Below are 57,671 nucleotides of genomic sequence, written 5' to 3'. Positions count from 1 at the left end.
GACGCCGACCGGCCTGCAGGGGCTGCTCCTGGGGCTGCTGCTCGTCCACGTCGGCCGGCCGGTGTCCGTGGACGAGATCATCGATGCGCTGTGGGGCGGACTCACCGACTCCCGAACCACCCACCGCCCGCAGACCCATGTGCACCGCCTGCGGCGCGCGCTGGGCCCAGGCGTCGCCATCACGGCGGAAGGCGGAAGCTATTGCCTTGCGGCGCAGGGCTGCGACCTGGACTCGGACCGTTTCCGTCGGCTCATGCGGGAGGCCCACCAGGTGATGGCCTCAGATCCGGCCCGTGCCGTGGACCTGCTGCGCACCTCCCTGGACCTGTGGACGGGACGCCCCTACCAGGGGCTGGACCATCCGCTGCTGACCGGGGAGGCGGAGCGCCTGGAGGAGCTGCGGCTCTGCGCTCTGGAGGATCTGCACCACACGGAGATCGTGCGCGGGCGCACCGACGCGGTGACGGCGGAGCTCCCGGCGCTGCTGCGGGAGCATCCGCTGCGGGAACGCCTCTATGAGATCCAGATGCTCGGGCAGGCGCTGACGGGCCGCCGCGCCGATGCGCTGGCCACCTACCGGAAGGCCCGGCGCACCCTGGCCGAGGAGCTCGGCGTGGAGCCCGGCGTCCGCCTGCGCCGCCTGGAACAGGATGTGCTCGACGGCCGGGACCTCAGCGGCGTCGCCCCTGCGCCGCATCAGGCCGGAGAGGCTGTTTCCGGAGCCGCCGACGGCGTCGCCGACCCGCCCGAGGCGCACGTGCAGGTCCAGCAGGTCAGCAGGCCTTCGGAGCTGCCGGGTCCCCCGGCCCGGCTCTGCGGCAGGACGGACGAGTTGGCTCTGGTGGATCACGCCGTCCGTTCACGGGCAGGGGTCATCGCCTTCACCGGCGTCGGCGGAGTCGGGAAGACGACCCTGGCCCTGCACTGGGCGCACACAGCAGTGAACGCCTTCCCTGACGGTCAGCTCTACGCCGCACTGGGCGGCTTCGGCCCGGACGCTCCGCTGCCCCCGGAACGCGTGCTCGGCGGGTTTCTCCGTGCGTTGGGCCTGGACTCCAGGGAGCTGCCCGAGTCGACGGCAGAACGGGCCGCCATGTTCAGGTCCAGGGTCGCGGGACGTCGGATGCTGATCCTGCTCGACGACGCGGCGACGGCAGATCAGGTCCGTCCCCTGCTCCCCGGCACGGACCACTGTCAGGTGGTGATCACCAGCAGAGATGCGTTGTCCGGACTCGCCGTCACCGACGGCGCTCTCCGCGTGCCCGTGAGGCCCCTGCCGACGGCCGAGTCGCGGCATCTCCTCACCGAGGAGCTCGGCGCCGACGCGCCCGCCCTCTCACCGGACACCTTGACGGAGGTCGCCGAGGCGTGCGGCGGCATCCCACTGGCCGTGCGGCTCGCCGCTGACCTCGTCCGTGATCAGGCAGCAGACCGGCTGCAGGACCTCCTCGCGGAACTGCGCGCGCCCGACGGCCGCCTGGGCGCACTCTCCCGCCGTTCCGGCAGCGGGTCATTGCGGGAGGTCCTCGCCCGGTCGGTCCACCGGCTCGACGACGATGCGCACCTGGTGCTGCGCCGTCTGGGCGATCTGCCGGGGCACAGCCATGACCTGCGGAGCGTCCGCGTCGTCACGGGGTTGGAACGGCGAGCCGCCGCCCGTGCGGTGGACTCTCTGGTGCGCGCACATCTGGTCGACAGGCTGCCACCGCGGCGGCTAATGCTCCACGACCTGGTCCGCGACTATGCCCGCGAACTCGCAGCAGTCCAGGACGGGGGCCGACCCCTCGGCGAGGCGTTCGCCGCGTACTGCGAGCAGCAGCTCAGGACCGCCCGGTCAGCGCAGGCGATGGTCACTCCGGTCGATCATCAGGATCCCCGCACGGTGGCTCCGCTCTTCGACGATCGCGCCTCGGCTGCGCGCTGGCTGGACTGCATCCTCGAGACGCTGCTGGCCACCGCCGAACGTGCGGCCGCGCACGGCTCCCTGGACTTCGCGCCGCAGCTCTCCGCCCTGCTGCGTCGTCACCTGGACGAGCATCATCGTCACGATGAGATGGAACGCCTGCACCGGGCCGCGCTGCGCGCCGCCCAGGCCCAGGGGAGCCCCTCCGGGGAGGATACGGCCCAGCACAACCTGGGCATCCTGGCGCTGCGCCGCGGGCGGCCATCCGTGGCGCGGGAGCACCTGCGGGCCTCCCTGGAGATCGCCGAGCGGATCGAGGACGACGAGAGGTCCGCAGCCTCCCGAAACTTCCTCGCCGGCGCCTATGCCGCAGAGCGCGACCTGGGGAAGGCGGTGCATCATCTCCAGGAGTCCATCGGCATCTACCGCCGGCTGAAGCTCCCGACGGTGATCCACCCGCTGACGAACCTGGCCACCATGCGCCGGTGGACCGGGAGATCCCACCTGGCGATGCCCCTCCTCCAGGAGGCATTGGCCCTCGCCGAGCAGGCCGAGCCCGCCGACCGACCCCGGTACCGTCTGGGCCCCCAGAACGAGATGACCGCGGTGCAGGTGGCACGGCGCGATCCCCAGGGCGCACTGCACGCCGCCGAGGAGGCGCTGGAGCTGTCCCAGCGGCTCGGCAGGTGGCCCAAGGCCTCTGCCACGTTGGCCTGGCGCGGGACCGCCCTGTGGCAGCAGGGCCGGACCGAGGAAGCGGTGCGGCAGATCCGCGACGCACTCGATCTCGCCGAGGCCCACCAGGTGTCTCTGGGCCTCGCCACCGCTCACAACGGTCTGGCGGAGGTGTTCCGTGACCTGGGCCGACTCACCGCGTCCGAGGAGCACCACCGGGCCGCCCTGGAACACGCCGGCGTCGCCTGGGAGGAGGAGCTGCGGGCCCACCGCGGGCTGTCCGAGACGTGCCGTCTCACCGACCGGGTCACCGAGGCCGAGGCGCACCTCGCAGCGGGACTGCGGATCTGCGAGGCAGTGGACCACCAGGACACCGCGGACCTGCGCCGGATGCTCTCCGCCGGCTGAGCGGGGGTCGGGGGACGCGCCGCGCCAGGTCGAGGCATGCGTCCAGGGATTCCCACGACGGCCGGGACGTGACGCCGGTCGACCTGCTGATCGCTGGTGCCGTGGCGTCTGACCACCTCCCTGTGAGCCACCGGTCACGCCGAGGACGGGCCGCTGGCCTGGATGACGAAAGACCCCGGTCTGGTCAGGATCTCGCCTGATCAGACCGGGGTCTCGAGTCGTGCGCGGAGCGGGACTTGAACCCGCACCCTCATTAATAGAGGACTAGCACCTCAAGCTAGCGCGTCTACCTATTCCGCCACCCGCGCAGGGGGTGAATGCCTTGCGGCAACGACATGAGACTCTAGCACGGCCTCCAGGCGCTCCACCAATCGAGTGACCTGCCTCTCACTGGGAGCCGCGGTGTGCGGGCCGAGCCGATCAGGGCACTCGCGCCGTCCATGCCTCGGTGCTGAACTTCTCGTCCACGAGCTGATGCGCGCGAGCCAGTTCGTGCTCACGGATCTCCGCGGTGCGCGCGCCGTAGCGGCGGCCGAAGACCTCCATGAACGTCTCGAAGATCTCCAGGCGGCTGCGTCCTGTCTGGCTGCGCAGCGGGTCCACCCGCTTGACCGCCGAGGCGATGCCCTTGTCGGAGATCTTCTCCCGGCCGATGCGCAGGACCTGGAGCATCTTCGCCGCGTCGATGTCATAGCTCATGGTGACGTGGTGCAGCATCCCACCGTTGGCGAGACGCTTCTGAGCGGCCCCGCCGATCTTCCGCCCCTGTCCCTCGCCCTCGGCGGCGGACACGATGTCGTTGAGCGGCTTGTAGGCTGCCTCCACGCCGATCTCTCGCAGCGCCTCCATGACCCAGGAGTCCAGGAACGGATAGGAGTCCGCGAAGCTCATGCCGTCGACCAGGGACTGCGGGAAGCACAGGGAATAGGTCACGCAGTTGCCGGACTCCATGAACATCGCGCCGCCTCCGGAGATGCGACGCACCACGGTGGTCTCCGTGGCGCGGGCCGCTTCGGCGTCGACCTCATTGGCCAGCGACTGGAAGGAGCCGATGACCACGGCACGTTCGTTCCAGTCCCACAGCCGCAGCAGCGGCGGGCGGGCACCGCGTCCGACCTCCTCGGTGAGGACCTGATCCAGAGCCACGTTGACCGCGATCGGCAGCGCCACCGGCGGCAGGATCTCCCACTCGTGGTCGGTCCAGGTGGTGGCGTGCCCGAGCGCCCGCCGGACCGCGACGCCGACCGCGTCGGCGTCGAATCCGACCATCTGCGCATCCACGGGCAGCCCGGCCTCCACGGCGCGGGCGATGGTCTCACGGGTCGAGCCGACGTCGAGCCCGACCAGCGAGCGGTTCAGGTCCTCGAGCGCCTCGTCGGGCTCCAGGAAGAAGTCACCGTTGACCGAGGCCGCGGCGATGCGCCCGGCCTCCTCGTCGACCGTCAGATCGACCACCACCAGCTTGCCGCCGACGACCTTGTACTCTCCGTGCCGGGTGGTGGACGCGGTGGGATCGACCGGGCCTGCCGCCGGCGCAGGGACACTGGACGCCGGACCTCCAGACGCCTGACCTGCGGATGCCTGACCTGCGCTGCTCTGCTGTTCGCTCGTCACGGCCTCCATCCTACTGACGCTGGGCACAGCCGGTGCACGAGACAGCACTCCTGAGGGGCCTGCGACGGTGCACGGGCCGGTCGTGCGCCCGCAGACACGACGAGGGGCGCGGCAGATGCCGCGGCCCTCGTCCGTGCTGCCCCCGACGGATCGTCAGGGGCGGCGGCGCCATGTCACTTGCTGCCGCCGAAGCCCTTGAAGCGCTTGTTGAACTTGTCCACGCGACCGGCGGAGTCCATGATCCGCTGCTTGCCGGTGTAGAAGGGGTGCGAGGCCGCGGAGATCTCGACGTCGATGACCGGGTAGGTGTTGCCGTCCTCCCACTCCATGGTCTTCTCGGAGGTGGCCGTCGAGCGGGTCAGGACCTTCTCTCCGGAGGAGAGGTCGTGGAAGATGACCGGCCCGTAGGTGGGGTGGATGTCAGACTTCATGGTTCGGATGTCCTTCGTGTCTGCCGCTGGATTTTGCCAGAAGCTCGTGGATCAGGGGGCCCTCTGCGGACCAGCACACCATGCTATCCCAGACCGGTCCGCCGACCCAACTCCCCTGGCCCGATTCTTCCGGGCACCCTCAGGCCCCCGTCCCCTGCTCTGCGGCGGCCCCGCCGCCCGCGCCCGCCCACGTCTCGCAGATCGGGATCGGGCGGCCCAGCACGTTCTCGGCCGCGCGGTGACCGGAGCACAGGGCCGCGGTGACGGTCGCTGGATCATCGCTCCAGGTCGCCTCGCCGGCGAGGTGCAGCACACCGCCGACCGGAGTCGCGAGGGTGTCATGGTCCTCCGGTCGGGACCCGACCGGCAGATAGGCGTAGGACCCTTGGGCGAACGGATCCTCGCTCCATTGGGTGACGTGCACCTCGGTGGGAGCGGGGACGTCCGGATGCAGCCGTCGCAGCTGATTCAGCACGGACTCGGCGACCTCCTCCTCGCTCCAGGAGCGGATGGCCTGCGCGGCCGGTCCGGCGGCGAAGGTCAGCAGGGTGGGCACGCCGTCCAGCCGGGTGAGGTCATACCAGGAGTGCCACCAGTGCCCTGCGGGTCCCAGCTGTCGCAGGGCATAGGCCTCCTCGTCCCAGAACCGGTGCGGGAAGCGCAGGATGATCTTCTCGAAGGCGTTCATCTCCAGGCGCCCGAGGGCTGTGGAGACCGGCTCGGGCAGCGGGGGCTCCACCCGGAGCAGGTCGGACCTCAGCACACCGACAGGAACGGTCAGGACCGCGGCGTCCGCGGCGAACCTGCCCCGGTCGGTCTCGGCGACGACGCCGTCGCCGCCCCAGACGAGCCGCGAGACCGGATGCTTCAGGCGGACGTCGAGTCCGGAGGCGAGATGCGCCGGCAGCGCGGCATAGCCGCGGGGGAAGATCACCTCGTCGCCGATGATCTCATCGTCGTCGAGTCCGTGCGCGGCGAGCTCCTCGATCCCGACGCCGTACTGCTCCTCGCTGCGGTGCGCGAGATGCTCGCGGACCCTCTGGGCGCGATCAGGGGGCCACGCCTGGGCAGCGAGGGCGGCCTCGGTGACGTCGTGGTACGAGTCGGCCGGGCCGGAGGATTCGATCAACGGCAGGAGCTCCCGGTCGATCGCATGCACGTCCGCCGCGAAGGCCCGCACCTCCTCGACCGGCAGACGCGCGCCGTCGGGCCCGAAGTACGCGATCGGGCGGCCGTCCACCTGGTACCCGCCCACCGTGAACTCCATCATCGGCATGCCGAGTGCCGCCGCGGCCGCGGCCACCGGGTTGTCGTCCACCCCGTGGATCCAGCTGGCCCCGAGGTCGAGCCCGTGGGCGGTGTGCACCCGCCCACCGATGCGGTCCCGGGCCTCCAGCACGATGACGGACCGCCCGGCCCGGGCGAGCAGCCGGGCTGCGGTGAGACCGGCGACGCCGGCCCCGACGACGATCGTGTCGCCACGGGTCATGGGCGCCAGGTGTGCCGTGGCTCGAAGCCGAGCAGACGGCGTGCCTTGGCGATGGAGAGCATCGTGTCGTGCTCACCGAGGTCGCCGCGGATCGGCACGTCGGGGAACACGTCGGCCACGAGGTCGGCGTTGCTGCGCGTGGTGACGGTGTCCGCGGCGGCGATGATGAAACGGTCGAAGCCGGCAGGTGCGGACTGCAACGCCCTCTCGACGGCCTGCGCGCCGTCACGGGCGTCGATGTAGCTCCACAGGTTCCACTTGCGCTGCCGCGGATCCTCATCGAAGGGGAACGCGGCGTAGTCCTCGGGCCACATCACGTTGGAGAAGCGCAGGGCCGTGATGGACACCTGCGGATTCCACCGGACGAGCTCGATCGCCATCTGCTCCTCGAGGTGCTTCACCAGCGAGTAGACCGACTCGGGGCGCGCCGGGTACTCCTCGTCCACCGGGATGTAGGGCGGGGGCACGTCGAACGGCAGGCCCAGCACGGTCTCACTGGACGCATGCACGATGCGCGTGATCCCCAGCTTCGTCGCCGCCCAGAACACGTTGAACGTGGCGAGCATGTTGTTGTGGAAGGTGGCGACGTCGGGCGCGAGCCCCGGAGCGGGGAAGGCGCCGAGGTGCACCAGCGCGTCCACTCCGTCGTGTGTGTCGTTGACGGAGGTCAGGGCGTCGACGACCTCGCCGTAGTTCATCAGGTCGATCTGGACGAAGTCAGGATCGCGCTCACCGACGCGATCGAGCCCGACCACCCGGTGGCCTGCGGCACGGAGCTCGCGGGCCACCACAGATCCGAGCTTGCCTGAGGACCCTGTCAGTGCGATGCGCATGCGCACCAGTGTGGCACAGGTCATGGACCCATGAGCCTGTGAGCCTGTGACCTGTGAGCCTGGGCTCGGACGTCCAGCACTCCCCCGCCGCCGTGCCCTCTGGCAGGATCAGATCACGGAGCCATCCCCTGAGAGACCCTGGAGGACCTGATGAAGCTGCTGCTGACCTCCGGAGGCATCACCAACGCGACCATCCGGTCCGCGCTCACCGACGTGCTGGGCCGACCGACCGACGAGAGCCGGGCGCTGTACATCCCCACTGCGATGCATGGCCATCCGTCGTGCACGCCGCAGATGACCTGGCAGGGCATCGCCGGACAGGGTCCGGCGGGCCGAGGTCTCATCGACGCACGGTGGGGCTCCGTCGGCGTCCTGGAGCTGACGGCGCTGCCCAGCATCGCCCGTGAGCGCTGGCTGGGCTGGGTCCAGGAGGCCGATGTCCTGCTGGCCGCCGGCGGTGACACGATGTACCTGTGCCACTGGATGAGGACCTCCGGGCTCGCCGAGGTCCTGCCCGAGCTGTCAGAGACCGTCTGGGTGGGGATGAGTGCGGGCAGCATGGTGATGACGCCGCGGATCGGCGAGCGCTTCGTGACCTGGCCCGAGCCGCGCGGCGACGATCAGACGCTCGGGTTCGTGGACTTCTCCCTCTTCCCCCATCTGGACTACCCGGGATGGGACCATCAGACGGCAGAGAAGGCCGCGGAATGGGCCGAGACTCTCACGGGAGGGGCCTACGCGATCGATGACGACACCGCGATCCGCGTGGTGGACGGCGACGTCGACGTCGTCTCCGAGGGACGGTGGCTGCGCCTCGGCGCAGTCTGACCGCAGTCTCACCACAGTCCGACCACAGTCTGACCACGACGCCTCCGCGCCGCGCACGTCACCGGGTCGAACAGCGGATCACCGGGTCGAACAGCGGGTCACCGGGTCGAATAGAACGCCACGGCGGAGGCGGCGGCCACGTTGAGGGAGTCCACGCCGCGCATCATGGGGATCGTCACCCGCGCGTCCAGACGCCGCTCGGTCTCCTCCCGCAGCCCGTCTCCCTCATTGCCCAGCGCCAGGGCGAGCCGACTGTGGTCCTGAGCCACCAGGTCGTCCAGCGGCACCGAGCCCTCCCCCAGCGAGAGTCCGGCCACCACGAAGCCGGCGGCCTGCAGGGACGCCAGGCCGTCCGGCCACGGGTGGACCCGGGTCCACGGCATCTGGAACACCGCCCCCATCGAGACCCGGATCGCCCGCCGGTACAGCGGGTCGGCACACGCCGGGGAGAGCAGCACCGCATCCACGCCCAGCGCCGCCGCCGAGCGGAACACGGCCCCGACGTTCGTGTGGTCGGTCAGATCCTCCAGGATGCCGACTCGCAGGCGCGCGTCCTTCTGATCCGCATCGATGCCGTCCAGCACCTCGTCCAGACGCAGCTCGGCCGGCCGATGCATCGCTGCGAGCGCGCCACGGTGCAGATGGAATCCGGTGATGTCCTGCAGGACCTGCTGCTCCCCCAGGTACACGGGCGCCTGCGGCCAGCGGGCGACGACGTCGGCGAGACCGGCCAAGTGACGGTGCTCCATGAAGAACGACCGTGGTCGGTGCCCGGCGTCGACCGCCCGGCGCACCACCTGGCTGGACTCCGCCATGTACATTCCGTGGGCGATGTCCTGGCGGCGCCGCAGCGCCGCGTCGGTCAGGGACCGGTAGTCCGTGGCCCGCGGATCATCGGCGGAGTCCAGCACCACGATCGGATTGGGGACCGACGCCACAGCGTCGCGCTCGAGCCCGGAGACGCCGCCGCTCATGCGCCCAGCAGGTTGCGGATCATGACGACCAGGGCCACCACGCCCAGGGTGACGATCACCAGCCGCAGCACCAGCGGCTTCATCCGCCGCCCGACCCAGGCTCCGGCGAAGCCGCCGATGGTGGAGCCCACGGCGATGATCGCGACCACGATCCACTCGATCCGGTCGATGGCCAGGAACAGGTAGCTCACCGCGGCGGTGAGGTTCACGGTGAGGACCAGGGCGTTCTTGACCGCGTTGGCCTGCTGCAGGGTCGCGGCCAGGAAGACCCCCAGGATGCCGACCAGCAGCACGCCCTGGGCCGCGACGAAGTACCCGCCATAGACGCCGGCGAAGAACACCAGGGCGATCAGCAGCGGGCCCACCTCGGGCCGCTCAGGCGGCGGAGCCTCCCCGCTCTGCACGGCGATCTCGGTGCGGCGCTCCTGTTCGGCGGCCTTGCGGGCCCGGACCCAGCGCTGCAGCCGCGGCTGGAAGATCACGAAGAACAGCGCGACCACGATGAGCGCCGGGGCGACGGTCTCGAAGACCTCCTCGGGCAGGGTCAGCAGCAGCAGGGCACCGACCACGCCACCTAGCAGCGAGACCGGCACCAGACGCAGCAGCGTCCCACCGACCTGGGCGATCTCCCGTCGATAGCCCCAGGTGCCGGTGATGTTCCCGGCGATGAGCCCCATGGCGTTGGAGATCGTCGCCGTCACCGGGGGAAAGCCCATGGCCACCAGCACGGGGAAGGTCACCAGGGTCCCGGAGCCGACGACGGTGTTGATCGCCCCGGCCCAGACGGCGGCCAGCGCGATGATCAGGACCTGGTCCAGGCCCAGCCCGAAGATGTCCACTCCCACGTCAGCGGGAGGCGGCGAACGCCGAGAAGCGCCCGTTGCGGGTGTGGAGCTCCAGCGGCATGTCGAAGGTGGTCGACAGGTTCTCCGAGGTCAGCACCTCGTCGATCGACCCCTGGGCGACCGACCGGCCGTCGCGGAGCAGCAGCACGTGGGTGAAGCCCGGAGGGATCTCCTCCAGGTGATGGGTGACCAGCACCGTGGTGGGAGCATCCTCGGAGGCCACGAGCTCGGCGGTGCGGTGCACCAGCGACTCCCGCCCGGCGAGGTCCAGCCCTGCTCCCGGCTCGTCGAGCAGCAGCAGCTCCGGGTCGGTCATCAATGCCCGGGCGATCTGCACCCTCTTGCGCTCCCCCTCGCTCAGGGTGGCGAAGGGGCGGTCGAAGACGGTGCCCACTCCCCAGGTGTTGAGCAGCTCGAAGGCGCGGCGCTCGTCCAGGCGCTCGTACTCCTCGCGCCAGCGGCCCGTCACCCCGTAGGCGGCGGTGACGACCATGTCCAGGGCCTTCTCCCGGGTCGGCATCGTGGAGGCCAGGGCGTTGGAGCACAGGCCGATGCGCGGCCGCAGCTCGAAGACGTCGACCGCACCGAGACGCTCGTCCAGAATGCCCACCTGCCCCTGGGTGGGGTGGAGACGCGCCGCGGCGATCTGCAGCAGAGTGGTCTTGCCCGCACCGTTGGGGCCGAGCACCACCCAGCGCTCGTCCTCTCCCACGGTCCACGTGACGTCGTCGAGCAGATGCTTCCGGCCGCGGCGCACACTGACGCCCTGGATGTCGAGGACAAGACTCATGAGCCCCAGACTATCGAAGCCCGATACCCTGGTCGCACTATGACTGCTTCCTCCGGCCGCGTGTCTCCCAGCCCCTCGTCAGCACCATCCACCGAGGCTCCTGCCTCTCCGGATCTGCCGCCCGGCACCGTCGCGATGATCGCCGCCCGGCACCTCGACGTGCCGCTGCTGCGCTCGCTCACTGCGGAGCTGGAGCGCCGCGGGGCCGTGCACAGCGTCGAGTCCCGCACGGTGGCCGTGCGGGACGCCGCCGGTGACGGCGAGGTCGAGGTGGCCCGCTGGTCGGTGACGTTGGATGACGCCGACGACTCGTACGGCACGCAGCTGCTGATCGCCCTGCTGCAGGACGTCGCGGACCGCATCGGTGACCTGCTGGAGGCCGAGGGCCTCGGCGAGGAGGGCCTCGACGGCGCGGCCGCGGTGACCACCACCGTCCTACCGGCGGCCATGCGCCCGCCGGGTCCGCGGATGCTGCTCATGGACGTGGACTCCACCCTCATCGACCAGGAGGTCATCGAGCTGCTCGCCCGGCATGCCGGCCGTGAGCAGGAGGTCGCCCAGGTCACGGAGCGGGCGATGCGCGGAGAGCTGGACTTCGCGGCCTCGCTCCACGAGCGGGTCGCCGCGCTCGAGGACCTGCCGCTGTCGGTCATCGACTCCACTGTCGACGCGGTCTCCCCCACCTGCGGCGCCGAACGGCTCATCTCCGGATTCCAGCGTCGCGGCTGGACGGCCTGCGCGGTCTCCGGAGGATTCGTCCAGGTCCTGGACCCCTTGGCGCATCGGCTGGGCCTGGACCGCGCCGACGCCAACACCTTGGAGATCGAGGCGGGCCGCCTGACCGGCCGTGTGGCCGGCGCCGTGGTGGATCGTGCGGCGAAGCGGGACCGTCTGCTCCGCTGGGCCGCCGAGGACGGCGTCGACGCCTCCTCCGTGGTGGCCGTGGGCGACGGCGCCAATGACCTGGACATGGTCGCCGCCGCCGGCGTCGGCGTCGCCTTCTGCGCCAAGCCTGCCCTGGCGGAGCAGTCCGACCTGGTGATCCGACACCGCTCCCTGGAGCTGGTGTCCCTCGCGCTCGGTCTCGACTGACCCTTCTGCACGCTCATGTGCGCCGCTCATCTGAGCATGTTCCCTCCGATGACGCCCCCTGGCGAAGATATCGGAAACCGCATTCCCATTGCCCTCACCCCCGTGGAGATTCCCGAGAATCCGCGGAAGTCCTCGTCTCGCCTGGCCAGACGCGCGATCGGAGCACCCACCCACCCCTTCTCACCTCACCCATGCGCTCGCGTGAGCAAACGGCAATCCCCACATGATGCGAGACACATATGCTCGACCCCGGTAGTCTGGACACGCGCGGCACGACGATGTGCAGCCTCGTTGTCATCCGTCAAAACCTTGGAGGAACCTCAGTGACCGAAACAGCCGTGAACGACTCCGCCGTCTTCAGCGATCTCGACGAGCGGGCCGTCGACACCCTGCGCGTGCTGGCCGCCGACGCCGTCGAGAAGGTCGGCTCCGGCCACCCCGGTACGGCCATGTCGCTGGCTCCCGCCGCCTATCTGCTCTTCCAGAAGGTCATGAGGCATGACCCGAAGGATCCCACCTGGATCGGTCGTGACCGGTTCATCCTCTCTCCGGGGCACACGTCGCTGACTCTCTACCTCCAGCTGTTCTTCTCCGGCTACGGCCTGGAGCTGGACGACATCAAGGCCCTGCGCACCTGGGACTCGCTGACCCCGGGGCACCCCGAGTACGGCCACACCGACGGTGTGGAGATCACCACCGGCCCGCTGGGCCAGGGGCTCGCCTCCGCCGTCGGCTTCGCCTACGGCCAGCGCCGCATGCGGGGTCTGCTGGACCCCGACGCCGCTCCGGGCAAGAGCCCCTTCGACCACACCGTGTGGGTCATCGCCTCCGACGGCGACCTGCAGGAGGGCGTCACCTCCGAGGCCTCCTCGCTCGCAGGCCACCAGCAGCTGGGCAACCTCGTCGTCATCTACGACGACAACAAGATCTCCATCGAGGACGACACGGACATCGCCTTCACCGAGGACGTCTCGGCCCGCTACGAGGCCTACGGCTGGCACGTCCAGCGGGTCGACTGGCTGAAGACCGGCGACTACGTCGAGGACGTGGCCGAGCTCGAGCGTGCCATCGCCGAGGCGAAGGCGACCACCGACAAGCCCTCGCTGATCAGCCTGCGCACCATCATCGGCTGGCCGGCCCCCACCAAGCAGAACACCGGCGGCATCCACGGCGCCAAGCTCGGCGGCGACGAGCTGGCCGCGCTGAAGACGGTCCTCGGCGTCGACCCCGAGGCACACTTCGCCGTCGACGACGAGGTCCTCGCCCACGCCCGCCAGGTGGTGGACCGCGGGGCCGCCGCCCACGCCGAGTGGGACCAGTCCTACCAGGCCTGGCGTCAGGCCAACCCCGAGGCCGCCGCGCTGCTGGACCGCCTGACCGCCGGCGAGCTGCCCGAGGGCTGGGAGGAGAGCCTCCCCGAGTTCCCGGCCGGCGAGGCCGTGGCCACCCGCGCCGCCTCCGGCAAGGTCCTCAACGCCGTCGGCGACGCGCTGCCCGAGCTCTGGGGCGGCTCCGCAGACCTGGCTGGGTCCAACAACACGCTGATCGCGGCCTCCCCCTCCTTCGTTCCGGAGGAGCGATCCACCTCGAAGTTCTCCGGCAACCCCTACGGCCGGAACCTGCACTTCGGCGTCCGGGAGCACGCCGCAGCGGCCATCACCAACGGCATCCAGCTCTCGACGCCGCTGCGCACCTACAACGGCACCTTCCTCATCTTCTCCGACTATCAGCGTCCGGCGATCCGCCTGGCGGCGCTGATGGGGATCGGCTCCATCTTCGTGTGGACCCACGACTCCATCGGCCTCGGTGAGGACGGCCCGACCCACCAGCCGGTGGAGCAGCTCGCCTCCCTGCGGGCGATCCCGGGACTCGACGTGGTCCGTCCCGGTGACCCGAACGAGGTCGTCGTCGCCTGGCGCGAGGTGCTGCGCCGCGGGGACCGTCCGGCCGGCCTGGCGCTGACGCGTCAGGGCATCCCCACCTACGAGCGCGGGGAGGGTGCGGCGACCGCGGAGTCCTTCGGCTCGGTCGAGGGGGCCGCCCGGGGTGCCTACGTGCTCGCCGAGGCCGTCAGGGATGGCCAGGCCGTCACCCCCGATGTGATCCTGATCGGCACGGGGTCCGAGGTGCAGCTGGCCGTGGAGGCTCGCGAGCAGCTGGCCGCCAAGGGCGTCGCCGCCCGTGTGGTCTCCGCTCCCTGCCTGGAGTGGTTCGCCGAGCAGGACGGCGCGTACCGGGAGCAGGTCCTGCCCTCCTCGGTGAAGGCCCGTGTGGCGGTGGAGGCGGCGCACCCGATGAGCTGGCACCGGCTCGTCGGCGACGCCGGCCGCGTGGTCGGCCTCGACCACTTCGGCGCCTCCGCCGACTATCAGACCCTGTACCGCGAGTTCGGCATCACCTCCGAGGCCGTCGTCGCGGCCGCCGAGGAGTCCGTCACGGCCGCGCGCTGACCGCCGCCCCGCAGTTCCGACCCCCAGGGCGACGCCGTCGCCCGCTGACATGTCATCAGGAGACATACCCATGACGAACCCGAACACCCAGGCGCTCTCCGACCAGGGCGTCTCCATCTGGCTGGACGACCTCTCCCGCGAGCGTCTCGACTCCGGCTCGCTGGCCGAGCTCATCGAGAGCCACCACGTGGTCGGTGTGACCACCAACCCGACGATCTTCGAGAACGCTCTGGCCAAGGGCGAGGCCTACGAGAAGCAGCTCAGCGAGCTCGCCGCCGCCGGCGCCGATGCGGAGAAGGCCGTCTTCGAGATCACCACCGCCGATGTGCGCCAGGCCTGCGACGTCTTCGCCGGCGTCTACGAGCGCACCGACGGCGTGGACGGCCGGGTCTCGATCGAGGTCGACCCCCGTCTCGCCCGCGACACCGAGGGCACCATCGCGCAGGCCAAGGAGCTCGCGGAGGCGGTCGGGCGTGAGAACGTGCTGATCAAGATCCCCGCCACGGTGGAGGGCATCGAGGCGATCGCCGCAGTGCTCGCCGAGGGCATCAGCGTCAACGTCACGCTGATCTTCTCCCTGGAGCGGTACCGCGCGGTCATCAACGCGTTCATGCTCGGGCTGGAGAAGGCCCACGCCGAGGGCAAGGACATCTCGACGATCCACTCCGTGGCCTCCTTCTTCGTCTCGCGCGTCGACTCCGAGGTGGACAAGCGTCTGGAGCTGGCTGCGGAGGAGGGCAAGCCCGGCACTGAGAAGCTGCGCAGCGCCGCGGCACTCGCCAATGCCCGGCTGGCCCACCAGATCGCCGGCGAGTCGTTCAGCTCCGAGCGCTGGCAGCTGCTGGCGGATCGCGGCGCGCGCCCCCAGCGCCTGCTGCTGGCCTCCACCGGCACCAAGGACCCCAACCTCTCGGACACGCTGTACGTGACCGAGCTGGTGGCCGCCGGCGTGGTCAACACCATGCCGGAGAAGACCCTCATGGCGCTGGCCGACCACGGCGTGGTCGAGGGCGACACGATGACCGACACCTACGTGGAGTCCAACCGGGTCCTCGATGGCATCGCCGCGGCCGGCATCAGCTACCGCGACGTCGTGGACACCCTCGAGACCGAGGGGCTCGACAAGTTCGTGCAGTCCTGGGAAGGCCTGCTGGGCACCATCGACGCGGGTCTGCGTCGCGTGGTGGCCTGACCCTCCCACGGACTCGACCGTCCCCGGACACCCGGGAGACGCCGCAGACCGCGGCGTCTCCCGGGCCACGGGGCCGGTCCCCCGGCCCGCCCCACGGCGTCCGCTCTCCGCGGACCAGCCTCTGCTCCACGAGACCCGGCGCCGCAGCCACAGCGCCTCCTCCTGCTCCACCCCTGATTCCCCGCTCCACCTCTGACCCTCGCCGACGCTCGCTGACGCGGAGTCGGCCGTTCCGGGGCTCCCGTCAGCGGCCCGCGCCGGCGAGGGCACTCCCCGAACCCGTCCGGCAGCTTCCGCTTCGAAAGGATGCACACCATGAGTTCGCTCTCCCTCACCCTGCGCGGGGCCGCCCGCGACGCCGTGGACGCCCAGGTCCCTGGACTGATCGACCACGAGTTCGCCAGCCGTCTGGCCGCCCAGGACCACACCCTCTGGGGTGCGGCCGCCGAGGACGAGGCCTCGAAGCGTCTCGGCTGGGTGTCCCTGTTCGCCGACTCCCGGGAGCTGCTCCCCCGCATCGCCGAGCTGCGTGACCAGCTCGCCGCCGAAGGAGTCGACCGTGTGGTGCTGGCCGGCATGGGCGGATCGTCGCTGGCCCCCGAAGTCATCTGCGCCACCGAGGGGGTGGAGCTGACCGTACTGGACTCCACCGACCCGCAGCACGTGGCCGCCGTCGTCGGCACGGCTGTGGAGCGCACCGTGCTGGTGGTCTCCTCCAAGTCCGGCTCCACCGTGGAGACTGACTCGCAGCGCCGGATCGTCTCCGCGGCGTTCGCCGCGGCCGGCATCGACGCCGCCTCCCGCACCGTGGTCGTGACTGACCCCGGCTCCCCGTTGGCCGAGTCCGCGGGGGCCGACGGGGTGCGGGCGGTCTTCGAGGCCGATCCCACCGTCGGGGGTCGCTACTCCGCCCTCACCGCCTTCGGCCTCGTCCCCTCCGGGTTGGCCGGCGCCGACATCGAGGCCCTCCTCGACGACGCCGAGGAGGCCTTCACGGTCCTGGCAGGCGACGACGACGCCAACCCGGGGCTGCAGCTCGGCTCCGCGATCGGCGGCACCCAGCCGCTGCGCAACAAGCTGGTCATCACCGACGCCGGCTCCCCGCTGGTGGGCCTGGGCGCATGGATCGAGCAGCTCATCGCCGAGTCCACCGGCAAGGAGGGCACCGGCGTGCTGCCGGTGATCGTCTCCGACGGCGAGCCGGAGCTCACCCGCGAGCTGGACGACGTGCTCGTGGTGCAGATCGTCGACGCCGACGCCGAGGAGGGTTCCTCGGTGGACGGCGACACCGCGGACACCGTCGTCACCCCGCATGTCGTGCGCACCGGCGGGAGCCTGGGGGCGCAGTTCGTGCTCTGGGAGGCCGCCACCGCCGTCGCCGGGGGACTGCTGGGCATCAATCCCTTCGACCAGCCTGACGTGGAGTCCGCCAAGACCGCGGCCCGCGGTCTGCTGGACTCCCCCGCGCCTGAAGCCGGCGACGCCGTGACCGACGGTGCCGTGGAGATCCGTACCGCCGGAGGAGCACCGGTCGGCGAGGACCTGGGCTCCGCCCTGCGCGGCCTGCTCGCGCAGGTGCCCGGGGACGGCTATGTGGCCGTCATGGCGTACCTGGACCGCACCTCCGAGGCGCGTCTGGAAGATGTGCGTGCGCAGTTCGCCGCCCACACCGGACGACCCGTGACCTTCGGCTGGGGGCCGCGCTTCCTGCACTCCACGGGCCAGTTCCACAAGGGCGGCCCCCACGTGGGCGTCTTCCTGCAGATCACTGCGGACGCCGCCGAGGACCTCGAGGTCCCCGGCCGGCCGTTCACCCTGCAGAAGCTCATCGGCGCCCAGGCGGCCGGTGACGCCCAGGTGCTGGCCGGTCACGGGATGCCGGTGCTCCAGCTGCATCTGACCGACCGCACCGCCGGGCTCCAGCAGGTCCTCGACGCCGTCGACGCCCTGTCCTGACCCACGGTCCAGATCCTGCCCTGACCAGGAGAGACACAGAGAGAGCTCGCATGAATCCGACCCTTCGGAGCACCCCGCGCAGCAGCCGCACCTCCCGCGGAGGCAATCCGCTGCGCGATGTCCGCGACAGGCGGCTGAACCGCATCGCCGGGCCCAGCGCCATGGTGATGTTCGGCGTCACCGGTGACCTGGCCCGGAAGAAGCTGCTGCCGGCGATCTACGACCTCGCCAACCGAGGACTGCTGCCGCCGAGCTTCTCCCTGGTGGGCTTCGGCCGCCGAGACTGGACCCACGAGCAGTTCGCCGCCGAGGTCCTCGACCATGTGAAGGCCTCGGCGCGCACCAGCTTCGACCAGCGGGTGTGGGACCAGCTCTCCGCGGGGCTGCGGTTCGTCCCGGCCGCAGGATTCGACGACGACGACGCCTACGCCCGCCTGGGCGAGACGCTGCGGGAGGTCCAGGAGTCCCGCGGGACCCGAGGCAACCACGCCTTCTACCTGTCGATCCCGCCGAACTCCTTCGACGTGGTCTGTGAGAAGCTCTCCGCCCATGGCCTCGCCTCCCGCCAGGAGGAGACGGCCGCCCGCAACGGGCGTTCCACGCCGTGGAGCCGAGTGGTCATCGAGAAGCCGTTCGGCCACGACCTGGCCTCCGCCCGGGAGCTGAACCGCGTGGTGGAGAAGGTCTTCCCCTCAGATTCGGTGTTCCGCATCGACCACTACCTGGGCAAGGAGACGGTCCAGAACCTGCTGGCCCTGCGCTTCGCCAACCAGCTGTTCGAACCCCTCTGGAACGCCCAGCACGTGGACCACGTGCAGATCACCATGGCCGAGGACATCGGCATCGGCGGACGTGCCAGCTACTACGACGGCGTCGGCGCGGCCCGCGACGTCATCCAGAACCACCTGCTGCAGCTGCTGGCGCTCACGGCCATGGAGGAGCCGATCTCCTTCGACGCCCGCGACCTGCGCGCGGAGAAGGAGAAGGTGCTGGCCGCCGTCACCCTCCCCGAGGACCTCGGCGGCGCCTCGGCCCGCGGGCAGTACGCCTCCGGCTGGCAGGGCGGCGAGAAGGTCGTCGGGTTCCTGGACGAGGAAGGCTTCAACCCGGAGTCCAGGACCGAGACGTTCGCGGCGCTGAAGCTGGACATCAACACCCGCCGCTGGGCCGGGGTGCCCTTCTATCTGCGTGCCGGCAAACGACTGGGGCGCCGGGTCACCGAGATCGCGGTGATCTTCAAGAGGGCACCCAATCTGCTGTTCCTGGACCACGACGACCACGAGTTCGGCCAGAATGCGGTGGTCATCCGCGTCCAGCCGGACGAGGGCGCGACGATCCGCTTCGCCTCCAAGGTGCCGGGGACCCAGATGGAGGTCCGTGACGTGACCATGGACTTCGGCTACGGCCACGCCTTCACGGAGGACAGTCCGGAGGCCTACGAACGGCTCATCCTGGACGTGCTGCTCGGCGAGCCTCCGCTGTTCCCCCGCCACGAGGAGGTCGAGCTGTCCTGGAAGATCCTCGACCCGTTCGAGGAGCACTGGGCCTCCCTCGACGAGCAGCCGGAGCCCTACGCTCCGGGCAGCTGGGGGCCCGCGTCGGCCCACGAGCTGCTGGCCCGCGATGGACGCACCTGGCGCCGGCCGTAGGCGCGCGAGACGAGGAGATGACCTGTGATCGTTGACATCCCGGACACCACCACCTCCAAGGTGTCCAAGCAGCTGAACCAGATGCGAGAGGCCGGCGGCGTCGTCGCGCTGACGCGGGTGCTGACGCTGGTGATCCTGGCCTCCGAGGAGAACGCGGAGCCGGCCATCGCGGCGGCCAACCTGGCCTCCCGGGAGCATCCGTGCCGCATCATCGTGCTCGCCACCGGCGACGCCGCGGGCGACACCCGGCTGGACGCCCAGATCCGCGTGGGCGGCGACGCCGGAGCCTCCGAGGTCATCGTGCTGCGCGCCTCCGGTGAGCTGGCCGAGCAGAACGAGTCGATGGTGGCCGCGCTGCTGCTGCCCGATGCGCCGATCGTGGCGTGGTGGGCCGATGAGATCCCGGAGGACGTGAGCCGCACACCCATCGGACGGATCGCGCACCGTCGGATCACCGACACCGCGCGGGCCTCCCGTCCGCTGGAGGCGCTGCACACGGTGGCCCGCAGCTATCACGACGGCGATTCGGACCTCGCCTGGACGCGGATCACCGGCTGGCGCATCCAGCTGGCCAGCATCCTGGACACGATGGACCCCGAGCACGTCACCGGCGCGACCGTGGAGGCGGCCCCGGAGCTGCCGTCCTCGGCGCTGCTGGCCGCCTGGCTGCAGCTGGCCCTCGGTGTGCCGGTGACGCTCACCCGCCACACGGTGGACCGGGGACTGAGCGCCGTGCGGCTGCACACCCCCGACGGCGACGTCGTACTCTCCCGGCCCGTGGGGGACATCGCGTCCCTGCACCTCCAGGATGCCCCGGTGCAGCGGGTGCCGCTGCCGCACCGTACGCTGGAGGACTGCCTGTCCGAGGAGATGCGTCGGCTCGACGCCGACGAGGTCTTCGGCGAGGTCCTCACCCGGGGCCTGCCCGAGACCGACCTGCGCGCCTGTGTGGAGCAGTCCGCGATCTGATGCCCCGTCACCCCAGCAGAGAGGCCGCCTCCATGACCGTGCCCCTGAACACCGCCGCCGCAGCGCCCCGCACCGAGCTCTTCGAGGACAAGGACTCGCTGTGCCGAGCCGTGGCGGAGCGTCTGATCGATCTGCTGCGCCGCACCGTGGCCGAGGACGGCGCGGCCCATGTGGCGCTCACGGGCGGCGGTGCAGGCATCGGCACCCTCGTCGAGGCCGCCCGGCTCTTCCGCTCGGGAGCCGCCGCAGGACTTGACCTCTCCGCGGTGCACCTCTGGTGGGGCGACGAGCGGCTGCTCCCGGCCGGCGACGCGGAGCGCAACGCGCAGCAGGCCGACGAGGCCCTGCTGGACCTGCTGGTGGCCGAGCACGGCCTGCCGGCGGCCAACATCCACCGGATGCCGTCCTCGGAGGACGCCGCCTCCCCGCGGGCGGGGGCTGAGCTCTATGCGGAACAGCTTGCCCTCCACGCCCCTGAGGGAGGCCGTGCGGGGCTGCACCTCCCGCGGTTCGCCGTCATCCTGCTCGGCGTGGGGCCCGACGGGCACATCGCCAGCCTCTTCCCGGGCAAGGCCGCTCTGCAGGTGACGGGCCGGACCACTGTGGGAGAGGACGACTCCCCCAAGCCACCGCCGCCCCGGGTGTCTCTGACGTTCGACGCGATCCACAGCGCCGAGCGGGTGTGGTTGGTCGTCGCCGGCCAGGACAAGGCCGAGGCCGTCCGCCGCGCAGCAGACGAGACCACGGAGGTCACCGAGATCCCGGCGAAGAACGCCCGTGGTGCCCGTGAGACCATCTGGCACGTGGACCGCGCCGCCGCGGGGCACGCTCAGACCTGAGGCTCGACGGTCCGGTCCGCCCCCACGGTGCGCACCGTCGCCGACCAGCATCCGGACGACATCGACACGACGACGTACTGCCGTTGGCGAGCCCACGACGGAGCCGCCAGGAGGCCCGCCCCGGCGACTTCTCCCATGAGCGCGTGGCGCCCGTGCCCGGCGAGCACCACCCGGGTGTCGGTGCCCTCCAATGCCTCGGTGAACGCCGAGGCGTCGGCCGCCACCGCCCTCAGTGCGTCCGCCGCGCCGTCCCTGGGGAACGGGTACGGCGGCGGGGAGGCCAGGGACGTCGCCACCGGTGGATGGTGCAGGCACACGACGCTTCCCCAGGGCGCGTCCGTGGCGAGTCGACGTCGCATCCAGCGCAGCTGAGCCTCCCCCAGGCGTCCGGAGCTGCTGTCCAGCAGCACGAGCCGCAGCGGGCCCAGACGGTGCACCGTCCAGGACCCAGCACGCAACGACGGGATCGCCTTGGCTGCGATGGCGTCGTCATGGTCACCCAGAGCACACAGCACGGGAGCCGCCAGTCGCGTCTCGACGCACCGCAGCGCCGCCGCAAGCATCGGATAGGACTCGGCTGTCCCCTGGTGCACCAGGTCCCCGGTGATGATGACCGCATCGGCCCGTCGCCCGGGGCCATCCTCCCGGCTCAGATCCTCCACCAGCAGGTCCAAGGACCCCAAGCCGTCCGTACCGGGCGCTCCCAGCTGCAGATCGCTGAGGTGGACCACGAGGCGTTCCTCCTGCCGCGGGGGCGCTGAGCCATCACCAGCCCGTCGCGGGGAGGTGAGCAGGTCTCGTGGCATCCCCCTATGGTGTCCACCGGTGGTGACGGCAGGATGAACGCGTCCCGTCAGCATGATGACGAATCGTCCGGACACGCGATGGGGCCCGTGACCCGACCGGACGGTCGAGTCACGGGCCCCATCCCGCGCGGTCCCGGAGGACGGTTCAGCGGAGGATCAGATGTCCACGTCGACCTGGATGAGCAGACCCAGGGCCACGACGATCAGGCCCCAGGAGACACCGAGGGCGATGGTCAGGCGGTTGAGGTTTCGCTCCGCCACGCCGGACGAGCCCAGCGAAGAGGTCACACCGCCGCCGAACATGTCAGACATTCCGCCGCCGCGCCCCTTGTGGAGCAGGATCAGCAGGATCAGCAGCAGGCTGATGACGGCCAGGAGGACCTGGAGAGCGATGGTCAGTGCAGACACAGCGGCCTTTCGTGGACGGTGGAGGTTTCAGCAGCTACCAGGATAACGCGGGAACTCAGCCCGCGTGGCCCGTGTCGACGTGCTTCTCGAACGAGACGATGTTGGCGAACTCCTCAGCCTCGAGGCTGGCACCGCCGACCAGCGCACCGTCGACGTCGGTCCCGGCGAGGATCGAGGCGACGTTCTTCGCCTTCACCGAGCCGCCGTAGAGGATCCGCACGCCGTCGGCGAACTCTGCGGAATACCGTTCGGCCAGGTGCGCGCGGACCGCGGCCGCCATCTCCTGCGCGTCCTCCGGTCCCGCGACCTCACCGGTGCCGATGGCCCAGACCGGCTCATAGGCGACCACGAGCTCGCCGAGGTCATCGGCCGTGAGCCCCTCCAGGGCGCCGTCGAGCTGCGCCAGCGTGTGGGAGACGTGGTCCCCCGCCTGCCGGACCTCAAGCCCTTCGCCGACGCACAGCACCGGCGCCAGATCGTGGCGCAGCGCGGCGCGGATCTTGCGGTTGAGCAGCGCGTCGTCCTCGCCGTGGACCTCCCGGCGCTCCGAGTGCCCGATCAGCACCTGGGAGCAGCCCAGGCGGCTCAGGAACTGACCGGAGATGTCTCCGGTGTAGGCTCCCGAGTCGTGCTCCGAGAGATCCTGGGCGCCGTAGTCCAGGGAGAGCTTGTCTCCCGTGACCAAGGTCTGCACGCCGCGGAGATCGGTGAACGGCGGGAACACGGAGACCTGGACACGCTCGTAGTCGTGTCCTGCGTCATCCAGCGTCCACGCCAGCTTCTGGACCAGGGCGATGCCCTGCATATGGTCCATGTTCATCTTCCAGTTGCCTGCGATCAGCGGGCGACGGACGAACTGCCCGTCCTTCTGAGCGGTCATGAGTCAGGTGATCCTTCCAGCGGTGGAGTCCAGCGACGGATATGTGGTGGGGTCGGTGAGGCTGGGCGCTCAGCGCTGCATTGCCTCGATGCCCGGCAGGGACTTGCCCTCCAGGTACTCGAGGCTCGCGCCGCCGCCGGTGGAGATGTGGCCGAAGGCGGCCTCCTCGAAGCCCAGGCTGCGTACGGCGGCCGCGGAGTCTCCGCCGCCGACCACGGTGAAGCCCTCGGTCTCGGTCAGCGCGCGGGCCACTGCGGCGGTGCCGGCGGCGAAGGCCTCCATCTCGAACACGCCCATGGGGCCGTTCCAGAACACGGTGTTGGAGTCGGCGATCTCGCGGGAGAACGCCTCAGCAGTCTCCGGCCCGATGTCCAGGCCCAGCGCGGCCGCCCCGTGAGCCCCTGACTCGAGCGTCTCGACGGGAAGCACCTCGTGTTCGGCGTCGGCCGAGAACGCGGAGGCCATGACGATGTCGGTCGGCAGTACGATCCGGCAGCCGTGGCGTTCGGCCGCGGCCAGGAAGCCGCGGACCGTGTCCAGCTTGTCGTCCTCCACCAGAGAGTTCCCGATGCCGTATCCCTGGGCCTTCAGGAAGGTGAACACCATGCCGCCGCCGATCAGCAGCGTGTCCGCCCGGGACATCAGGTTCTCGATGACGGCCAGCTTGTCGGAGACCTTCGATCCGCCGAGCACCACGGTGTAGGGCCGCTGCGGGGACTCGGTCAGCCGCTCGAGCACCACCAGCTCGTCCCGGACCAGGTCTCCCTGGTAGGCGGGCAGCTGCTCGGTGATGTCGGCCACCGAGGCGTGACGCCGATGCACCGCGCCGAAGGCGTCATTGACGTAGACGCCGTCCTCCCCCGTCAGGGCGGCCAGCTCCGTGGCGAGCGCAGCGCGCTCGGCGTCGTCCTTGGAGGTCTCGCGGGGGTCGAACCGCACGTTCTCCAGCAGGAGGATCTCGCCGTCGGGAAGCTCGGCGGCGTTCTCCTGCGCGGACGGGCCGACCAGATCCTCGGCACGGCGCACCGGCACCTGGCTCAGCTCGGCCATGCGGGCGGCGACCGGCGCCAGCGAGAACTGCGGGTCGACCTGGCCCTTCGGGCGGCCGAGATGGGCGGTGACCAGTACCTTGGCACCAGCCTGGGCGAGCTTCTCGAGCACCGGCAGGGAGGCACGGATCCGGCCGTCGTCGGTGACGGTCGCGCCGTCGAGGGGCACGTTGAGGTCCGATCGGACCAGGACGCGGCGGCCGGAGACGCCGTCGGCCAGCAGGGTGTCCAGTGTGGAGGCAGTCATGGGGTTCAGAGTACCAATCGGTCGGAGGGGCGGAACGGCCGAGGCCCCGCCGACCACGTCCGCGCAGGCGGTCGGGCAGGCGGGGCCTCGGTCACTGAGTCGTCAGCTGCGGCAGCGGGCGTATCAGAGCTTCGAGCCGACATGCACGGTCAGCTGGGCCAGGCGCGAGCTGTAGCCGTACTCGTTGTCGTACCAGGAGAACACCTTCACCGTGTGGCCGATGACCTTGGTCAGCGGGGCGTCGAAGATCGAGGAGTGCGAGTCTCCGACGATGTCCGAGGAGACGATCGGGTCCTCGTTGTAGGCCAGGATGCCGGCCAGCTCGCCCTCGGCGGCCTTCTTGAAGGCCGCGTTGACGTCCTCGGGGGTCACGCCGTCCTTCTCGACGGTGACGGTGAGGTCGGTGCCGGATCCGGTGATCACCGGGACACGCACGGCGTAGCCGTCGAGCTTGCCGTCGACCTCGGGGATGACCGCGCCGATGGCGGCGGCGGCACCCGTCGAGGTGGGAACCATGTTGACGCCGGCCGCCCGGGCCCGGCGCGGGTCGCTGTGCGGGGCGTCGTGCAGGCGCTGGTCACCGGTGTAGGCGTGGACCGTGGTCATCAGGCCCTCGACGATGCCGAACTCGTCGTTGAGGACCTTCACCAGCGGGGCCAGGCAGTTGGTGGTGCAGGAGGCGTTCGAGACCACGGTGTGGTTCGCGGCGTCGAAGGTGTCCTCGTTGATGCCCACGACCAGGGTCGCGTCGACGCCCTTGGCCGGGGCGGAGACGATGACCTTCTTGGCGCCGGCCTCGATGTGCTTGCCGGCGGTCTCCTTGGTGGTGAAGAACCCGGTGCACTCCAGGACGACGTCGACGCCCAGCTCGCCCCACGGCAGGTTGGCCGGGTCGCGGTCCGAGAGAAGACGGATCCGACGGTCACCGACGACGAGGTGATCGCCGTCGAGAGAGACGTCCTGGGGGAAACGGCCGAGGACGGAGTCATACTTGGTCAGATTGACCAGCTGACCGGGCTCGGTGAGGTCATTGATCGCCACGAGCTCCAGGTCATGGCCCTGGTCCTCGATCACACGCAGCACGTTGCGGCCGATGCGTCCAAAACCGTTGATCGCGATCTTCGTCGCCATGGGTTCCCTTCCTTGACTTCTCCGTCCGCCGGGTCGGCGGACCGATGAGGTGCGGATCCTGCGTGCTGTCGTCCCGCGCGGCCGAGGGCGGCGGAACGGCCCCGAGAAACACGTTGGGGATCAGCGGCCCGGGTCTTCACCCAGTGCCACTGACCCCCAACAACATCGTTGTTCTCAGGTTGTCCGTAGAACGCAGTCTTGAATTATCAGCTCATATTCTGTCACATGTCGGCGCATCGTGTGTGAGCCGATCGGCATGAGTCCGACATGTGGACCTCAGGACAGGGGCGCCGGGCGAGCGTCCCGGCACTGAGTCACGGAGTGATCAGCGAAGCCGCGCCGGAGCGTGCGGCCTCCAGACGGCGCGCCACGTCCTCCCAGTTGATGATGTTCCAGAACGCCTTGACGTAGTCCGGCTTCACATTCTGGTAGTCGAGGTAGAAGGCGTGCTCCCACATGTCCAGCATCAGCAGCGGGACGGTCGCCACGGGGACGCCGTTCTGCTGGTCGTAGAACTGCTCGATCACCAGGTTGCCGCCGATCGGCTCGAAGGCCAGGATCGCCCAGCCGGAGCCCTGGATGGTGAGCGCGGCCTGCGTGAACTGCTCCTGGAACTTCTCGAAGGAGCCGAAGTACTCGTCGATCGCGGCGGCCAGCTCACCCTCCGGACGCTCCTGCCCCTCCGGAGAGAGGTTCTTCCAGAAGATCGAGTGGTTGGTGTGCCCGCCGAGGTTGAACTGCAGGTCCTTCAGCAGCTTCGGCGTCGTGCCGTAGTCGCCGTTCTCCCGGGCCTCAGCGAGCTTCTCCAGCGCGGTGTTGGCGCCCTTGACGTAGGTCGCGTGGTGCTTGGAGTGGTGCAGCTCCATGATGCGCGCGGAGATGTGCGGCTCCAGCGCGGCGTAGTCGTAGTCGAGTTCAGGAAGCGTGTACTCAGCCATGCGGTGCTCCTTGCAGCAGGGATTCATCGGGCCGGGGCGTCGAGCCCCGCTCGCCCTCAATCCTATGACTCCGACCCAGAACGCATAAGGGGTTACCGACTATGACAGCCGATGTTCACCACGGGAGGAAACATCCTCACGAGAGAAAGATTTAGGCATTCCTAATTATCGCAGGGCCCCGCCCCTCAGGTCTCCAGCATGTCAGGGGTGACGTTGGCCTCGGTGCCGGGCACATCCAGCTCCTGCGCCCGCTTGTCGGCCATCGCCAGCAGACGACGGATGCGTCCGGCGATGGCGTCCTTGGTCATGGGCGGCTCCGCGAGCCGACCCAGCTCATCCAGGGAGGCCTGCCTGTGCTGCAGGCGCAGCTCACCGGCATATTTCAGGTGCTCGGGAGCCTCGTCGCCGAGGATCTCCAGCGCCCGCTGCACCCGGGCTCCCGCGGCGACGGCGGCCTGCGCCGACCGCCGGAGGTTGGCGTCGTCGAAGTTCGCCAGCCGGTTCGCCGTGGCCCGCACCTCCTTGCGCATGCGTCGCTCCTCCCACACCAGCAGGGCCTGATGGGCGCCCATGCGGGTCAGCAGCTGGGCGATCGAGTCGCCGTCCCTGATCACCACGCGATCCACGGAACGCACCTCGCGGGCCTTCGCCGTGAGTCCCAGGCGACGCGCGGCGCCCACGAGCGCCAGCGCGGCCTCCGGTCCGGGGCAGGTGACCTCGAGCGAGGATGAACGCCCCGGCTCGGTGAGCGATCCGTGAGCCAGGAACGCGCCCCTCCAGACCGCGACCGCATCAGCCACCGACCCGTTGACGATGACCGAAGGAAGCCCTCGGACCGGGCGACCACGGGCGTCGAGCAGGCCTGTCTGTCGCGCCAGGGCCTCGCCTTCGCGGACCACCCGGACCACGTAGCGGCTGCCCTTCTTCAGGCCCGACCCGGAGACCACGATGATCTCACTGGAGTGTCCGTAGACCTCGGCGATCGCGGCACGCAGGCGGCGCGCCGTCGCCGCATGGTCCAGCTCCGCCTCGATGACGATGCGCCCCGAGATGATGTGCAGTCCGCCGGCGAACCGCAGCATGGCCGAGACCTCGGCCTTGCGCTCAGAGGATGTGGAGACCTCCTGGCGAGAGAGCTCTTCCTTGACCGATTCGGTCAGCGCCATATGAACGTTCCTCCGGTGGTTTCTGTCGCGGTGAGCACGGCATCGGGCTCCGACATGCTACTGGATGGTTCTGGGCAGGGCGTCGAGGGTGTGATCCGCGCGACTCCCCCGACCCCCAAGGCGACCCGCGCCCTCGCCCGTCAGGAGCCGAAGACCTCGTCGAAGGCGATCGCCAGCCGGAGCGGGTCATGGACCTCAGGATCATCCTCCTTGCGCACCCGGTGATAGCCCACGCGCGCCCCGAGCCGCGCCGCCGCCTGCTCGAAGGCGGCACGGTCGTCCGTGCGCACGGAGTCCGGGTCGGCGATGATCCGGTCCACGTGGAGCTCAGGGGCATGGTCGATCAGCACCTCGAGGTGATCCGCCGGCGTCATCCCGACGGTCTCATCGGTGTCAGCTGTGAGGTTCATCACGATACACCGCTTCGCCTCGGTCTCGCACAGGGCCGCTCGCAGATCCTCGAGCAGCAGATGCGGCAGCACCGAGGTGTACCAGGACCCCGGGCCGAACACGACCCAGTCCGAGAGTTCGATCGCCGTGACCGCCTCGCTGCACGCCTGCGCCTCCTCGGGATGGATCCGCACATCGGTGAGCCGGCCCAGCTGACCCGCCCGGGCCAACTCCACCTGGGAGGAGACGCGCATCGGCGCTGACGGCTCCTGCCCGTCAGCGGCGGGGCGATGCACCAGGCCGGACATCGTCAGAGGCTCACGCGACATCGGCAGCACCTGCCCCCGCGCGCCCAGCAGCGCCCCGGCCCAGCGCAGACCGTCGACGGGATCACCGATGAGCTCCCAGAGCGCGACGATCAGCAGATTGCCCATGGCGTGGTCATCGAGGCTGCCGGTGACACCGTCCCGGGAGCGGAAGCGATGCTGCATGACCTGCGCCCACGTGCGCCCCCACTCGGTGTCATCGCACAGCGCCGCAAGCGCCATGCGCAGATCTCCCGGGGGCAGCACGTCCATGTCCTGTCGGATGCGCCCCGACGAGCCGCCGTCGTCGGCGACCGTGACGACGGCCGTCAGGTGCTCGGCCGCGATGATCCGCAGCGCGGCCAGTGTGGCGGAGAGACCGTGCCCGCCGCCCAGCGCCGAGACACGGAACGACCGGCGGCCCGAGGGATGGGTGCCCCGGGACTCGGCCGTGGAGGGGACGATCGGCACCGGCCCGGTCGACTGGGGAGCCGGAAAGGAGGAGGCCATGCTCATTCACGCCCCAGGTCACGGTGCACGGTGTTCACCGTGACATTGGGGACCTGGGCCAGCCGACGGGCCAGCTCCTCGGAGATGGCCACCGACCGGTGCTTGCCCCCGGTGCAGCCCACGGCGAGCGTCGCATAGTGCTTGTTCTCCCGCCGGTACCCCTCCAGCACGGGTTTGAGCGCCTCCACGTACCGGTCGACGAATTCGCCGGCACCTTCGTCGACGAGCACGTACTCGCGGACCGGCTCGTCGAGTCCGGTGAGCGGCCGCAGCTCCGGCACCCAGTGCGGGTTGGGTACGAACCTGACGTCTGCGATGAAGTTCGCATCGGCCGGCACACCATATTTGAAGCCGAAGCTCATCACGTTCAGCCGCAGCTGGATCGGGCCGTCGTCGGTGAAGATCTCGGTGATCTCCCGGGCCAGCCCGTGGACGTTGAGCTCCGTGGTGTCGACCACGACCTCGGCTCCGGCCTTGACCTCCTTGAGCATGTCCCGCTCGGCGACGATGCCGTCGAGGATCCGTCCGGACCCCTGGAGCGGATGCGGGCGGCGCGCCTGTTCGAAGCGCCGGACCAGGAGCTCGTCCGAGGCGTCGAGGAACAGCATCCGGTAGGTCAGACCCGCCGCACGGACCTGACCGAGGGCGTCCATCATGTCGCTGAACGGGCCGCGGGACCGGACGTCGATGACCACCGCGAGCTTCTCCACGGATCCGGGGTTCCTCGCGATGAGATCCATCATCGTCCCGATGAGCTCCGCGGGGAGCCCCTCCACCACGTACCAGCCGAGGTCCTCGAGCGCATGGGCCGCGGTGGTGCGGCCGGCGCCCGACATGCCGGTCACGATCAGCAGCTCGTTCTCGGGAGGCTTCACCGGGATCAGTCCATCGCTCATAGGAGGAAGCCTACGTCCCCGGCGGCACCCTCAACAATCGCTTCAGGCCCCGGCCTGACCTGGAGCGCCGGATCCATGCTGATCCTCGTCGGCCAGGTGCTCCAGGATGCGTCGGGCGGTGGCCTCCCCGATGCCGGGCACCTCCGCGATCTGCTCCACGCCGGCCTGTCGGATCCGTGCCACCGAGCCGAAATGCTCCACGACCGCCCTCCGGCGCGCAGGCCCCAGCCCAGGCACCTCATCCAGCGCGGATGCGGTCATCTCTCGGGACCGCTTGCTGCGGTGGTAGGAGATGGCGAAGCGGTGGGCCTCATCACGGATGCGTTGGAGCATGTACAGCGCCTGCGAGGAGCGCGGCAGCACCAGAGGGAAGTCGTCGTCGGGCAGCCACACCTCCTCGAGCCGCTTGGCCAGACCGATGACCGGAAGCTCGGTGATCCCCAGGGCATCGAGGGCCTCACGGGCCGCGGCGACCTGAGGCTGGCCGCCGTCGACGACCACGAGGCTCGGCGGATAGGCGAAGCGGCTCCCCTCACGATCCACCGTCGTGTCCTCCACCGGCCCGGATCCCGCAGAAGCGTCGGGCACGTCCGACGCGTCAGGAGTCGCCGTGCCGTCATCCGCGACGACGGCGGGCTCCCCGCCCGGTGCGTCGAGCCGCATCTGGTCGTCCAGGTAGCGCGAGAACCGCCGGGTGATGACGTCCCGCATCGCGCTGGTGTCGTCCCGGGCGGCGTCCCCCCGGACGGAGAACCGGCGATAGTCCTTCTTCTTCGGCAGGCCGTCCTCCATCACCACCATCGACGCCACCACATTGGTCCCCGACGTGTGCGAGATGTCGAAGCACTCGATGCGCAGCAGCGCGTCAGGGGCGTCCAGAGCCTCCTGCAGCTCGCGCAGCGCCTGGGACCGTGTGGTCAGGTCCGAGGAGCGCCGGGCCTTGTGCAGCATCAGAGCCTGCTGCGCGTTCTCTCGGACCGTGCCGAGCAGAGCGGCCTTGTCACCACGCCGCGGCACGCGCAGGTCGACGGCGGCTCCGCGACGCTGCCGCAGCCAGGCGCCGAGCTGCTCCGCATCCTCGGGCAGCTCCGGGACGAGCACCTCCCGCGGGATCCGCTCGGCGTCCTCCATGGACCCGTAGACCTGCAGCAGGAGCTGCTCCACCAGGCCGGCGGCGTCAGTCTCCTCGACCTTCTCCACGACCCACCCGCGCTGCCCGCGGATCCGTCCCTGCCGCACATGGAAGACCTGCACGGCCGCCTCGAGCTCGTCCTCCGCGAAGGCGAAGATGTCCGCCTCGGTCTCCTCTGACAGCACGACCGCATTGCGTTCGAAGACCCGTCGCAGAGCCTCGAGATCGTCCCGATGCCGGGCGGCGTCCTCGTAGCGGAGCTCCGCGACGGCTTCCTTCATCTCGGTCTCGATGCGGCGCATGTGCGGGCCGGGACGCCCGGCCATGACCTCGCAGAACTCCTCGGCGAGCCGGCGGTGGTCCTCCGGACTGATCCGTCCCACGCAGGGAGCGGAGCATTTGTCGATGTAGCCCAGCAGGCAGGGGCGGCCCGACGCCTCGGCACGACGGAAGACCCCGGCGGAGCAGCTGCGCACCGGAAAGACGCGCAGCATGGTGTCCACGGTCTCGCGGATCGCCTTGGCCGGGTGGAAGGGCCCGAAGTACTTGACGCCGGGGCGCCGGTCGCCCCGCATGACCTGCACGCGGGGGAACTTCTCGTTCATGGTGACGGCGAGGTACGGGTAGGACTTGTCGTCCCGATACATGATGTTGAAGCGCGGCGTGTGCTGCTTGATCCAGGTGTACTCCAGCTGGATCGCCTCCAGCTCGGAACCGACCACCGTCCACTCGACCTGGGAGGCGGTGTGCACCATGGCGTAGGTCTTGGGGTGAAGCCCCTCAGGGCGGGCGAAGTAGGAGTTGAGGCGGGCCCGCAGGTTCTTGGCCTTGCCGACGTAGATCACCCGACCGTGCGGGTCGATGAAGCGGTAGACGCCCGGCGAGGTCGGGATCTCTCCCGGCCGGGGTCGGTAGGAGGCGGGATCAGCCATCGGCGTCGGCGTCGTCCCTGTCCGCCGGCGGGCTGTTGTACGTGTCGACGCGCTCCTGCCCGGTCAGCGCGGCGATGGCATCCATGACGCGTGCCGTCGCCTCCCGACGCACCGGCAGCGGATGGCGCTGGCCGATGTGCTCGAAGTGCAGCGGGTCGCCCACATGCATCTCGAACGCCGCCGAACGCACGCGGTTGGAGTCCGGCGCCTGGAGGTTCTCGGTCCCCTTCAGTCCCACCGGCACCACCGGCAGTCCGGTGGCCAGCGCGAGCCAGCCCACTCCGTTCTTGCCGCGATAAAGTCGCCCGTCCCGGCTGCGGGTGCCCTCCGGGTAGATCCCGACGCCGTGGCCCGAGGCGGCGATGTCTCCCAGCTGGTGCAGCGCCTCCACGCTCGCCGACTTCTTCTGCCGCTCCACCGGCACGGACCCGACCGACTCGAAGAAGATCTTCATGGCCCGTCCCTTGATCCCGGGCTGCGTGAAGTACTCAGCCTTGGCGAAGAAGCTCACGGGCCGCGGGAAGATCGCCTGGATCAGCACCGAGTCCAGGAACGACAGGTGATTGCTGGCGACGACGAAGCCCCCCTCTGCCGGGACCTTCTCCAGCCCGGTGATCGTGGGGCGACAGGTGAGCTTCACGTAGGCGGAGAACGCCTTGCGGATCGCATCGTGGGTGACCACGCGCTTCGGGGCGGGCGCGGTGGGGTCTGTGCTCACGTGCTGATCCTTCGAGTCGCCGGGCGCAGGGCGCCGTCTGTGCTGGGCCGCGGTTCAGTGTACCCGGTGCGAGACCCGTCACGGCCACCGCCTCGGCCCTGCGCGCAGGTCATCGGGCGGGAGCGGCTGCTGTGCCGCCGCCACCCTCCGCCCGGGCGTCGCCCGGGCGCCGTCCGCCCGCAGGACGGGGTCGATCAGAGCAGATGCCCCAGGAAGCGACCCGTGTGCGAACCGGTGTGGTCCGCCTGCGCGGCGACGGCCTCGGGAGTCCCCTCCGCGACGATCCTTCCGCCGCCTGTGCCCCCTTCTGGCCCGAGGTCGATGATCCAGTCGGCAGACTTGATGACGTCCAGGTTGTGCTCGATGGTCACCACGGTGTTGCCCTTGTCCACCAGGCTCTGCAGGACGCCGAGCAGCTTGCGGATGTCCTCGAAGTGCAGGCCAGTGGTGGGCTCGTCCAGGACGTAGATGCTGCGGCCCTTGGACCTCTTCTGGAGCTCCGAGGCGAGCTTCACTCGCTGGGCCTCACCGCCGGAGAGCGTGGTCGCGGCCTGACCCAGGCGCACGTACCCGAGGCCCACGTCCACCAGCGTGGTGAGGTGCCGGGCGATGGGCGCGAACGCGGAGAAGAACTCTGCGGCCTCCTCGATCGGCATGTCGAGGACCTCGGCGATGTTCTTCCCCTTGTAGTGCACCTCGAGCGTCTCGCGGTTGTACCGCGCCCCTTGGCAGACCTCACACGGCACGTAGACGTCCGGCAGGAAGTTCATCTCGATCTTCAGGGTGCCGTCGCCGGAGCAGGCCTCGCAGCGGCCCCCCTTGATGTTGAAGGAGAACCGTCCCGGCTGGTATCCGCGGGTCTTGGACTCCTGCGTCTCGGCGAACAGCTTCCGGATGTGGTCGAAGACGCCGGTGTAGGTGGCCGGGTTGGACCGCGGGGTGCGGCCGATGGGGCTCTGGTCGACGTGGATGACCTTGTCGAGATGGTCCACTCCGTCGATGCGACGGTGCCGCCCCGGCACCTGCCGGGCGTTGTTGAGCCTGTTGGCCAGCGACTTGTAGAGGATCTCGTTGATCAGGGTGGACTTCCCGGAGCCCGAGACTCCGGTGACGGCCAGGAAGACGCCCAGCGGGATGTCCACGCTGACGTCGGCGAGGTTGTTCTCATGGGCGTCGACGATGCGCAGCCTGCGCTGGGGGTCCACGGGGCGCCGCGACGGCGGCACGGCGATCGCGCGCCGACCGGCCAGATAGTCGCCGGTGATGGACTCCTCATTGGCCTTGAGGCCCTCCACGGATCCGGAGTGCACGATCCGTCCGCCGCGCTCTCCGGCTCCCGGACCGATGTCGACGACCCAGTCGGCCTCGCCGATGGTGTCCTCGTCATGCTCCACGACGATCAGGGTGTTGCCCAGGTCCCTGAGACGCGTGAGCGTCTGGATGAGTCGGGTGTTGTCGCGCTGGTGCAGACCGATCGAGGGCTCGTCGAGCACATAGAGCACACCCACCAGCCCGGAGCCGATCTGCGTGGCCAGCCGGATACGCTGCGCCTCGCCGCCGGAGAGCGTGCCGGCCGCCCGCTCCAGGTTCAGGTATCCCAGGCCCACGTCCAGCAGGAAGTTCAGCCGCGCCAGGATCTCCTTGAGCACCTGCTCGGCGATGGTCGCATCTCTGGCGGAGAGACTCAGACCCGAGAAGAACGCCACGATCTCGTCCAGCGGGCTGCGGGAGACCTCGGCGATGGACCGACCCTCGATCAGGACGGACAGTGAGGCGGGATTCAGGCGCTGCCCGTCGCAGTCCGGACACGCAACCTGACGCATGTACTGCTCGTAATGGTCCCGGGCGTTGTCCGACTCCGTCTCCTCATACTTGCGATGGATGTAGGAGAGCACGCCTTCGAAACCAGTGGAGTACTTCCGCTCCCGGCCGAAGCGATTCCGATACTGGACGACCACCTTGTGGTTCCGCCCGTGCAGCAACGCCTTCCGGGCCTTCTTGGGAAGCTCTCGCCAGGGGACGTCCAGGGAGAAGTCGAGGTCTTCGGCCAGCGCGCGGATGAGCCGCAGCCAGTACTCACTGGAGGCCTTCCCCCGGTTCCAGGGGGCGATCGCTCCGTCGGCCAGGGAGAGCGTGTCGTCCGGAATGACCAGCTCCTCGTCCACCTCGAGCCGCGAGCCGATGCCCGAGCAGGTCTGGCAGGCGCCGAAGGGCGAGTTGAAGGAGAAGGAACGCGGCTCGATCTCATCGATCGACAGCGGATGCTCATTGGGGCAGGCCAGGTTCTCGGAGAAGCTGCGCAGCTTGGGGCCTTCGAGGCCGTCCGGCACCTTCTCGGGGTTCTCCGGCGAGCCGTCCTCCGCCAGGTCGACCAGGTCGATCACCACTCGTCCTTCTGCCAGACGCAGAGCAGTCTCGATCGAATCGGTGAGCCGCTGGCGCATGCCCTCCCGGATGACCAGGCGGTCGATGACCACGTCGATGTGGTGCTTGATCTGCTTCTCGAGCACCGGTGGGTCGTTGAGCTGGATCTGCTCGCCGTCCACCACGGCCCGGGCGAAGCCCTGTCCGGCCAGGTCTCGGAAGAGGTCCTTGAACTCGCCCTTGCGCCCGCGCACGACCGGCGCCAGGACCTGGAAGCGGGCTCCCACCGGCAGGTCCAGGATCTGGTCCACGATCTGCTGAGGGGTCTGCCGCTCGATCCGCTCTCCACACACGGGGCAGTGCGGAACGCCGATGCGGGCCCAGAGCAGACGCAGATAGTCATGGATCTCGGTGACGGTTCCGACCGTCGACCGCGGGTTCCGCGAGGTCGACTTCTGATCGATGGAGACCGCCGGCGACAGCCCCTCGATGAAGTCGACGTCGGGCTTGTCCACCCGTCCGAGGAACATGCGCGCGTACGCCGAGAGCGACTCGACGTACCGCCGCTGCCCCTCGGCGAAGATGGTGTCGAACGCCAAGGAGGACTTCCCCGAGCCGGAGAGGCCGGTGAAGACGATGAAGGCGTTGCGCGGAAGCTCCACGGCCACGTCGTGCAGGTTGTGCTCCCGGGCCCCCTGGACGACGATGCGGTCCGCCTCGGCGCGACCGACGGTGCCGTTGGCGCCGGACTTCCGGCGCGCACCCCGGCTGTAGTAGTCGTCGACGGATTCGATCACGGCGCCGTCGATCGCGGCAACTGGCTCAGACACGCGCACCAGTGTATGCCCGCACCTTCGATCGAACAAATATTCGATCACCCGGGCCGTTCGCCGGCCGCACGGACCCGGATGGCAGGATGGAGGCGTGACGACCCGCCCCACCTCCCCCGCCCTGCAGAACGACGAGCCCTCCGCAGACGACGGCGCTCCCCTCGTCCTCTTCGACCTTGACGGCACCCTCGTGGACCCCGCCGGTTCGATCACCGGCGGCATCGCCGCGGCCCTGGCCGCGCACGGGATCGACGTGCCCGACCAGCCCACGCTGGAGGGCATGGTCGGCCCGCCGCTCGCCGCCAGCCTGCTGTCCCTGCCGGGCGTGACCACCGAGATGCTGCCGGGCCTCGTGGCGCACTATCGAGCCGGCTACCTCGCCCACGGCATGGCGGCCTCCAAGGTCTACCCCGGACTCCGGCAGCTCCTGGCCGACCTGCGGGAGGCAGGCGTCGCCCTGGCGGTGGCCACCTCGAAGCCGCAGCCGCTGGCGGAGCGACTGCTCGAGGTCCAGGGCCTGGCGGGCGCCGTCGACGTCGTCGCAGGCTCGGATCCGGACGAGACCGTGCCCCATGCCGGCAAGGCGCCGATCCTCGCGGCCGCGCTGAGGGACGTGGCCCGCGCCTCGGACCGCGATCCGAGCGGCGGCCCCTCTCGGCCCCGAGCGGCGATGGTCGGGGATCGGATCTTCGACGTCGAGGGCGCCCAGGCCCATGGGATCCCCTGTGTCGGCGTGCGGTGGGGCAGCGCCCCGGCCGGGGAGCTCGAACAGGCCGGCGCCGACGTCGTGGTCGACGACGCGCAGGGGCTCCGAGATGCACTCGAGCACCTTCTCGATGTGCCGCTCGGGGACAGCGCAGCGAGGCCGGCCCCCAGCCCGACTCAGGACTCGACCCACAGCGCAGCCGAGGATCCGGCCGAGGGCTCGGCATCGCCATGGCGTCTGATCGACAGCAGACCATAGACTGTCACCCATGGCCACCGACAGCTCTCTGATCCATGACCTTCCGGCGATCACCGTCCGCCGCGTCGCGGTCTCCGAGATGAGCAACAACGTCTACCTGCTCACCGCGAAGAAGTCCGGGGTCCAGGTGCTCATCGACGCCGCCGACGACGTCCCGGCGATCCGCGCGATGCTGGCCGAAGCCGCCGTCGACACCCCCTGCGCGCCGCAGCTGCGCGCCGTGCTCACCACGCATCGTCACTGGGACCACATCCGCGCGCTGCCCGAGCTCGCCGCCGACGTGGAGACGGTCGCGGGACAGGACGACGCCGGTGCGATCGAGGAGGCCGAAGGCGTGCGGATCGACCGTCGGGTCGACCACGGCGACCTGGTGCAGTATGACGGCATCGCGCTGGACGTCATCCAGCTGCGCGGCCACACCCCTGGCTCGGTGGCCTTCGTGTACCCCGTCGAAGACGGCCCCACCCACATCTTCACCGGAGACTCGCTGTTCCCCGGCGGCGTCGGAAAGACCTGGAGCGCAGAGGACTTCCGCACGCTGATCGACGACGTCGAGGCGCGGCTCTTCGCGGCCTTCCCGGACGACACCGTCATCCACCCCGGACATGGCGACCCCACGACGCTGGGCGCGGAACGGCCCGAGCTCGCCGCGTGGCGGGAGCGCGGCTGGTAGTGGCGGCCCTGCGACTCGACTCCCTGCGTCCTGCCCCCGCTGCGGACGGCGTCCCCGACCCCGAGAGCCTCGTCGAGGCCTTCACCGGATGGACCGCCCAGCGTGGGATCACCCTCTACCCCGCCCAGGAGGACGCTGTCCTGGAGCTCGCGGACCGGCGGCACGTCATCATGGCCACCCCGACCGGCTCCGGGAAGTCCCTGGTGGCCACGGCCGCCCACTTCTTCGCCCTGTGCCGCGGCGAACGCAGCGTCTACACCGCTCCGATCAAGGCGCTCGTCTCCGAGAAGTTCTTCGCGCTCGTGGAGATCTTCGGCGCGGAGAACGTCGGGATGGTGACCGGAGACTCGGCGGTCAACGCCCACGCCCCGATCATCTGCTGCACGGCGGAGATCCTGGCCAACGAAGCTCTGCGCGACGGCACGGAGGCCGACGTCGGGCCCGTCATCATGGACGAGTTCCACTTCTATGCGGACCCCCAGCGCGGATGGGCCTGGCAGGTGCCCCTGCTGGAGCTTCCCCAGGCCCAGTTCCTGCTGATGTCCGCCACCCTGGGCGACACCAGCCGCTTCGAGCGCCGCATCGCCGAGCGGACCGGCCGAGACGTCGTCACCGTCTCCTCGGTCCAGCGTCCGGTGCCGCTGCACTTCGAGTACTCCACCACGCCGCTGCAGCACAAGCTCGAGGACCTCGTCGCCGACGGACAGGCGCCGGTCTACGTGGTGCACTTCTCCCAGCGCGAGGCCGCGGAACGTGCCGCCGGGCTCGCCTCGCTGAACGTGGCCGGCAAGGAGGACCGGGAGCGCATCCGGCAGCGTCTGGAGACCTTCCGCTTCGCCAAGGGGTACGGCAAGGTGCTCAATCGGCTGCTGCGGTCCGGCATCGGCGTCCACCATGCCGGGATGCTCCCCAAGTACCGGCGCCTCGTGGAGCAGCTCGCCCAGGACGGGCTGCTGAAGGTCATCTGCGGCACCGACACCCTCGGCGTCGGCATCAACGTGCCCATCCGCACCGTAGTGCTCACCGCCCTGAGCAAGTACGACGGCGAGCGGACGCGCCAGCTCAACGCCCGTGAGTTCCACCAGATCGCCGGACGGGCGGGGCGCGCCGGCTTCGACACCGAGGGCCGGGTGGTCGTGCAGGCCCCCGAGCATGTCATCGAGAACGAGCAGGCGCTGCGCAAGGCGCGGGCCAAGCACGGGGACGACGAGAAGAAGGTCGCCCAGGCGGTCCGCTCCACGGGGAAGAAGAAGCCGCCCGACGGCTTCGTCTCCTGGTCGGAGAAGTCCTTCGACCGACTCGTGGAGGCGACGCCGGAGCCGATGGTCTCACGCATGCAGATCAGCTATGCGATGGTGCTGCAGCTCCTGCAACGCCCTGAGGACCCGATCCTGGCCATGCGTCGGCTCATCCGCGGCTCCGACGAGACCCCGGCCCGGCAGGCGATCCTCCAGCGGCGGGCGCTGCAGATCCTGCGGGAGCTGCTCACCGCTGGCGTGCTGGAGCGACTGGAGGCTCCCGACGAGGACGGGCGCACAGTGGACCTGACGCTCGACCTGCAGGACGACTTCGCGCTGAACCAGCCGCTGGCCCCCTTCGCCGTCGCCGCGCTGGAGCTCCTGGACCCGGAGTCGGAGACCTACGCCCTGGACGTCATCTCCGTGATCGAGGCGATCCTGGAGACTCCGTACCAGGTGACCGGCGCCCAGGTGAAGAAGCTCAAGTCCGAGAAGATCGGTGAGCTGAAGGCCGAGGGTGTGGACTATGTGGAACGGATGCGCATCCTCGATGAGATGACCCATCCCCAGCCGCTGGGCGAGCTGCTGACCCAGCAGTTCGAGGTGTATCGGACCTCGGCGCCCTGGGTGGGCGACCATGAGCTGGCGCCCAAGGCGGTCGTGCGGGACATGGTCGAGCGGGCCTTCGGCTTCGTCGACATGGTCAACCACTATCAGCTCACCCGCTCGGAGGGAGTGCTGCTGCGGTATCTCACCGACGCCTACAAGGCGCTGCGCCAGACCGTGCCGCAGCAGAAGGTGACCGAGACGCTGGAGGATCTGGTCGAGTGGCTCGGCGAGATGATCCGCCAGACCGACAACTCGCTGCTCGAGGAGTGGGAGCGGCTGGCCTCCGGGGCCGAGGACTCCACGGCGGAGGATCTCGAGCTCAGTACCGAGGCGCCGGCAGAACCGGAGGGCGTGACCCACAATGTGCGGGCCTTCCGCGTGATGGTGCGCAACGCGATGTTCCTGCGGGCCGAGCTCTTCGCCCAGGAGAAGGAGCAGCAGCTCGAGCAGCTGGACGGTGACGCCGGGTGGGACGCCGAACGGTGGGGGAAGGCCATGGACACGTTCTTCGACGTCTACGACGATGTGTTCACCGATGCTTCCTCCCGCGGCCCGGCGCTCATCCGCATCGATGAGTCGCCGGAGGGCCGTCCGGGCTTCTGGCGGGCGGTGCAGGTCCTCGACGACGCCGACGGCAATCACGACTGGGCGATCCACGCCTGGATCGATCTGGCCTCCTCCGACGAGGTCGGCGCCCCGGTGGTGCTGGTCGATCACGTCGGCGAGGTCCACCACGAGCCGGCAGCCTGACCGTCGTCGCAGCCCACCAGTCCGGCGGGATGACCTCCGGCTGTGCCGTGTGCCACACTTGATCCGCGGTGGGAGCTGACCACCTCGCCCGAGTCAGCTCCCATCGTCCCACCTCAGCGGCAGAGCACCGCTGAGGAGCCCCACGACGACGCACGCCCGGCCAGCCGACAGAGCGGGACCGGCCAGCAGAGAGAGACAGCATGACCTCGACGTCTTCCCCTGTCCGCACCCTCCTCGACGGCACCCGCCTGACGGAGCACCGGCTGCGGGTCCCCCTGGACCACGCGGCCCCCGACGGTGAAGGCCTCGACCTGTTCGCCCGTGAGTTCGTCACGCCGGAGGCCGCCGCCCGTGGTGAGGACCACGTGGCCCGGATGCCCTGGCTGCTGTTTCTGCAGGGCGGGCCCGGCGGCAAGGGCACCCGTCCGGCGCGGACCCCGGCGTGGATGCAGGAGGCCGGCAGCCGCTTCCGCATCCTGATGCTGGACCAGCGAGGCACCGGCCTGTCCACCCCGCTGACCCGCCATTCGGTGCTCCGCAGGGGCCGCGCAGCGGAGCAGGCCGCCTATCTGCGACGCTTCCGGGCTGACGCCATCGTCCACGACGCCGAGGCCTTCCGTCGGCACCTGGGCCTGCAGAGCTGGAGCGTGCTGGGGCAGAGCTTCGGCGGGTTCTGCACCCTGACCTATCTGTCCCTCTTCCCCGACTCACTGGACAGGGCGCTCATCACGGGCGGCCTTCCTCCTCTGACGGGCCACGCCGACCGGGTGTACCAAGCCACCTACGCGAAGATGGCGGCCCGGAACCGGGAGCACTTCGCCCGGTTCCCCGAGGACCGCGACAGGCTGGACGAGATCGTCGATCACCTCCGCCGCCACGAGGTGCTCCTGCCGGACGGCTCCCCGCTGACGGTCCCCCGTCTGCAGTCGGTGGGCATGCTGCTGGGTGGGAACACGCGGGCCGACTCTCTGCACTACCTGCTCGAGGAGGCCTTCGTCGCGCCGGGGACCGACGCGCTGTCCGACACGTTCCTGCACGCAGTCCACCAGCAGATCTCCTTCGCAGCGGCCCCCATGTATGCGGTGATGCACGAATCGATCTACGGTCAGCCCGCCGAGATGACGGACGGCCGCGGCGACACCGGCTGGGCGGCTGAGCGCGTGCTCGAAGACCACCCCGAGTTCTGCCCGACCGGGACCTCCCCGATGCTCACCGGAGAGATGATCCTGCGCCACCACCTGGCGCTGGACCCCGCGCTGGCACCCCTGGCGGAGGCCGCAGACCGACTGGCCGACGTCGACGACTGGGAGCCTCTCTACGACCTGGATCAGCTGGCACGGAACGAGGTCCCCACGGCGGCCGCCGTCTATACCGACGACGTCTATGTGGCCCGCGAGCTCTCCCTGGAGACCGCCTCCCGAGTCCGCGGGCTCAGCGTCTGGGAGACCGATGAGTTCCACCACGACGGTCTGCACGACAATGGAGCGAGGATCCTGCGGGAGCTGCTGCACCGCACTGACGCCTCAGCAGGCGCCCGGGACGGCCGGGCTGACGCCGCCGAGGAGGCTCAGGCGCCGTCAGCGCGGTACTCCACATGAGACGATCGTCGGGCAGCTCCGCTCAGGGGACGCCTCCCTCATGAGCTCTGCGCGGCGTGCTCCTCGTCCTCGCGCCGCGCGCGGGCTGCCGAGGTGAGCAGCGAGCTGATCACGGTGACGGCCAGCACCGCGACGATCACGATGAGCGAGAGCCCCGTGGAGATCTCCGGCACGGGAACGTTCTCGCCGCCGTTGATGAACGGCAGGTTGTTCTCATGCAGGGCGTGGAGCACCAGCTTGACCCCGATGAAGCCGAGGATCACCGCCAGACCGTAGGACAGGTGGACCAGCCGGTCCAGCAGCCCGTCGATCAGGAAGTACAGCTGCCGCAGCCCCATCAGCGAGAACGCCGTGGCCGCGAACACGATGTACGGCTCCTGGGTCAGCCCGTAGATCGCCGGGATCGAGTCCACGGCGAAGAGGATGTCGGTGCCGCCGATGGCCACCATGACCAGCAGCATCGGCGTGAGCATCCGCTTCCCGTCCACTCGTGTGACGAGCCGGTCGCCGTCGTAGTGGTCGGTGGTGTGCAGGAAACGCCGGGCCAGACGAATGATGATGTTGTCCGCCTCCTCGGCCGCGTCCTCTCCCGCGGCGCCCTTCTTCAGCAGCTGGACGGCGGTGACCAGCAGGATGATCCCGAAGAGGTAGAACACGTCGGAGAAGGCATGGATGAGGCCGGCCCCGACCAGGATGAAGGCGGTGCGGACGATCAGGGCGAAGACGATGCCGAACAGCAGGACCTTCTGCTGGTCCTCCCGGGGGACGTTGAAGCTGGCGATGATCACCAGGAAGACGAACAGGTTGTCCACCGAGAGCGCCTTCTCGGTGACATAGCCTGCGTAGTACTCGGTGGCCAGGGCAGGGTCGCCCATGGCGAGGAACACGAGTCCGAAGGCCAGCGCGGCGCCGATGTAGAGGGCCGACCAGACCGCGGCCTCCCGGATGCTCGGGATGTGCGCCTGGCGCACGTGGAAGACGAAGTCGAAGGCCAGCAGGCCGACGATGAGCAGGATGGTGAGTCCCCAGACCAGGGGTGTGATCTCCACAGGAGAGGGTCCTTTCGACAGTCACGAGGATGTGGGTGGTCCTCGCGAGTCTCTCCCCCGGACGCCTGCGCGATCCTGATGGATCTGCCGGCTCCCGACCGCTGTGCCCGGCAGGTCGACGACGACCCGCGTGCTGACGTGCACACCGCTGACGGATACTCCCTCACGCAGAGATCAGCATACACCCGCAGGCGCAGGCGGGCCCTGAAGGAGCCAGGGACCGGATCCCTGGCCGTGCTCAGTCGTGTCCGGCCTGCTGCATCTGGCGCAGCTCCTTCTTCAGGTCCCCGATCTCGTCCCGGAGCCGGGCGGCCAGCTCGAAGTTCAGCTCTTCGGCGGCGTGGTGCATCTGCCCGGTCATCTGCTCGATGAGGTCCGCCAGGTCGGCCGCCGGCGTCGTCGACGCGATGCTTCCCGCCGAAGCCGCCTCCGGGGACCCGTCATCCTGTGCGGCCGCACCCGAGGCGGAGCCCTCGAACCCGGTGTAGCCGCGATGGCCCTTGCCGTACTCGAAGCCGGTGGCCAGCCCGCCCATGCCCTGCAGCAGGTCCGCCGTGTCGGCGTCCTCGCGGGCCAGCTGGTCGGTGATGTCGGCGATCTTCTTCTGCAGCGGCTTGGGGTCGATGCCGTGCTCGTCGTTGTAGGCCTTCTGGATCTGCCGACGCCGTTCGGTCTCGTCGATGGCCTGACGCATGGAGTCGGTGATCCGGTCGGCGTACATGTGCACCTGTCCGGAGACGTTGCGGGCGGCGCGGCCGATCGTCTGGATCAGCGAACGGGTGGAGCGCAGGAAGCCTTCCTTGTCCGCGTCCAGGATCGACACCAGGGAGACCTCCGGCAGGTCCAGACCCTCCCGCAGCAGGTTGATCCCCACGACGACGTCGTGGACGCCCCTGCGCAGGTCGCGGAGGATCTCCACACGCTTGAGGGTGTCCACGTCGGAATGGAGGTATTCGACCTTGATCCCGTGGTCCAACAGATACTCCGTCAGGTCCTCGGCCATGCGTTTGGTCAGCGTGGTGACCAGCACCCGTTCGTCGCGCGCCGTCCTCTGGCGGATCTCGCCGAGCAGGTCGTCGATCTGACCCTTCGTCGGCTTCACCACCACCTCGGGATCGATGAGTCCCGTGGGGCGGATGATCTGTTCGACCACGCCGTCGGAGATGCCGAGCTCGTAGGGGCCCGGAGTCGCCGAGAGGTAGACGGTCTGCCCGATCCTCTCCAAAAACTCGTCCCATGTCAGCGGCCGGTTGTCCATCGCCGACGGCAGACGGAACCCATGCTCCACGAGTGTGCGCTTCCGGGACATGTCCCCTTCGTACATGCCGCCGATCTGCGGGATCGTGACATGGGATTCGTCGACGATCAACAGGAAGTCGTCCGGGAAGTAGTCCAGCAGACAGTGCGGAGCGGACCCCGGAGGCCGGCCGTCGATGTGCCGCGAGTAGTTCTCGATGCCGTTGCAGAAACCCATCTGCTGCATCATCTCGAGGTCGTAGGTCGTGCGCATGCGCAGCCGCTGGGCCTCCAGCAGCCTGTCCTGGGACTCCAGCTCGGCCAGCCGCTCGCGCAGCTCGTCCTCGATGGCGGTGACGGCCTTCGCCATGCGGTCGTCGCCGGCCACGTAATGGCTGGCGGGGAAGATGTACATCTCCTCCTCCTCACGCACCACGGTGCCCGTGAGCGGATGGAGGGTGTGGATCGCCTCGATCTCGTCGCCGAAGAACTCGATGCGCACCGCGAGCTCCTCGTACATGGGGATGATCTCCACCGTGTCCCCGCGCACCCGGAAGGTCCCTCGGTGGAAGTCGGTGTCGTTGCGCACGTACTGCATCCCCACGAATCGGCGCAGCAGATCATCGCGGTCCAGCGTGTCCCCACGCCGCACCGGCACCATCTGGGCGATGTACTCCTCCGGAGTGCCCAGACCATAGATGCACGAGACAGTAGCCACGACGACGACGTCCCGGCGGGTCAGCAGCGCATTGGTGGCGGAGTGCCGGAGCCGCTCGACCTCCTCATTGATGGAGGAGTCCTTCTCGATGAAGGTGTCCGTCTGCGGAACATAGGCCTCGGGCTGGTAGTAGTCGTAGTAGGAGACGAAGTACTCGACGGCGTTGTGCGGAAGCAGTTCGCGGAACTCGTTGGCCAGCTGGGCGGCGAGCGTCTTGTTCTGCACCATGATGAGCGTCGGGCGCTGCACCCGCTCCACGAGCCAGGCGGCGGTCGCCGACTTGCCGGTGCCCGTGGCGCCCATGAGCACGACGTCCTTCTCGCCGCCTTCGATGCGTTCGGCCAGCTCCTCGATCGCCTTCGGCTGGTCGCCGGAGGGCTGATAGGGGCTGACCACTTCGAAGGGAGCCACTGTGCGGCTGATCTTCGGCGCCAGAGACATCGTCCACTCGCCTCCCGTCCATGGGTCTCGCGGGCCAGGTTCCGGCCCCCAGGACAGCCTACCGCCTCACGCTCGAAGATGTCTTCGATCCGGGACCGTCGATCCCACACAGCTGATCCGGGCCGCTCATCCCGGACAGTCCGGGCGCCCTGCCCCGCGACGCCCGTTCAGGCTCGGCCGATGAGACCTCCGCGGTCGGACCGGGACAGCCGGTCCATCAGCTCGTCCACCCGAGCCTCCAGATCCTCCAGACTCCCGGAGTTGTCCAGCACGACGTCGGCGACCTCCGCGCGCTGCGCATCGGTGGCCTGCGCCTCGATCCGCGCTCGGGCGTCCGCCTCGGTGCCGTCCCGATCCTCGACGATGCGGCGGACCCTCTCCTCCTCCGGGGCCTGGACCACCACAACGAGGTCGAAGCGGTCGGCCTGCCCGGTCTCGACGAGCAGGGGGATGTCCTCCACCACTACGCTGCCGGGCGGAGCCTGCTCGCGCAGCGCCCGAGCCTGCTGACGCACCCGGGGATGGACGATGCTGTTGAGCCGCCGACGCGCCTCGGGGTCGGAGAAGACGATCGCGCCCAGCGCGGCCCGATCCAGCGCTCCCTCGGCGGTCAGCACGGACTCTCCGAAGGCCTCGGCGACCTCCGCCAGGCCCTCACCCCCGGGCTGCAGCGCGTAGCGGGAGAGGACGTCGGCGTCGATCACCACGGCGCCCCGGGCGGCCATCCTCTGAGCGACCGCCGACTTCCCGGAGGCGATCCCTCCGGTCAGGCCCACCAGCACGGTGCCACCGGGCCCGGGGGCCGGAGTCGAGGGCGCAGGTGACTCCACATCCGGGTCGCCGCCGGGGCCGGGCCGGCGGGCGGAGGAAGGTCGGGTCATGGGACGAGTCTATGCAAGAATCCGCCCATGACGCTTCCACCCGGTCCTCGCCTGCCGGCCACGGCCCAGACCCTGATGACCTACGGCGGAAGGATGCGTGCCTTCCCTCGGCTGCGTGCCCGCTATGGCTCCACCTTCACGCTCCGGCTGCTGCCGGGTCCGCAGACCGTCGTGCTGTTCTCGGACCCTGAGGACATCCGTCAGATCTTCGCCGGCGACTCCTGGGAATTCAGCGGAGCCGGGGGCAATGAGGTGCTGCGTGCCGCCATGGGTGATCAGTCGGTCATGCTCACCGACGGCCAGGATCACCGGGCCCTGCGCCGAGCGCTGATGCCCGCGTTCTCACCCCGTGCGGTCCAGGGTCACCGAGAGACGGTCCGACGCCTGGTCGCCGCGGAGGTCTCCGGCTGGCGGCCCGGAGACCGGATCGACGCCCTGGACCGGATGAGCGCGGTGACCTTGGACATCATGCTCCACGTCGTGTTCGGCGTGACCTCGGCCGACCGTCTCGAACGTCTTCGGCCGCGGGTGCTGCGGCTCGTGGAGGTGGGGCCGGTGGTCGCCTTGGGCTGGCTGTATCCCCGACTGCGCGGGATTCCTCCGTGGCGCGCCGAGCGCAGGAACCTGCGGCAGCTCGACGAGATCATCGCGGAGGAGCTGGCCGCCCGCCGGACCGCGGCTCCTTCGGGAGCCCGACCCGAGGACGGATCCCGACCCGACGCCGGATCGGGAGTCGGCGATTCGGGAGCCGGCAGTTCGGGGGATGACGTGCTGTCTATGCTGATCGACGCCGGGCTGGACGACGCCCAGCTGCGCGACCAGCTGATCACCCTGGTGCTGGCCGGGTACGAGACCACGGCCTCGGCGCTGGCTTGGACCCTGCATGAGCTCGGCCGCCATGACGAGGTGCGGCGCAGGGCGCGGCATGCTGCCGACGTCGGAGACGACGACTACCTGGAGGCCTGCCTGACGGAAGCGATCCGGCGACACCCCATCATCGACTTCGTGGCACGCACCCTGCGCACCGAGCAGCACATCGGCGGCTGGAGGATCCCTGCCGGGGTCACCGTGGCCCCGGCCATCATGCTCACCCAGATGGATCCGCAGCTCGTGCCGGACCCGGAGGACTTCGCCCCCGAGCGGTTCCTCGACGGAACTCACGACCCGGGGGCTTGGATCCCGTTCGGAGGCGGCGTCCGCCGATGCCTCGGGGCGGCCTTCGCCCAGATGGAGGGCGTGGAGGTCCTCAGAGAGGTGCTCCGCCGTGTGGATCCGGTGGCGAACCGGCCGGCCGGGACGCGGCTGCGCAACATCACCAACGTCCCCCGGGACGGGGCTCCGCTGCGCCTCCGGCCCCGGTGAGGGGAACAGGCGGCGAGGTCCACGGGCACGGCGGGTCGGACCGCGGTCCGACCCGCCGTGCCCGTGCCCGTTTCAGCGCCGGAGGCCGTCGGGGTCTGTCGGGTCGACCAAGGGGGTCTCTCCCGTGCGGATCCGATACTCCTCGACGATCTCCGGCTGCTCGACGTGCTCCACCTCCGGGGCGCCTTCCGGCTGGGTGCCCTCCTGGAAGTCGGGGGCCACCACTGCCTCGACCAGGGAGTCGTCGGCCTCCTCCATGCGGCGCTCGTACTCCTCGGGCGGCAGGGTCTTCAGCCAGCGACGGGTCCGCAGGTAGCCGACCTCTCCGGCATCCTCCCGCATAGCTCGAGAGAGGTTGAACATCATCAGATAGCCCAGCAGGAAGAAGGGCAGGCCCAGCACGATGGCCACGTTCTGCAGGGCCTCGAGGCCGCCGTCGCCGGTGGCGGTGAGCAGGATCGCCGCGATCAGGCCGATGGACACCGCCCAGAAGCCCTTCTGATGGGCCGGCACCTTGCCCTCGAAGCCTGAGGACATGTCGTTGAGCACCAGGGCGCAGGAGTCCATGGAGGTGATGAAGAAGATCGAGACGAGCATGATCGCGACCGCCGAGGTCAACGTCACCAGCGGGAAGTCGCCGAGGAAGGCGAACAGCGCCCCGGGGATGTCTCCTTCGCCGACCACGCGTTCCACCAGGCCCCCGTCGCCGTGCATCTCGATGTCGAAGACTCCGGTGCCCCAGACGCCGAACCAGATGATGGTGAACGCCGTGGGCAGCCCCAGGACTCCGGCCACGAACTGCCGGACGGTGCGTCCCCGTGAGATGCGGGCGATGAAGATCCCCACGAAGGGCGACCAGGTGATGGTCCAGGCCCAGTAGAAGATGGTCCAGCCGTTCTGCCAGCCGGTGTCCGCCATCGTGTCGTTCCAGAACGCCAGCTCGGGCAGCATCGCCGCATAGACGCCCGTCCACTCGATCATGCCGCGCAGCAGGTAGACGGTCGGCCCCGTGATCAGGATGAAGACCAGCAGCGCGATGGCCACCCAGATGTTGAAGTTGGAGAGCCGCTTGATGCCTCGGTTCACCCCGAGGAGCGTAGAGATCAGGGCCACGATCGTCACCGCGGTGATGATCATGATCTGAGACAGCGCCCCTTCGTCGATGCCGAAGAGCTCCGCGAGACCCGAGTTGATCTGCATGGTGCCCAGACCGATCGACACCGCCACGCCGAAGACGGTGCCCACAATCGCCAGGATGTCGATGGCCTTCCCGGCCGGTCCGTGGATCTTCTCCCCCAGCAGCGGCTGGAAGATGGAGGACACTCGCGGGGGAAGGTTGCGTTTGTAGATGAAGTAGGCGAACGCCAGGCCGGGAAGCGTGAAGATCGTCCAGGTGTGCAGTCCGAAGTGGTACAGCGTGAAGCCCATCGCTTCGGACGCCGCCTCCGCGGTGCCGCCGACCACGATGGTGGGGTCGACGCTGCCTCCGCCGTCGACGATCTCCGCGGCCTCGTCCGCGGAGATGCCCCGCGGCGGGTTCGCGAAGTGGTTCACCGGCTCGGCCACGGCCCAGAACATCAGGATCGTTCCGATCCCAGCGGCGAAGAGCATCCCGAACCAGGAGACGTCCGAGTGCTCAGGGGTCTCGTCGTCCTGACCGAGGCGCATCCGTCCGAAGCGTCCGAGGGCGATGTAGATGAGGAAGAGCAGGAAGATCGTCACGCCGGAGACGTAGAACCAGCCGAGGTTGTCATAGATCCACCCCGATCCGGTGCCGAAGAACTCCCCCATGCCGGTCGGGTTGAGCAGGGTGAGCACGACGAATCCCAGGATGATCGCCGCCGAGGCGAAGAACACCACAGGGCTTGTCCGCAGTCTGAACAGGTCGTGGAACCTTTCGAGCATCAGGATGCCTTTCGTCGGTCTGCCTGGTGTCCGGGGCGCCGATCTCAAGGTGCGGTCTCGGTGTTCCGGAACGTGTCACTCACCGTAGGAGAATATGGGATTGTTTTCACGTTTTCACCGATGACGGCGTGTAGCCCCAGGTGGATGCGTACACTCTACGGGCCGTCGCCTCCCGCGACCAGGCCCTCGGCACCCCTCCGCATGTCATCTTCGCCGCGGATCATCCCCTCACGGGAACGGCATTCATGATGGTCCGCAATGACTCCTGAACATCGGCTGATCATCACCTGAATGCCAGCAGGTTCGGCGAGCTCCTCTAGACTGGTGGCCCATGAGCCCCTCCCTCGCCGGCCGCCTGAGCACCGTCCTCACCGAGGACGCCGAGGTCGTCGTCGAGCTGGAGCGCAGGAAGTCACGGTTCCTCACCGTGCTCCGACGCACCCCGACGCTCGAAGACGCCCAAGCGCTGGTCGACCGGCTGCGCCGCGAACACCACACCGCTCGGCACCATTGCAGCGCCTGGGTGATCGGACCGTCCCAGGAGCTCCGGCGCGGCAACGACGACGGGGAGCCCTCCGGCACCGCCGGGGCACCGATGCTGGAGGCCCTCACACACGCCACCACCATGGACGGACGACAGGACCTCACGGATGTCACCGCGGTGGTGGTGCGCTGGTTCGGCGGCACTCTGCTGGGCGCCGGCGGACTTGTGAGCGCCTACTCCGACTCCGTGGTCGCCGCGGTCGAGCAGGCGCACGCCCACGGCCTGCTGCGCCGACGCCGTCGCCTGCGCCAGGTGAGTCTGCCGGCGCCGGTCGCGGTCGTCGGGCGCTGGGAGAACGAGCTCCGGGCCGCCGGGGTGACCGTGATGAGCACCGAGTACAGCACCGAGTACAGCACCGAGTACAGCACCGACGCGACCGCCCGGCTCAGCCTGGCCGTCGACGACACGGCCCAGGACCGCGAGGACCTCGAGGCACGGCTCGCCCAGCTGAGCTCGGGGCGCCCCTGCCTGCAGGAGGACGGCCACATCTGGGTGGAGCAGAGGCCATGAGCCCTTCTGACGTCCCCGCGTCCCCTGTGCCGGAGGGCCGGACGCCGGCGGTCCGGCCCTCGGCCCTGACGTCCCTCGCGCTCCTCGACGACCTCGATCAGCACCCTCCCGAAGGGCCCGGCGCCGATGCCGCCGACCGGCTGCTGCTGGATACGGCGGCCGCCTGGTGGACGGCCGGACATCCCCGCGACGCCGTCGCCGTGGCCGACGACCGCTGGGGCGCACTGACGCTGAGCCTGCTGGCCGCGCCGCCGGAGCTGCGCCCACTGACGCTGCGCACGGGTCAGGACGCCCGCAGCGGGGAGCTCGCCGCACAGGCCAACGCCGTCCGGCACGGTCTCACCGACAGCCTCCAGGCGCTCCCCCGGACCTGCGGCGTCACCGAGGAGCTGGTCGCCGGGGCCCGGACCGTGCTGATGCCGCTTCCCCGTGCTCTGGAGACCCTTCAGGACTGGACCTGGCTGGTGGCCGAGCACGCCGCCGACGACGTCGTCCTGCTCGCCGGCGGACGGGACAAGCACATGACCCGCTCCATGAACGAGGTGCTGGCCGCCTGCTTCACCGACGTGGTGCCCGGGCGCGGCCGCGGCAAGGCCCGTGTGCTGACCGCCCGAGGACCGCGCCGGGGACGCACCGCCCCGTTCCCCCGACGTCAGGACCACTCGGGGGTCTCCGACCTGGGCCTCCCGCCGCCGCTGACGCTGCACGCACAGGGGGCCGTCTATGGCGGGACCAGCCTGGACCCGGGCACGCGCCTGATGCTCAGCACTCTGGCCGACGGGTCCGCCGAGGCGCTGCCCTCCGCCGACGGCACACTGCTGGACCTGGGCTGCGGGAACGGCACCATCGCCGTGTGGGCGGCCCTCCGTGACCCCGACCTTCAGGTGACCGCCGTGGACCAGTCCGCCTCCGCCGTGGCCTCCACGCGGCTCAGCGCCGAGGCGGCCGGCGTCGCCGACCGGGTCCGCACCGTCCGAGACGACGGGCTGTCCCGCTGGCCGGACGGCTCCGTCTCCACCATCCTGCTGAACCCCCCGTTCCACCGGGGCAACGCGGTGGACCCCACGGTCGCCCACCGGCTCATCGCCGAGGCCGGTCGGGTGCTGGCTCCGGGCGGCCACCTGGTGTGCGTCTGGAACTCCCACCTGCGACACCGGCCGGTCCTCGAACGCCGGGTGGGCCCCACCCGGCAGCTCGCACGGAACCCGACCTTCACCGTCACCGAGTCGACCAGACGACGCTGACCCGGCGTCGCCCGGCTCGCCGCCGCCCACGACGAAGGCCCCGCCCCACCAGAGGTGGGACGGGCCCTTCAGCGACTCAGCAGATCCGTGCGGATCAGGCGTTGCCGGTCAGCTTCTCCCGCAGAGCGGCCAGCGCCTCGTCAGAGGCCAGGGTGCCCGCGTCCTCGGTCGGCTGAGCCGAGGAGTAGTTGGACGGAGCCGGCTCCGACGACTTGGAGCTGCTGCTGCCGCCCACAGATGCCTGGGCGACGGCCTCGGCGTCGGCGGTGATGGCGGCGGCCACCTGCTTCTTGTGGGCCTCCCAGCGCTCCTGAGCGGCGGCGTACTGAGCCTCCCAGGCAGCGCGCTGCTCCTCGAAGCCCTCCATCCACTCGTTGGTCTCCGGGTCGAAGCCCTCGGGGTACTTGTAGTTGCCCTCGTCGTCGTACTCGGCGTCCATGCCGTACAGCGCCGGGTCGAACTCGGTGCCCTCGGGGTCCACGCCCTCGTTGGCCTGCTTCAGCGACAGGCTGATGCGGCGGCGCTCCAGGTCGATGTCGATGACCTTGACGAAGAGCTCCTCGCCGACGGACACGACCTGCTCCGCCAGGTCCACGTGGCGCACGGCGAGCTCGGAGATGTGCACCAGGCCCTCGATGCCGTCCTCGACGCGCACGAACGCGCCGAAGGGCACCAGCTTGGTGACCTTGCCGGGCACGATCTGGCCGAGGGCGTGGGTGCGGGCGAAGGTCTGCCACGGGTCTTCCTGGGTGGCCTTCAGGGACAGCGAGACACGCTCGCGGTCCATGTCCACCTCGAGGACCTCGACGGTGACCTCCTGGCCGACCTCGACGACCTCGTTCGGGTGGTCGATGTGCTTCCAGGAGAGCTCGGAGACGTGCACCAGACCGTCGACGCCGCCCAGGTCCACGAAGGCACCGAAGTTGACGATCGAGGAGACGGTGCCGGTGCGGACCTGGCCGCGCTCCAGCTTGTTGAGGAAGGAGGAGCGGACCTCGGACTGGGTCTGCTCCAGCCACGCCCGGCGGGACAGAACCACGTTGTTGCGGTTCTTGTCCAGCTCGATGATCTTGGCCTCGATCTCCTGACCGATGTACGGGGCCAGGTCGCGGACGCGACGCATCTCGACCAGGGAGGCCGGCAGGAAGCCGCGCAGCCCGATGTCGAGGATGAGGCCGCCCTTGACGACCTCGATGACGGTGCCGGAGACGACGCCGTCCTCGTCCTTGATGCGCTCGATGTCGCCCCAGGCGCGCTCGTACTGCGCACGCTTCTTGGAGAGGATCAGACGCCCTTCCTTGTCCTCCTTGGTGAGGACCAGAGCCTCCACCTGGTCGCCGACGGCGACGACCTCGTCCGGGTCGACATCGTGCTTGATGGACAGCTCGCGGGACGGGATGACGCCCTCGGTCTTGTACCCGATGTCGAGAAGGACCTCGTCACGGTCGACCTTGACGATGGTGCCTTCCACGAGGTCGCCGTCGTTGAAGTACTTCATGGTCTCGTCGACGGCGGCGAGGAACTCCTCAGCAGTGCCGATGTCGTTGATGGCGACCTGCGGGGCGGTTGCGGTGGTGGTCATGTAGTAGGGGCTCCGATATGGATTGTGTGCTGGACTGGTCAGTGCACGGTTCTCCATGCACTGAGCGACGGACGAATGACAGACTGCCGGCCCAGGCGCCACAGGGCGTCAGGGCCGAGCAGGATCAGTGTCAGAGGTCTGATTCGACTCTGTGCGCAGAACGCGCCCGCCCAGTCTATACTGCGCGGCCAATCGGGTTCAACCGGGCGGCGGCCGGGTCCTGATCCGCCGTGCGACGGCACCCAGAGACGGTCGGATCGCCCCGACGGCGGCCGCAGCCGACCGATCAGAAGTGCGTCGCGCAGTGCGGCGCCGCGGGCAGGTCCCAGCTGGCCGACAGACGGGCCAGCAGCTCCTGCTTCTCGGTCGCTCCCCCGTCCACGGCGAGGCGACCCACGGCGTGCAGGGCGCGCACTGAGACGTCGCCGAGCAGCAGCGAGCCCAGCGTCTCGGCATCGAGGGTCACCACCGGCAGCCGGTGCCCCACATCCGACGGTGACGGCTCCCCCACAAGGGCCTCCACCCGGGCCGACCCCTCGTGGACCTCCACGCGGTAGGCGCCGTCGACGATGCCCAGCCGATCCTCGACCTGCAGCAGCATCTGCCCGTCCGCGCCCCAGTCCCGAGCCTGCAGGCACTGCGCGACGTCGAGGACACGGACCCACAGCACATCGGTCTCCCCGACGACCTCACGGGCGCGGGGGTTCACCAGCGCATGGGACAGCGGATCCTCGAGCGGAGCGCGGGAGAAGGTCACCCGACGCACCAGGTCCATCTCCGCCAGGTGGCGCCACAGCTCGACACGACTCGTCGCGTCCCGGGAGACCATGTCCATGACCTCCATCGTCGGCGGCTCGCTGTCCCAGCCGGAGAAGCGGAAGACGGCGCAGCCACCGATCTCTCCGTCCTCGCGCACGTGGACGATGCCCCGCACGGCCCGATCCCAGGAGGCGGCATCGTCGCGGCTCCACCGGGCTGTGGCGTAGTTCCGGTAGGCGGCGTGGCGCCCCACCGAGCCGCGCTCACGGGCATGCTGGACGGCGAAGACCTCCGCGAGGACATCGCCCAGCCGCGTCGGGTCCACCGGCAGGACCGTGCCGGTGGGTGCGGAGCGCAGGGCGAAGCCGTCACCGGCGGGCGTCGTGTTGAGCCGGATCCGCTGCTCCCGGGTGGCGGCGCCGAACCCGAATCGGCCGTAGATGCCGCCCTCGGAGACCGTCAGCGCGGCCACCGGCAGTCCGTCGTCCACCGCGGCGGCCAGCCGCGCGGTCATCATGTGGCTGAGGATCCCCCGACGCCGGAAGCCCGGGTTGACGGTCACCCCGGAGATCAGGCGGGCCGGAAGGAGCTCCTCCCCGAGGTTGAGGGTCTTGTCCCACTCCACGAAGGTGCCCACCGGATGCTCCGGCCCGTGGCCGAGCCGCTCCAGGGCCCCGCCCCAGGGCTCGAGGGCGGCGTGGCCGGGGTCCACGTACACACCGGTGAGCACTTGGCCGTCCTCCACGAAGGCCTCCTGCCAGCGCTCCACGTTGGCGGAGGAGAGCCACCCCTCATAGAACCCCTGGGCCACGCTCCGGGTGAAGGCGGCCGCGCGTCCGTCGCTCGAGGCGTCGGGCTCGATCGGGAACGTCTCGACGCGCAGACCGTCGGCGAGCGGGGCGACGGCCGGCGGGCGAGGCACAGCCGGTGTGTCAGATGCTGAGGAGCGGGGAGTCATGGTGGTCACAGGCCCAGCCTAGCGGCATGCCCCGGGAACGTCGTGGCCAGGCGTCAGTGCGCCGCCTCGTGCCACGAGGAGCCGACCCCGACGTTGACGTCCAATGGCACGGAGAGCTCCGCGGCGGCTCCCATGCGCTCCACCACCAGCCGCTCGACAGCCTCCCGCTCCCCCGGGGCGATCTCGAGGACGAGTTCGTCATGGACCTGCAGCAGCATCCGGGAGGCAAGACCTTCCGCGCGCAGGGCGGCGTCCACATCGAGCATGGCGCGCTTGATGATGTCCGCGGCGGATCCCTGGATGGGGGCGTTGAGCGCCGCACGCTCGGCCATCTGGCGCAGCTGCCGATTGTCGCTGGTCAGGTCAGGCAGGTACCGGCGGCGTCCGTAGAGCGTCGAGGTGTAGCCGTCCGCGCGGGCCTGCTCGACCACTTCACGCAGATAGTCGCGCACCGCCCCGAAGCGCTGGAAGTACTCGTTCATCAGATCCCGCGCCTCATCCACTCCGATGCCGAGCTGCTTCGACAGACCGAAGCTGGAGAGGCCGTAGACCAGGCCGTAGCTCATCGCCTTCACCTTGGAGCGCATCTCCGCGGTGACCTCCTCGGTGCCGACGCCGAAGACTCGCGCGCCCACGAAGCTGTGCAGGTCCTCGCCGGCGCGGAAGGCGTCGATGAGCGCCTGATCCCCGGAGAGGTGAGCCATGATGCGCATCTCGATCTGCGAGTAGTCGGCCGTCATCAGGGCCTCGTACCCCTCGCCCACGACGAAGGCGTCCCGGATGCGCCGACCGGCGGCGGTGCGCACCGGGATGTTCTGCAGATTCGGATGCAGGGAGGACAGCCGCCCGGTGGCCGCGACCGTCTGAGCATAGGTGGTGCGGATGCGCCCGTCGTCATCGATGGAGCCCTGCAGCCCGGTGACCGTCTGCCGCAGCTTGGTGGCGTCCCGGTGAGCCATCAGGTGGACGAGGAACTCGTTCTCAGTCTTGACCAGCAGGTCCTGCAGGGACTCGACGTCGGTGGAGTAGCCGGTCTTGGTCTTGCGCGTGGTCGGCAGGCCCAGCTCCTCGAACAGCACAGTCTGCAGCTGCTTGGGCGAGCCCAGATTCACCTCATGCCCCACCACGGCGTAGGCGGCCTCCGCGGAGGCGCCGATGGAGGCGGCGAAGTCGGTGTCGAGCTTCTCGAGGCGGTCCCGGCTCACAGCGATGCCGGTGAGCTCCATCTGCAGCAGCACCTCCGCCAGCGGGATCTCCAGGTCCTGCAGCAGCGTGGTCGCCTCCCGTCCGGCGACCTGCTCCCGCAGCACCGCGCTGAGTCGGTGCAGGAGCATCCCGTGCAGGGCGGCCGTGTCGAGGTCGCTGCGGTTCACGCCGGGCACGACGTCCTGCGCGGAGAACAGGTCGGGAGCTCCGCCGTCGTCCTCAGCGCCGCCGATGAAGTCCTTCGGCTCGGTGGAGGTGCCGAGGTACTGGGTCACGAGATCCGCGAAGGCGAAGCTCCGACGGTCCGGCTGGATCAGGTACCCGGAGATGAGCGTGTCCTCCACGGCCCCCGCCAGCCGCAGACCCCTGCGGGCCAGCCGACGGCCGGCGTCCTTGAGGTCATGCATCAGCTTGGGCCGCTCGGCATCGGCGAGCCAGTCCGCCAGCGCACCCTCCAGTGCGGCGTCCGCCTCGGCCAGAGAGACCGCGAGCGCCTCCTCGGGCCCCTCGGGGACGAGGACGACGGCGAGAGCCTCCGCCACGCGGGCAGCCTCGTCCCGCTTGGCCTTGGTGGACAGGCTCTCGCCGCTGCGGTCCAGGCACAGGGCGACCGCGATCGGGCCCTGGGATGCCTCCAGGGCACCGGTCAGCTCCTCGGCGTCGGTGATCAGGCGCAGTGCGGGCAGCGCCTCCGTCGGTTCGGCGGCGACCTCCGCGTCCGGGAACCGCTGGGCGAAGGTCTCGAAGAGCCTCTCGCGGATCTGGTTGAACTGCAGGGCGTCGAACAGGGGCTCGATCGCCTCACGGTCGGGAAGCGTCAGCGCGGTGTCCTCGAGGGCCACGGGCAGGTCCAGGTCGCAGACGAGCCGGTTCAGCTCGAGGTTGCGTTCGACGTCGGCGACGGCGGCGCGGAGGTTCTCGCCGACCTTGCCGCCGATCTGGTCGGCCTGGGTGATGATCTCGCGGGTCGAGCCGTACTGGGCCAGCCACTTGGCGGCGGTCTTGGGGCCGACCTTCGGCACGCCCGGGAGGTTGTCGGCCGTCTCGCCCACCAGCGCCGCGAGGTCGGGATACTTCTCCGGAGGGACCAGGTACTTGGCCTCCACACCGGCGGGGTCGAGCAGCGTGACCTTGGACAGGCCGGAGGTGGGGTACATCAGGGTGGTGCGGTCAGTGACGAGCTGCAGGGCGTCGCGGTCGCCGGAGACGATGAGCGTCTCCCAGCCGGCCGCCTCCGCCAGGGTCGTGTAGGTGGCGACGATGTCATCGGCCTCGTAGCCCTCCACGGTGACCGCGGGGATGTTCATCGCGGCGGCGACCTGCTTGATGAGCGCGATCTGGCCACGGAACTCTTCGGGGGTCTTGTCCCGCCCGCCCTTGTATTCGTCATAGGACTCGTGCCGGAACGTCGGGGTGTCCAGGTCGAAGGCCAGGGCGACATGCGTGGGCTGCTCCTCGCGGATGAGCTTGAGCAGCATGTTGGTGAAGCCGTGGACTGCGTTGGTGTACTGCCCGGAGTCGGTGATGAAGCTCTCCGGCGGCAGGGCGTAGAAAGCCCGGAAGGCCATGGAATGACCGTCGATGACGAGGAGCTTCTCACCCCCGGCGTCGGCGGCGGCGGCTGAGGACGGCTGGGGGCTGGCTTCACTCTTCGGGCTCACAGTGCAACTCTAGTGGGCATGAGTGGAGATTTCACCGCCGGCGCCGCACCTGCCGGCAGCGCCGAGACGCACATGGCCCCCGTCCCCAGCCGCCTGCCCGATGAGGCCGAGCGGACCGCCCTCCTGCAGGCCGCCGGAGTCCCG

42 protein-coding genes, 1 tRNA gene and 1 pseudogene (2 of these 44 cut by a window edge) are annotated in these 57,671 nt (G+C 69.8%); 17 read left to right on the top strand and 27 right to left on the bottom strand.

Going from position 1 to position 57,671, the window contains the following annotated elements:
- Positions 1-2,986, top strand: the 3' portion of a protein-coding gene (locus ABD658_RS03915; RefSeq protein ID WP_344743897.1) for an AfsR/SARP family transcriptional regulator. 77 nt of this gene lie to the left of the window's left edge; 2,986 of the gene's 3,063 nt are visible here — the last part of the coding sequence; its start codon lies off the left edge, out of view; it ends in the stop codon at positions 2,984-2,986.
- 221 nt (positions 2,987-3,207) lie between these two features.
- On the opposite strand, the gene ABD658_RS03910 is transcribed toward ABD658_RS03915, so the two are convergent.
- The 5 genes from ABD658_RS03910 to ABD658_RS03890 all read right to left on the bottom strand — a co-directional run bounded on the left by ABD658_RS03910 (position 3,208) and on the right by ABD658_RS03890 (position 7,353).
- Positions 3,208-3,294 (bottom strand) — tRNA-Leu (locus tag ABD658_RS03910).
- A gap of 112 nt (positions 3,295-3,406) precedes the next feature.
- Entirely contained in the window at positions 3,407-4,600 is a 1,194-nt protein-coding gene (gene lplB / locus ABD658_RS03905) for a lipoate-protein ligase small subunit (RefSeq protein WP_344685496.1), read from the bottom strand.
- Positions 4,601-4,773: 173 nt separating this feature from the next.
- On the bottom strand, positions 4,774-5,031 hold the full coding sequence (locus ABD658_RS03900; RefSeq protein ID WP_070158779.1) for a type B 50S ribosomal protein L31: 258 nt from the start codon (positions 5,029-5,031) through the stop codon (positions 4,774-4,776).
- A 139-nt stretch (positions 5,032-5,170) separates the two neighbouring features.
- Positions 5,171-6,520: a flavin monoamine oxidase family protein gene (locus tag ABD658_RS03895; protein ID WP_344685494.1), complete on the bottom strand. Its 1,350-nt coding sequence runs from the start codon at positions 6,518-6,520 to the stop codon at positions 5,171-5,173.
- The gene (locus ABD658_RS03890) at positions 6,517-7,353 is read right to left on the bottom strand and encodes an NAD-dependent epimerase/dehydratase family protein (RefSeq protein WP_344685492.1); all 837 of its coding nucleotides are present in this window, start codon (positions 7,351-7,353) and stop codon (positions 6,517-6,519) included. The genes ABD658_RS03895 and ABD658_RS03890 overlap by 4 nt, the downstream gene beginning before the upstream one ends.
- 150 nt (positions 7,354-7,503) lie before the next feature.
- On the opposite strand from ABD658_RS03890, the gene ABD658_RS03885 reads away from it, so the two are divergent.
- Positions 7,504-8,181, top strand: a complete 678-nt coding sequence (locus ABD658_RS03885) for a Type 1 glutamine amidotransferase-like domain-containing protein (RefSeq protein WP_070158777.1) — start codon at positions 7,504-7,506, stop codon at positions 8,179-8,181.
- Between the two features lie 98 nt (positions 8,182-8,279).
- On the opposite strand, the gene ABD658_RS03880 is transcribed toward ABD658_RS03885, so the two are convergent.
- Genes ABD658_RS03880 through ABD658_RS03870 form a run of 3 tightly spaced genes read right to left on the bottom strand, consistent with a single transcriptional unit; the run spans position 8,280 to position 10,790 of the window.
- Positions 8,280-9,155 carry a TrmH family RNA methyltransferase gene (locus ABD658_RS03880; protein WP_344685489.1) on the bottom strand — a complete coding sequence of 292 codons (876 nt, stop codon included), beginning with the start codon at positions 9,153-9,155 and terminating at the stop codon, positions 8,280-8,282.
- The gene (locus ABD658_RS03875; RefSeq protein WP_344743946.1) at positions 9,152-9,994 is read right to left on the bottom strand and encodes a sulfite exporter TauE/SafE family protein; all 843 of its coding nucleotides are present in this window, start codon (positions 9,992-9,994) and stop codon (positions 9,152-9,154) included. Before ABD658_RS03875 ends, ABD658_RS03880 begins: the two co-directional genes overlap by 4 nt.
- Positions 9,995-10,001: 7 nt before the next feature.
- Positions 10,002-10,790, bottom strand: coding sequence for an ABC transporter ATP-binding protein (locus ABD658_RS03870; protein ID WP_344685487.1), 789 nt, complete (start codon positions 10,788-10,790; stop codon positions 10,002-10,004).
- 39 nt (positions 10,791-10,829) lie between these two features.
- On the opposite strand from ABD658_RS03870, the gene serB reads away from it, so the two are divergent.
- From serB to pgl, 7 genes are all read left to right on the top strand, one after another.
- Positions 10,830-11,882, top strand: coding sequence for a phosphoserine phosphatase SerB (gene serB, locus ABD658_RS03865; protein ID WP_344685485.1), 1,053 nt, complete (start codon positions 10,830-10,832; stop codon positions 11,880-11,882).
- 323 nt (positions 11,883-12,205) lie between these two features.
- Positions 12,206-14,332 (top strand): transketolase, encoded by a 2,127-nt coding sequence (tkt, locus tag ABD658_RS03860; RefSeq protein WP_344743892.1) that lies wholly within the window; start codon positions 12,206-12,208, stop codon positions 14,330-14,332.
- 70 nt (positions 14,333-14,402) lie between these two features.
- Positions 14,403-15,524 (top strand): transaldolase, encoded by a 1,122-nt coding sequence (tal, locus tag ABD658_RS03855; RefSeq protein WP_311024132.1) that lies wholly within the window; start codon positions 14,403-14,405, stop codon positions 15,522-15,524.
- 315 nt (positions 15,525-15,839) lie between these two features.
- Positions 15,840-17,480, top strand: a complete 1,641-nt coding sequence (locus tag ABD658_RS03850; RefSeq protein WP_344685480.1) for a glucose-6-phosphate isomerase — start codon at positions 15,840-15,842, stop codon at positions 17,478-17,480.
- Between the two features lie 50 nt (positions 17,481-17,530).
- On the top strand, positions 17,531-19,129 hold the full coding sequence (gene zwf / locus ABD658_RS03845) for a glucose-6-phosphate dehydrogenase (RefSeq protein WP_344685477.1): 1,599 nt from the start codon (positions 17,531-17,533) through the stop codon (positions 19,127-19,129).
- 24 nt (positions 19,130-19,153) lie between these two features.
- Complete coding sequence (locus ABD658_RS03840) at positions 19,154-20,098, top strand: glucose-6-phosphate dehydrogenase assembly protein OpcA (protein WP_070158774.1); 945 nt, start codon at positions 19,154-19,156, stop codon at positions 20,096-20,098.
- Between the two features lie 32 nt (positions 20,099-20,130).
- Positions 20,131-20,937: a 6-phosphogluconolactonase gene (gene pgl, locus ABD658_RS03835; protein WP_344685475.1), complete on the top strand. Its 807-nt coding sequence runs from the start codon at positions 20,131-20,133 to the stop codon at positions 20,935-20,937.
- Here pgl and ABD658_RS03830 read toward each other — a convergent pair.
- The 12 genes from ABD658_RS03830 to uvrA form a co-directional block, all read right to left on the bottom strand.
- On the bottom strand, positions 20,928-21,668 hold the full coding sequence (locus ABD658_RS03830) for a metallophosphoesterase family protein (protein WP_344685473.1): 741 nt from the start codon (positions 21,666-21,668) through the stop codon (positions 20,928-20,930). The two genes, pgl and ABD658_RS03830, sit on opposite strands and share 10 nt — an antisense overlap.
- 231 nt (positions 21,669-21,899) lie before the next feature.
- The gene (secG, locus tag ABD658_RS03825; protein ID WP_344743888.1) at positions 21,900-22,151 is read right to left on the bottom strand and encodes a preprotein translocase subunit SecG; all 252 of its coding nucleotides are present in this window, start codon (positions 22,149-22,151) and stop codon (positions 21,900-21,902) included.
- A 55-nt stretch (positions 22,152-22,206) separates the two neighbouring features.
- Entirely contained in the window at positions 22,207-23,031 is an 825-nt protein-coding gene (gene tpiA, locus ABD658_RS03820; RefSeq protein ID WP_344685472.1) for a triose-phosphate isomerase, read from the bottom strand.
- A 69-nt stretch (positions 23,032-23,100) separates the two neighbouring features.
- Positions 23,101-24,327 carry a phosphoglycerate kinase gene (locus ABD658_RS03815; RefSeq protein WP_344685470.1) on the bottom strand — a complete coding sequence of 409 codons (1,227 nt, stop codon included), beginning with the start codon at positions 24,325-24,327 and terminating at the stop codon, positions 23,101-23,103.
- 123 nt (positions 24,328-24,450) lie between these two features.
- Positions 24,451-25,458: a type I glyceraldehyde-3-phosphate dehydrogenase gene (gap, locus tag ABD658_RS03810; RefSeq protein ID WP_070158770.1), complete on the bottom strand. Its 1,008-nt coding sequence runs from the start codon at positions 25,456-25,458 to the stop codon at positions 24,451-24,453.
- A gap of 314 nt (positions 25,459-25,772) precedes the next feature.
- Positions 25,773-26,396 carry a superoxide dismutase gene (locus ABD658_RS03805; RefSeq protein WP_311024121.1) on the bottom strand — a complete coding sequence of 208 codons (624 nt, stop codon included), beginning with the start codon at positions 26,394-26,396 and terminating at the stop codon, positions 25,773-25,775.
- A 185-nt stretch (positions 26,397-26,581) separates the two neighbouring features.
- Positions 26,582-27,562: a DNA-binding protein WhiA gene (gene whiA, locus ABD658_RS03800; RefSeq protein WP_070158768.1), complete on the bottom strand. Its 981-nt coding sequence runs from the start codon at positions 27,560-27,562 to the stop codon at positions 26,582-26,584.
- Between the two features lie 140 nt (positions 27,563-27,702).
- Positions 27,703-28,767 (bottom strand): gluconeogenesis factor YvcK family protein, encoded by a 1,065-nt coding sequence (locus ABD658_RS03795; RefSeq protein ID WP_311024117.1) that lies wholly within the window; start codon positions 28,765-28,767, stop codon positions 27,703-27,705.
- A gap of 2 nt (positions 28,768-28,769) precedes the next feature.
- A complete protein-coding gene (rapZ, locus tag ABD658_RS03790) occupies positions 28,770-29,663 on the bottom strand; it encodes an RNase adapter RapZ (protein ID WP_070158767.1) in 894 nt (297 codons plus the stop codon).
- Positions 29,664-29,705: 42 nt separating this feature from the next.
- Positions 29,706-31,727 carry an excinuclease ABC subunit UvrC gene (uvrC, locus tag ABD658_RS03785; RefSeq protein WP_344685463.1) on the bottom strand — a complete coding sequence of 674 codons (2,022 nt, stop codon included), beginning with the start codon at positions 31,725-31,727 and terminating at the stop codon, positions 29,706-29,708.
- Entirely contained in the window at positions 31,720-32,409 is a 690-nt protein-coding gene (locus ABD658_RS03780; protein ID WP_311024435.1) for a lysophospholipid acyltransferase family protein, read from the bottom strand. Before ABD658_RS03780 ends, uvrC begins: the two co-directional genes overlap by 8 nt.
- A 230-nt stretch (positions 32,410-32,639) precedes the next feature.
- Complete coding sequence (uvrA, locus tag ABD658_RS03775) at positions 32,640-35,516, bottom strand: excinuclease ABC subunit UvrA (RefSeq protein WP_344685646.1); 2,877 nt, start codon at positions 35,514-35,516, stop codon at positions 32,640-32,642.
- 217 nt (positions 35,517-35,733) lie between these two features.
- Here uvrA and ABD658_RS03770 point away from each other — a divergent pair, with 217 nt between their 5' ends.
- From ABD658_RS03770 to ABD658_RS03755, 4 genes are all read left to right on the top strand, one after another.
- Positions 35,734-36,603, top strand: coding sequence for an HAD hydrolase-like protein (locus ABD658_RS03770; protein ID WP_070160141.1), 870 nt, complete (start codon positions 35,734-35,736; stop codon positions 36,601-36,603).
- Positions 36,604-36,613: 10 nt separating this feature from the next.
- A complete protein-coding gene (locus tag ABD658_RS03765; protein ID WP_085437397.1) occupies positions 36,614-37,276 on the top strand; it encodes an MBL fold metallo-hydrolase in 663 nt (220 codons plus the stop codon).
- Between the two features lie 8 nt (positions 37,277-37,284).
- On the top strand, positions 37,285-39,873 hold the full coding sequence (locus ABD658_RS03760; RefSeq protein ID WP_344743944.1) for a DEAD/DEAH box helicase: 2,589 nt from the start codon (positions 37,285-37,287) through the stop codon (positions 39,871-39,873).
- 200 nt (positions 39,874-40,073) lie between these two features.
- On the top strand, positions 40,074-41,471 hold the full coding sequence (locus ABD658_RS03755; RefSeq protein WP_344685453.1) for an alpha/beta fold hydrolase: 1,398 nt from the start codon (positions 40,074-40,076) through the stop codon (positions 41,469-41,471).
- Between the two features lie 74 nt (positions 41,472-41,545).
- Here ABD658_RS03755 and ABD658_RS03750 read toward each other — a convergent pair.
- From ABD658_RS03750 to coaE, 3 genes and pseudogenes are all read right to left on the bottom strand, one after another.
- A pseudogene (locus tag ABD658_RS03750) lies at positions 41,546-42,520 on the bottom strand (TerC/Alx family metal homeostasis membrane protein); the annotation flags it as partial.
- Positions 42,521-42,758: 238 nt separating this feature from the next.
- On the bottom strand, positions 42,759-44,915 hold the full coding sequence (gene uvrB / locus ABD658_RS03745) for an excinuclease ABC subunit UvrB (protein WP_344685448.1): 2,157 nt from the start codon (positions 44,913-44,915) through the stop codon (positions 42,759-42,761).
- A gap of 167 nt (positions 44,916-45,082) precedes the next feature.
- The gene (gene coaE, locus ABD658_RS03740; RefSeq protein WP_237090015.1) at positions 45,083-45,640 is read right to left on the bottom strand and encodes a dephospho-CoA kinase; all 558 of its coding nucleotides are present in this window, start codon (positions 45,638-45,640) and stop codon (positions 45,083-45,085) included.
- 183 nt (positions 45,641-45,823) lie between these two features.
- Between coaE and ABD658_RS03735 the strand changes: the two genes are divergently transcribed.
- Entirely contained in the window at positions 45,824-47,158 is a 1,335-nt protein-coding gene (locus ABD658_RS03735) for a cytochrome P450 (protein WP_344685444.1), read from the top strand.
- A 72-nt stretch (positions 47,159-47,230) separates the two neighbouring features.
- Here ABD658_RS03735 and ABD658_RS03730 read toward each other — a convergent pair whose 3' ends face one another.
- Positions 47,231-49,063, bottom strand: a complete 1,833-nt coding sequence (locus tag ABD658_RS03730; protein WP_344685442.1) for a BCCT family transporter — start codon at positions 49,061-49,063, stop codon at positions 47,231-47,233.
- A 331-nt stretch (positions 49,064-49,394) separates the two neighbouring features.
- Between ABD658_RS03730 and ABD658_RS03725 the strand changes: the two genes are divergently transcribed.
- Positions 49,395-50,117, top strand: a complete 723-nt coding sequence (locus tag ABD658_RS03725) for an IMPACT family protein (RefSeq protein WP_344685440.1) — start codon at positions 49,395-49,397, stop codon at positions 50,115-50,117.
- The gene (locus ABD658_RS03720; RefSeq protein WP_344685438.1) at positions 50,114-51,361 is read left to right on the top strand and encodes a methyltransferase; all 1,248 of its coding nucleotides are present in this window, start codon (positions 50,114-50,116) and stop codon (positions 51,359-51,361) included. The genes ABD658_RS03725 and ABD658_RS03720 overlap by 4 nt, the downstream gene beginning before the upstream one ends.
- A gap of 94 nt (positions 51,362-51,455) precedes the next feature.
- On the opposite strand, the gene rpsA is transcribed toward ABD658_RS03720, so the two are convergent.
- The 3 genes from rpsA to polA all read right to left on the bottom strand — a co-directional run bounded on the left by rpsA (position 51,456) and on the right by polA (position 57,527).
- Positions 51,456-52,943, bottom strand: coding sequence for a 30S ribosomal protein S1 (gene rpsA / locus ABD658_RS03715; protein WP_344685436.1), 1,488 nt, complete (start codon positions 52,941-52,943; stop codon positions 51,456-51,458).
- 286 nt (positions 52,944-53,229) lie between these two features.
- Positions 53,230-54,624, bottom strand: coding sequence for a GNAT family N-acetyltransferase (locus ABD658_RS03710; RefSeq protein ID WP_344685434.1), 1,395 nt, complete (start codon positions 54,622-54,624; stop codon positions 53,230-53,232).
- Between the two features lie 89 nt (positions 54,625-54,713).
- Complete coding sequence (gene polA, locus ABD658_RS03705; protein WP_344685432.1) at positions 54,714-57,527, bottom strand: DNA polymerase I; 2,814 nt, start codon at positions 57,525-57,527, stop codon at positions 54,714-54,716.
- 18 nt (positions 57,528-57,545) lie between these two features.
- Here polA and ABD658_RS03700 point away from each other — a divergent pair, with 18 nt between their 5' ends.
- Positions 57,546-57,671: the 5' portion of a hotdog fold thioesterase gene (locus ABD658_RS03700; protein ID WP_344685430.1), read on the top strand. Its footprint extends 417 nt past the window's final position; 126 of the gene's 543 nt are visible here — the first part of the coding sequence; its start codon is at positions 57,546-57,548; the stop codon falls past the right edge of the window.

The sequence above is a fragment of the Nesterenkonia aethiopica genome (genome assembly GCF_039534665.1).
GTDB classification, from domain to species: domain Bacteria; phylum Actinomycetota; class Actinomycetes; order Actinomycetales; family Micrococcaceae; genus Nesterenkonia; species Nesterenkonia aethiopica.
This window is presented reverse-complemented; position numbering and strand designations above follow the sequence as displayed.

Bases quoted from the DNA above. Each gene is read 5' to 3' on its own strand.
- ABD658_RS03900 (WP_070158779.1), bottom strand. From the start codon at position 5,031: ATGAAGTCTGACATCCACCCCACCTACGGGCCGGTCATCTTCCACGAC.
- ABD658_RS03895 (WP_344685494.1), bottom strand. From the start codon at position 6,520: ATGACCCGTGGCGACACGATCGTCGTCGGGGCCGGCGTCGCCGGTCTC.
- ABD658_RS03890 (WP_344685492.1), bottom strand. From the start codon at position 7,353: ATGCGCATCGCACTGACAGGGTCCTCAGGCAAGCTCGGATCTGTGGTG.
- ABD658_RS03885 (WP_070158777.1), top strand. From the start codon at position 7,504: ATGAAGCTGCTGCTGACCTCCGGAGGCATCACCAACGCGACCATCCGG.
- ABD658_RS03880 (WP_344685489.1), bottom strand. From the start codon at position 9,155: ATGAGCGGCGGCGTCTCCGGGCTCGAGCGCGACGCTGTGGCGTCGGTC.
- ABD658_RS03870 (WP_344685487.1), bottom strand. From the start codon at position 10,790: ATGAGTCTTGTCCTCGACATCCAGGGCGTCAGTGTGCGCCGCGGCCGG.
- serB (WP_344685485.1), top strand. From the start codon at position 10,830: ATGACTGCTTCCTCCGGCCGCGTGTCTCCCAGCCCCTCGTCAGCACCA.
- tal (WP_311024132.1), top strand. From the start codon at position 14,403: ATGACGAACCCGAACACCCAGGCGCTCTCCGACCAGGGCGTCTCCATC.
- ABD658_RS03850 (WP_344685480.1), top strand. From the start codon at position 15,840: ATGAGTTCGCTCTCCCTCACCCTGCGCGGGGCCGCCCGCGACGCCGTG.
- zwf (WP_344685477.1), top strand. From the start codon at position 17,531: ATGAATCCGACCCTTCGGAGCACCCCGCGCAGCAGCCGCACCTCCCGC.
- pgl (WP_344685475.1), top strand. From the start codon at position 20,131: ATGACCGTGCCCCTGAACACCGCCGCCGCAGCGCCCCGCACCGAGCTC.
- tpiA (WP_344685472.1), bottom strand. From the start codon at position 23,031: ATGACCGCTCAGAAGGACGGGCAGTTCGTCCGTCGCCCGCTGATCGCA.
- ABD658_RS03815 (WP_344685470.1), bottom strand. From the start codon at position 24,327: ATGACTGCCTCCACACTGGACACCCTGCTGGCCGACGGCGTCTCCGGC.
- gap (WP_070158770.1), bottom strand. From the start codon at position 25,458: ATGGCGACGAAGATCGCGATCAACGGTTTTGGACGCATCGGCCGCAAC.
- ABD658_RS03805 (WP_311024121.1), bottom strand. From the start codon at position 26,396: ATGGCTGAGTACACGCTTCCTGAACTCGACTACGACTACGCCGCGCTG.
- whiA (WP_070158768.1), bottom strand. From the start codon at position 27,562: ATGGCGCTGACCGAATCGGTCAAGGAAGAGCTCTCTCGCCAGGAGGTC.
- ABD658_RS03795 (WP_311024117.1), bottom strand. From the start codon at position 28,767: ATGGCCTCCTCCTTTCCGGCTCCCCAGTCGACCGGGCCGGTGCCGATC.
- rapZ (WP_070158767.1), bottom strand. From the start codon at position 29,663: ATGAGCGATGGACTGATCCCGGTGAAGCCTCCCGAGAACGAGCTGCTG.
- uvrC (WP_344685463.1), bottom strand. From the start codon at position 31,727: ATGGCTGATCCCGCCTCCTACCGACCCCGGCCGGGAGAGATCCCGACC.
- ABD658_RS03765 (WP_085437397.1), top strand. From the start codon at position 36,614: ATGGCCACCGACAGCTCTCTGATCCATGACCTTCCGGCGATCACCGTC.
- ABD658_RS03755 (WP_344685453.1), top strand. From the start codon at position 40,074: ATGACCTCGACGTCTTCCCCTGTCCGCACCCTCCTCGACGGCACCCGC.
- uvrB (WP_344685448.1), bottom strand. From the start codon at position 44,915: ATGTCTCTGGCGCCGAAGATCAGCCGCACAGTGGCTCCCTTCGAAGTG.
- coaE (WP_237090015.1), bottom strand. From the start codon at position 45,640: ATGGCCGCCCGGGGCGCCGTGGTGATCGACGCCGACGTCCTCTCCCGC.
- ABD658_RS03735 (WP_344685444.1), top strand. From the start codon at position 45,824: ATGACGCTTCCACCCGGTCCTCGCCTGCCGGCCACGGCCCAGACCCTG.
- ABD658_RS03730 (WP_344685442.1), bottom strand. From the start codon at position 49,063: ATGCTCGAAAGGTTCCACGACCTGTTCAGACTGCGGACAAGCCCTGTG.
- ABD658_RS03725 (WP_344685440.1), top strand. From the start codon at position 49,395: ATGAGCCCCTCCCTCGCCGGCCGCCTGAGCACCGTCCTCACCGAGGAC.
- ABD658_RS03720 (WP_344685438.1), top strand. From the start codon at position 50,114: ATGAGCCCTTCTGACGTCCCCGCGTCCCCTGTGCCGGAGGGCCGGACG.
- rpsA (WP_344685436.1), bottom strand. From the start codon at position 52,943: ATGACCACCACCGCAACCGCCCCGCAGGTCGCCATCAACGACATCGGC.